The 57,671-nt window shown below is 40.4% G+C and carries 57 protein-coding genes (2 of these 57 running past the window's edge); 35 read left to right on the forward strand and 22 right to left on the reverse strand.

Going from position 1 to position 57,671, the window contains the following annotated elements; genetic code table 11:
• On the forward strand, positions 1-371 hold the 3' portion of the coding sequence (locus BMY50_RS10105) for a thermonuclease family protein (RefSeq protein ID WP_093323087.1). The gene continues 100 nt to the left of window position 1, outside the view; the window shows 371 of its 471 coding nt (coding positions 101-471); its start codon lies beyond the left edge, outside the window; the stop codon is at positions 369-371.
• Positions 372-375: 4 nt separating this feature from the next.
• Here BMY50_RS10105 and BMY50_RS10110 read toward each other — a convergent pair whose 3' ends face one another.
• Together BMY50_RS10110 and BMY50_RS10115 are read right to left on the reverse strand one after the other, a co-directional pair.
• Positions 376-660, reverse strand: coding sequence for a GNAT family N-acetyltransferase (locus BMY50_RS10110; RefSeq protein ID WP_093323090.1), 285 nt, complete (start codon positions 658-660; stop codon positions 376-378).
• Between the two features lie 94 nt (positions 661-754).
• Positions 755-1,114, reverse strand: coding sequence for an MmcQ/YjbR family DNA-binding protein (locus BMY50_RS10115; RefSeq protein WP_093323093.1), 360 nt, complete (start codon positions 1,112-1,114; stop codon positions 755-757).
• A 190-nt stretch (positions 1,115-1,304) separates the two neighbouring features.
• Between BMY50_RS10115 and BMY50_RS10120 the strand changes: the two genes are divergently transcribed.
• The 7 genes from BMY50_RS10120 to BMY50_RS10150 all read left to right on the forward strand — a co-directional run bounded on the left by BMY50_RS10120 (position 1,305) and on the right by BMY50_RS10150 (position 9,141).
• Positions 1,305-2,453 (forward strand): serine hydrolase domain-containing protein, encoded by a 1,149-nt coding sequence (locus BMY50_RS10120; RefSeq protein ID WP_093323095.1) that lies wholly within the window; start codon positions 1,305-1,307, stop codon positions 2,451-2,453.
• 197 nt (positions 2,454-2,650) lie between these two features.
• Positions 2,651-3,016: a DUF7674 family protein gene (locus BMY50_RS10125; RefSeq protein ID WP_139202244.1), complete on the forward strand. Its 366-nt coding sequence runs from the start codon at positions 2,651-2,653 to the stop codon at positions 3,014-3,016.
• A gap of 347 nt (positions 3,017-3,363) precedes the next feature.
• Positions 3,364-3,441 carry a potassium-transporting ATPase subunit F gene (locus BMY50_RS10130; protein ID WP_139202250.1) on the forward strand — a complete coding sequence of 26 codons (78 nt, stop codon included), beginning with the start codon at positions 3,364-3,366 and terminating at the stop codon, positions 3,439-3,441.
• 45 nt (positions 3,442-3,486) lie between these two features.
• Positions 3,487-5,175: a potassium-transporting ATPase subunit KdpA gene (kdpA, locus tag BMY50_RS10135; protein WP_093323103.1), complete on the forward strand. Its 1,689-nt coding sequence runs from the start codon at positions 3,487-3,489 to the stop codon at positions 5,173-5,175.
• A gap of 43 nt (positions 5,176-5,218) precedes the next feature.
• Positions 5,219-7,306: a potassium-transporting ATPase subunit KdpB gene (gene kdpB / locus BMY50_RS10140; RefSeq protein ID WP_093323105.1), complete on the forward strand. Its 2,088-nt coding sequence runs from the start codon at positions 5,219-5,221 to the stop codon at positions 7,304-7,306.
• A 97-nt stretch (positions 7,307-7,403) separates the two neighbouring features.
• Entirely contained in the window at positions 7,404-7,964 is a 561-nt protein-coding gene (locus tag BMY50_RS10145; protein ID WP_093323107.1) for a K(+)-transporting ATPase subunit C, read from the forward strand.
• A gap of 97 nt (positions 7,965-8,061) precedes the next feature.
• Complete coding sequence (locus BMY50_RS10150) at positions 8,062-9,141, forward strand: porin (protein ID WP_093323109.1); 1,080 nt, start codon at positions 8,062-8,064, stop codon at positions 9,139-9,141.
• 81 nt (positions 9,142-9,222) lie between these two features.
• On the opposite strand, the gene BMY50_RS10155 is transcribed toward BMY50_RS10150, so the two are convergent.
• Positions 9,223-10,341: a M20/M25/M40 family metallo-hydrolase gene (locus BMY50_RS10155; RefSeq protein WP_093323112.1), complete on the reverse strand. Its 1,119-nt coding sequence runs from the start codon at positions 10,339-10,341 to the stop codon at positions 9,223-9,225.
• 19 nt (positions 10,342-10,360) lie between these two features.
• Positions 10,361-10,957, reverse strand: a complete 597-nt coding sequence (locus tag BMY50_RS10160; RefSeq protein ID WP_093323115.1) for a GNAT family N-acetyltransferase — start codon at positions 10,955-10,957, stop codon at positions 10,361-10,363.
• Between the two features lie 287 nt (positions 10,958-11,244).
• Here BMY50_RS10160 and BMY50_RS10165 point away from each other — a divergent pair, with 287 nt between their 5' ends.
• Together BMY50_RS10165 and BMY50_RS10170 are read left to right on the forward strand one after the other, a co-directional pair.
• The gene (locus tag BMY50_RS10165; RefSeq protein ID WP_093323118.1) at positions 11,245-12,120 is read left to right on the forward strand and encodes a pirin family protein; all 876 of its coding nucleotides are present in this window, start codon (positions 11,245-11,247) and stop codon (positions 12,118-12,120) included.
• A gap of 207 nt (positions 12,121-12,327) precedes the next feature.
• Entirely contained in the window at positions 12,328-12,831 is a 504-nt protein-coding gene (locus BMY50_RS10170; RefSeq protein WP_238383713.1) for a Crp/Fnr family transcriptional regulator, read from the forward strand.
• A gap of 67 nt (positions 12,832-12,898) precedes the next feature.
• Here BMY50_RS10170 and BMY50_RS10175 read toward each other — a convergent pair whose 3' ends face one another.
• Positions 12,899-13,552, reverse strand: a complete 654-nt coding sequence (locus BMY50_RS10175) for a protein-L-isoaspartate(D-aspartate) O-methyltransferase (protein WP_202907781.1) — start codon at positions 13,550-13,552, stop codon at positions 12,899-12,901.
• A 447-nt stretch (positions 13,553-13,999) separates the two neighbouring features.
• Between BMY50_RS10175 and BMY50_RS28140 the strand changes: the two genes are divergently transcribed.
• The gene (locus BMY50_RS28140; protein WP_162276575.1) at positions 14,000-14,176 is read left to right on the forward strand and encodes a hypothetical protein; all 177 of its coding nucleotides are present in this window, start codon (positions 14,000-14,002) and stop codon (positions 14,174-14,176) included.
• A gap of 251 nt (positions 14,177-14,427) precedes the next feature.
• On the forward strand, positions 14,428-15,459 hold the full coding sequence (locus BMY50_RS10180) for an LLM class flavin-dependent oxidoreductase (RefSeq protein ID WP_093323127.1): 1,032 nt from the start codon (positions 14,428-14,430) through the stop codon (positions 15,457-15,459).
• Positions 15,460-15,503: 44 nt separating this feature from the next.
• Here the strand turns inward: BMY50_RS10180 and BMY50_RS10185 are convergent, their stop codons facing one another.
• The 7 genes from BMY50_RS10185 to BMY50_RS10215 form a co-directional block, all read right to left on the reverse strand.
• Positions 15,504-15,824: a phosphate signaling complex PhoU family protein gene (locus BMY50_RS10185; RefSeq protein ID WP_238383714.1), complete on the reverse strand. Its 321-nt coding sequence runs from the start codon at positions 15,822-15,824 to the stop codon at positions 15,504-15,506.
• 114 nt (positions 15,825-15,938) lie between these two features.
• Positions 15,939-16,541 (reverse strand): substrate-binding domain-containing protein, encoded by a 603-nt coding sequence (locus tag BMY50_RS10190; protein WP_238383715.1) that lies wholly within the window; start codon positions 16,539-16,541, stop codon positions 15,939-15,941.
• A gap of 40 nt (positions 16,542-16,581) precedes the next feature.
• Positions 16,582-17,658 (reverse strand): ACR3 family arsenite efflux transporter, encoded by a 1,077-nt coding sequence (gene arsB / locus BMY50_RS10195; protein ID WP_093323133.1) that lies wholly within the window; start codon positions 17,656-17,658, stop codon positions 16,582-16,584.
• Positions 17,645-18,082: an arsenate reductase ArsC gene (locus BMY50_RS10200; RefSeq protein WP_093323136.1), complete on the reverse strand. Its 438-nt coding sequence runs from the start codon at positions 18,080-18,082 to the stop codon at positions 17,645-17,647. Before BMY50_RS10200 ends, arsB begins: the two co-directional genes overlap by 14 nt.
• A 192-nt stretch (positions 18,083-18,274) precedes the next feature.
• Positions 18,275-18,766, reverse strand: a complete 492-nt coding sequence (locus tag BMY50_RS10205; RefSeq protein WP_093323138.1) for a GNAT family N-acetyltransferase — start codon at positions 18,764-18,766, stop codon at positions 18,275-18,277.
• A 12-nt stretch (positions 18,767-18,778) separates the two neighbouring features.
• Positions 18,779-19,342, reverse strand: a complete 564-nt coding sequence (locus BMY50_RS10210; protein WP_093323141.1) for a DUF6428 family protein — start codon at positions 19,340-19,342, stop codon at positions 18,779-18,781.
• Between the two features lie 37 nt (positions 19,343-19,379).
• Positions 19,380-19,709 (reverse strand): ArsR/SmtB family transcription factor, encoded by a 330-nt coding sequence (locus BMY50_RS10215; RefSeq protein WP_093323144.1) that lies wholly within the window; start codon positions 19,707-19,709, stop codon positions 19,380-19,382.
• Positions 19,710-19,899: 190 nt separating this feature from the next.
• On the opposite strand from BMY50_RS10215, the gene BMY50_RS10220 reads away from it, so the two are divergent.
• The 17 genes from BMY50_RS10220 to BMY50_RS10300 all read left to right on the forward strand — a co-directional run bounded on the left by BMY50_RS10220 (position 19,900) and on the right by BMY50_RS10300 (position 38,091).
• A complete protein-coding gene (locus BMY50_RS10220) occupies positions 19,900-20,499 on the forward strand; it encodes an FMN-dependent NADH-azoreductase (protein ID WP_093323147.1) in 600 nt (199 codons plus the stop codon).
• A 204-nt stretch (positions 20,500-20,703) separates the two neighbouring features.
• On the forward strand, positions 20,704-21,045 hold the full coding sequence (locus BMY50_RS10225) for a YciI family protein (RefSeq protein ID WP_093323150.1): 342 nt from the start codon (positions 20,704-20,706) through the stop codon (positions 21,043-21,045).
• 5 nt (positions 21,046-21,050) lie between these two features.
• A complete protein-coding gene (locus BMY50_RS10230) occupies positions 21,051-22,304 on the forward strand; it encodes an RNA polymerase sigma factor (protein ID WP_093323153.1) in 1,254 nt (417 codons plus the stop codon).
• 194 nt (positions 22,305-22,498) lie between these two features.
• Positions 22,499-22,954 (forward strand): CBS domain-containing protein, encoded by a 456-nt coding sequence (locus tag BMY50_RS10235; protein ID WP_093323156.1) that lies wholly within the window; start codon positions 22,499-22,501, stop codon positions 22,952-22,954.
• On the forward strand, positions 22,951-23,385 hold the full coding sequence (locus BMY50_RS10240; RefSeq protein ID WP_093323158.1) for an NADH-quinone oxidoreductase subunit A: 435 nt from the start codon (positions 22,951-22,953) through the stop codon (positions 23,383-23,385). Before BMY50_RS10235 ends, BMY50_RS10240 begins: the two co-directional genes overlap by 4 nt.
• The gene (gene nuoB / locus BMY50_RS10245) at positions 23,382-24,020 is read left to right on the forward strand and encodes an NADH-quinone oxidoreductase subunit NuoB (protein WP_093323162.1); all 639 of its coding nucleotides are present in this window, start codon (positions 23,382-23,384) and stop codon (positions 24,018-24,020) included. The genes BMY50_RS10240 and nuoB overlap by 4 nt, the downstream gene beginning before the upstream one ends.
• A gap of 73 nt (positions 24,021-24,093) precedes the next feature.
• Positions 24,094-25,842, forward strand: coding sequence for an NADH-quinone oxidoreductase subunit C/D (nuoC, locus tag BMY50_RS10250; RefSeq protein ID WP_093323164.1), 1,749 nt, complete (start codon positions 24,094-24,096; stop codon positions 25,840-25,842).
• 30 nt (positions 25,843-25,872) lie between these two features.
• Complete coding sequence (nuoE, locus tag BMY50_RS10255; RefSeq protein ID WP_093323167.1) at positions 25,873-26,337, forward strand: NADH-quinone oxidoreductase subunit NuoE; 465 nt, start codon at positions 25,873-25,875, stop codon at positions 26,335-26,337.
• An 8-nt stretch (positions 26,338-26,345) separates the two neighbouring features.
• Positions 26,346-27,644 (forward strand): NADH-quinone oxidoreductase subunit NuoF, encoded by a 1,299-nt coding sequence (nuoF, locus tag BMY50_RS10260; RefSeq protein ID WP_202907782.1) that lies wholly within the window; start codon positions 26,346-26,348, stop codon positions 27,642-27,644.
• Positions 27,625-30,333 (forward strand): NADH-quinone oxidoreductase subunit NuoG, encoded by a 2,709-nt coding sequence (gene nuoG / locus BMY50_RS10265; RefSeq protein ID WP_093323172.1) that lies wholly within the window; start codon positions 27,625-27,627, stop codon positions 30,331-30,333. Before nuoF ends, nuoG begins: the two co-directional genes overlap by 20 nt.
• Positions 30,330-31,289 (forward strand): NADH-quinone oxidoreductase subunit NuoH, encoded by a 960-nt coding sequence (gene nuoH / locus BMY50_RS10270; protein WP_093323176.1) that lies wholly within the window; start codon positions 30,330-30,332, stop codon positions 31,287-31,289. The genes nuoG and nuoH overlap by 4 nt, the downstream gene beginning before the upstream one ends.
• 526 nt (positions 31,290-31,815) lie before the next feature.
• The gene (nuoI, locus tag BMY50_RS10275) at positions 31,816-32,331 is read left to right on the forward strand and encodes an NADH-quinone oxidoreductase subunit NuoI (RefSeq protein ID WP_093323178.1); all 516 of its coding nucleotides are present in this window, start codon (positions 31,816-31,818) and stop codon (positions 32,329-32,331) included.
• 1 nt (position 32,332) lies between these two features.
• Positions 32,333-32,863 carry an NADH-quinone oxidoreductase subunit J gene (gene nuoJ, locus BMY50_RS10280; protein ID WP_093323181.1) on the forward strand — a complete coding sequence of 177 codons (531 nt, stop codon included), beginning with the start codon at positions 32,333-32,335 and terminating at the stop codon, positions 32,861-32,863.
• On the forward strand, positions 32,860-33,171 hold the full coding sequence (gene nuoK, locus BMY50_RS10285) for an NADH-quinone oxidoreductase subunit NuoK (protein WP_093323183.1): 312 nt from the start codon (positions 32,860-32,862) through the stop codon (positions 33,169-33,171). Before nuoJ ends, nuoK begins: the two co-directional genes overlap by 4 nt.
• A 3-nt stretch (positions 33,172-33,174) precedes the next feature.
• The gene (gene nuoL / locus BMY50_RS10290; protein ID WP_238383716.1) at positions 33,175-35,067 is read left to right on the forward strand and encodes an NADH-quinone oxidoreductase subunit L; all 1,893 of its coding nucleotides are present in this window, start codon (positions 33,175-33,177) and stop codon (positions 35,065-35,067) included.
• The gene (gene nuoM / locus BMY50_RS10295) at positions 35,064-36,662 is read left to right on the forward strand and encodes an NADH-quinone oxidoreductase subunit M (protein ID WP_093323185.1); all 1,599 of its coding nucleotides are present in this window, start codon (positions 35,064-35,066) and stop codon (positions 36,660-36,662) included. Before nuoL ends, nuoM begins: the two co-directional genes overlap by 4 nt.
• Positions 36,652-38,091, forward strand: a complete 1,440-nt coding sequence (locus tag BMY50_RS10300) for an NADH-quinone oxidoreductase subunit N (protein ID WP_093323187.1) — start codon at positions 36,652-36,654, stop codon at positions 38,089-38,091. The genes nuoM and BMY50_RS10300 overlap by 11 nt, the downstream gene beginning before the upstream one ends.
• A gap of 102 nt (positions 38,092-38,193) precedes the next feature.
• Here BMY50_RS10300 and bla read toward each other — a convergent pair whose 3' ends face one another.
• Entirely contained in the window at positions 38,194-38,943 is a 750-nt protein-coding gene (bla, locus tag BMY50_RS10305) for a subclass B1 metallo-beta-lactamase (RefSeq protein ID WP_093323189.1), read from the reverse strand.
• A gap of 216 nt (positions 38,944-39,159) precedes the next feature.
• On the opposite strand from bla, the gene BMY50_RS10310 reads away from it, so the two are divergent.
• The 6 genes from BMY50_RS10310 to BMY50_RS10335 all read left to right on the forward strand — a co-directional run bounded on the left by BMY50_RS10310 (position 39,160) and on the right by BMY50_RS10335 (position 45,872).
• Positions 39,160-39,996 (forward strand): sialate O-acetylesterase, encoded by an 837-nt coding sequence (locus BMY50_RS10310; RefSeq protein ID WP_093323191.1) that lies wholly within the window; start codon positions 39,160-39,162, stop codon positions 39,994-39,996.
• Between the two features lie 526 nt (positions 39,997-40,522).
• Complete coding sequence (locus BMY50_RS10315; protein WP_093323193.1) at positions 40,523-41,551, forward strand: SMP-30/gluconolactonase/LRE family protein; 1,029 nt, start codon at positions 40,523-40,525, stop codon at positions 41,549-41,551.
• A gap of 36 nt (positions 41,552-41,587) precedes the next feature.
• Positions 41,588-42,211, forward strand: a complete 624-nt coding sequence (locus BMY50_RS10320) for a bifunctional 4-hydroxy-2-oxoglutarate aldolase/2-dehydro-3-deoxy-phosphogluconate aldolase (protein ID WP_093323196.1) — start codon at positions 41,588-41,590, stop codon at positions 42,209-42,211.
• A gap of 219 nt (positions 42,212-42,430) precedes the next feature.
• Positions 42,431-43,579 (forward strand): galactonate dehydratase, encoded by a 1,149-nt coding sequence (gene dgoD, locus BMY50_RS10325; RefSeq protein WP_093323199.1) that lies wholly within the window; start codon positions 42,431-42,433, stop codon positions 43,577-43,579.
• Positions 43,580-43,586: 7 nt separating this feature from the next.
• Entirely contained in the window at positions 43,587-44,891 is a 1,305-nt protein-coding gene (locus BMY50_RS10330; protein ID WP_238383717.1) for an MFS transporter, read from the forward strand.
• A 27-nt stretch (positions 44,892-44,918) separates the two neighbouring features.
• A complete protein-coding gene (locus BMY50_RS10335) occupies positions 44,919-45,872 on the forward strand; it encodes a 2-dehydro-3-deoxygalactonokinase (RefSeq protein WP_093323204.1) in 954 nt (317 codons plus the stop codon).
• 68 nt (positions 45,873-45,940) lie between these two features.
• Here the strand turns inward: BMY50_RS10335 and BMY50_RS10340 are convergent, their stop codons facing one another.
• The 9 genes from BMY50_RS10340 to BMY50_RS10380 form a co-directional block, all read right to left on the reverse strand.
• Positions 45,941-46,393, reverse strand: a complete 453-nt coding sequence (locus tag BMY50_RS10340) for a hypothetical protein (protein WP_093323207.1) — start codon at positions 46,391-46,393, stop codon at positions 45,941-45,943.
• 188 nt (positions 46,394-46,581) lie between these two features.
• Positions 46,582-47,286 (reverse strand): LytR/AlgR family response regulator transcription factor, encoded by a 705-nt coding sequence (locus BMY50_RS10345; RefSeq protein WP_093323210.1) that lies wholly within the window; start codon positions 47,284-47,286, stop codon positions 46,582-46,584.
• A complete protein-coding gene (locus BMY50_RS10350) occupies positions 47,283-48,323 on the reverse strand; it encodes a sensor histidine kinase (protein ID WP_093323212.1) in 1,041 nt (346 codons plus the stop codon). Before BMY50_RS10350 ends, BMY50_RS10345 begins: the two co-directional genes overlap by 4 nt.
• Before the next feature lie 301 nt (positions 48,324-48,624).
• Positions 48,625-50,064, reverse strand: a complete 1,440-nt coding sequence (locus BMY50_RS10355; protein ID WP_093323810.1) for a SusD/RagB family nutrient-binding outer membrane lipoprotein — start codon at positions 50,062-50,064, stop codon at positions 48,625-48,627.
• Positions 50,065-50,069: 5 nt separating this feature from the next.
• Positions 50,070-53,189, reverse strand: a complete 3,120-nt coding sequence (locus tag BMY50_RS10360) for a SusC/RagA family TonB-linked outer membrane protein (RefSeq protein ID WP_093323215.1) — start codon at positions 53,187-53,189, stop codon at positions 50,070-50,072.
• A 304-nt stretch (positions 53,190-53,493) separates the two neighbouring features.
• Entirely contained in the window at positions 53,494-54,903 is a 1,410-nt protein-coding gene (locus BMY50_RS10365; RefSeq protein ID WP_202907783.1) for an AMP-binding protein, read from the reverse strand.
• Positions 54,904-55,143 carry an acyl carrier protein gene (locus BMY50_RS10370; protein WP_093323218.1) on the reverse strand — a complete coding sequence of 80 codons (240 nt, stop codon included), beginning with the start codon at positions 55,141-55,143 and terminating at the stop codon, positions 54,904-54,906.
• Between the two features lie 37 nt (positions 55,144-55,180).
• Complete coding sequence (locus tag BMY50_RS10375) at positions 55,181-56,578, reverse strand: MATE family efflux transporter (RefSeq protein WP_202907784.1); 1,398 nt, start codon at positions 56,576-56,578, stop codon at positions 55,181-55,183.
• A gap of 27 nt (positions 56,579-56,605) precedes the next feature.
• Positions 56,606-57,671: the 3' portion of a lysine N(6)-hydroxylase/L-ornithine N(5)-oxygenase family protein gene (locus BMY50_RS10380; RefSeq protein WP_093323223.1), read on the reverse strand. 278 nt of this gene lie beyond the right edge of the window; the window shows 1,066 of its 1,344 coding nt (coding positions 279-1,344); the start codon falls outside the window, past its right edge; its stop codon occupies positions 56,606-56,608.

Here is a 57,671-nt window from a genome sequence, read left to right on the forward strand (position 1 = left end):
ATACCATCACCTTATTGGATGAAAATAAGAAGCAGGTTAAGATTAGGTTATATGGAATTGATTGCCCTGAAAAACGTCAAGATTTTGGTTCCGTCGCAAAGCAATTCACTGCTAGCAAATGCTTCAATAAATTTATAAAAGCGGAAATTAAATATACAGATAGATATGGAAGGAAAGTAGGGTCGGTAATACTACCTAACGGCAAAAGTTTGAATAAAGAATTATTAAAGGCTGGGCTAGCATGGCATTATGTAAAGTTTGATACGTCAGCAGAATTTTCTATGATAGAAAAGAAAGCTAGATTAAAACGCAAGGGTTTATGGAGTATGGAAAACCCAATAGCACCTTGGGTTTTCCGCAAACGTGCATAACCATTCAAGCCATCACATCTTGCCATTCTTTTGTTTTCTGTAGCGTTGCATTTGCAAAAGGGCATAAGGGAATTACCTTTATTTTTTCCGCTCTAACGAAGTCAACCAGCTGAGCCAATAGTTTTTTTCCAATCCCTTGGCCTTTAAGGCTATCATCAACTTCAGTATGATCAATAATTAGTTTGTCTGCACCAGCCCAAACGTAAGCCATCTGAGCAAGCTCGTTTCCGTCCTTTTCGTAATAAAAATAGCCATTTTTATCACCTTTCTTATGCTTTATTTCCATCATTCAATAATAGCAAAAACCATCCTAAAAAGCCAGACTTAATTACGCATCTCATATCAATAATGTTGACAGAATAATATTCAGATAAAAGCTTGAATTATATTACGTCATCCATATCAGCGCGGCGAACTATTGCACTAAGTCGTTGAGGTGCTATTTTACAATACGCAGTTATTAGAGCGTTTATTAGTAATTCCTTTTTTACCTTTAGAAGCACAATGAAGGTCCATCCATGTTTTCCCCATTTGTTGGGAACGGGATAGATCACCGACCGGTCAAAAGCGGAAAACACATCTTGATCAATCTCTGTCAGCGTTACACAAGCGATATGATCCTTCTCCGAAAGTGTAGCAAAGATTTTCTTATTTACCCTAAAAGATGTCTTTTCAAAATGTGGCATTTCCACTACCTCCGGTAGCGCTAAGGCTATTTCTCTAAATTGATTTAATGAAACCATAATAGTTCTTATAACACTTGATCAAAAGAAAACAACATAAATATACTACATCTCTTGTTCAATTAAATACGATCAATTTACATTTTTTGTAAGGAACCATTATTAAAGTCAGCTAGCCATATTTATATGGAACAAAACATGAAACTCTAGGCCTATTTTGGTTATATTTACCATATAAAAATATCAAAAAATGTTCTCAATTAATTGGAAAGCTGCACTGCTGGTTTGTTTTGTATTAATTTCAATTTTTTCCAATACTATTGCACAGCAAGCACAAGCCGAGGCAGCAATAAAAGAACTGATGAAACAATACAGTGCAATTGGTTTATCTGTTGCCGTTGTAAAGGATAGTAAAATTGTGTATAACCACTCCTTTGGCTTAAAGGATATCGAACAGCAAACTCCTTTAGAGAATAAAGATCTATTCAGAATAGCTTCTATATCGAAATCATTCTCAGCAACAAGTATTATGCAATTAGTTGAGGCAAAAAAATTGCACCTTGATGATGATTTCAGTGACCTTGTTGGCTTTACCGTTCGCAACCCAAAATACCCTGATGATATCATCACGCTCAAAATGGTACTATCCCATACATCAAGTATCAACGATAGTGAGGGATACTTCAGTTTTGATGTAATCAATCCATCAAAAAATTCGGAGTGGGCCAAGTGTTATAATGATTATCGTCCCGGAGCCGGTTACCAATACTGCAACCTCAATTTTAACATGGTAGGTGCTGTTATTGAACGTGCCAGTGGAGAACGGTTTGATCAATATGTGGCTAATCATATTTTGAAACCATTAAACCTCTATGGTAGTTATTGTATTGACTCTTTAAATAAATCGCTGTTTGCAACGCTATATGAATACAATGATAGCAGTAAAGTGTTTACTTCCTCCCCTAGTGCTTACAACTCCAGGAGTGAAGAAATTAAAAATTATACCCTGGGTTATAGCACGCCAATTTTTTCCCCAACAGGCGGAATGAAAATTTCGGCTATAGATTTAGCTAAATATATGACCATGCATATGAACCAAGGGAAATACGATGGTAAACGTATTATCAAGAAAGCGAGTGCAAAGCAAATGCAGTCGGTCGTATGGGATGATGAAAAATACGGATTAGCGCTTTTCACTACAAATAAGTTTTTGTCCAATAAGGTATTGAAAGGCCATGATGGTATTGCTTACGGGCTATACAGTGTTATGTTTTTCAATCCTAAGGAGAAATTCGGTTTAGTTCTTATAACCAACGGATGTAACCCCATTTTTAACGATGGCTTTAATCAGTTTTTGAAAATGTCTGCGGAGATTTTATATAAAAATTTCATTGAATAAAATTGAGACTGGTACCTAAATCCGTCAAAAACTAAATACATTTTTTTCATTTTGATAATGTGAGCCTATCATTCTGATAGGCTTTTTTTCATTTTTTATTTCCAAAAAACACATAACAAATTGATTTACTGAATATTATACCTGAAAAATAAAAAATGGAGCGTCTTTGGCATAGGGAGGTACAAACAAAGAATAAAATGTACAAGATTAATCAAACGGAACTCCCTGAAATCATTGCTCAAGAGATTCCAGAAGTTAAAAATGAAATTGGCAAATTATCCTCAAAAGAGAATATTGCCGCAACCTTACAAATAGTCGTGACCTATACGCGTGAAATGTTGTCGCGACACCAGGTAGCTAAAGTTAATTATTGTATGGCACTTATGGGGTGGATTTATAATCTTGGAAACGAACCTATACGAGATCTCATAGAAAATCTTTTTGTACGTTCATTTAATGGCATGCGAAGCTTGTGTCGCCCAAAAGAATGGAATGAGATACAATGTAGGATACCTACTAGATTATACACCGTATATATGACGCAAAATGAAATTTATAACTAATACTCAGCCGGTAATGAGCTTTTCATATTAAAATCTCTTTTTCATCATACGACGTAACGCATGTTTTAACCATAGCAACATTCCATCTGAGGTTTAAGAAAACATATACAATGAAACATTCTACACAAGAATTACGAAAATTAGTAAATGCTAGACAGAGATACACTCCATTTACCTTACTGATTCTGTTATTTCTGTTTATCACGGTTATCGGTATTATATACCAGATCATTTGTCATCATTTAAATCAATAAACATTATGCTTACAATACTTCTAATACTAGCCGGTCTAGCCTGTTTTACTCTATTTTTTAAACTGGTAAATTATTTTGAAAAAATATAACAACATGACAGCTTTATTCATCATTGCCATTGCGGTGTTTCTGTACATTATTTATGTGCTACTTAAACCCGAAAAGTTCTAATAAGGGGCTAATGCCCAAAAAATTCTAATACTTAAAAATTTAAAAATGAATACAGAAATATTTGGCGTAATAGTGATGTTTCTTATAACATGCATCCTTGCAATTCCCTTTGGTAAATACATTGCCAAGGTATACACTGGTGAGAAGACATGGCTGGATTCGCTCTTCTCTCCATTTGAAAAAATTTTTTTCAAGATAAGCCGTATCAATCCAGCTAGTCAAATGAACTGGAAAGAACATATGGTTGCGTTATTAACAATTAACCTGATATGGTTTCTACTGGGTATGTTCGTGCTCATGAATCAAGGGTGGTTACCCTTAAATCCAGATCAAAACCCCGGAATGTCCGCGCATTTGGCTTTCAATACGGTAATATCATTTGTCGTAAACTGTAACCTACAACACTATTCTGGTGAAACGGGATTGAGCTATTTAGGGCAGCTATGGCTCATGTTCTTGCAATTCGTTAGTGCCGGAACAGGAATGGCTGCAGCCGCTGTATTATTTACAGCACTTAAAGAGCGAACTACCACTGAGTTGGGCAATTTTTATAACTATTTCATTAAGTCATGTACGCGAATATTGTTACCTATTTCATTGCTTACCGCCATCATTTTAGTCTTCAACGGTACGCCAATGACGTTCGATGGTAAAGATACCATGATTTCATTACAAGGTGATTCTATACAAGTATCAAGAGGTCCGGCAGCAGGGTTTATAGCGATCAAACATGTTGGTACAAACGGAGGAGGTTTCTTCGGTGTTAATTCAGCACATCCTTTTGAAAACCCTAACTATCTAACAAATATGACAGAGATGGTTGCGCAAATGATTATTCCGTTAGCTATGATTTTTGCATTGGGATATTTTTTAAATCGAAAAAGACTTTCCTATATGATTTTCGGAACCATGACCGTTGGTTTTTTGGCACTTGCTATTCCAAATATTGTGATGGAAATGCATGGTAATCCAGCCATTACGCAAATGGGCATTGATACAAGCGCCGGTGCAATGGAGGGTAAAGAAATACGTTTTGGTGCGGCTGCATCGGGTTTCTGGAGTATCGCTACCACCGTTATTTCTACAGGCTCTGTTAATGCCATGCACGACAGTACAATGCCCTTATCGGGCATGAATGAATTATTGGCTATGATTATCAATAGTTTCTATGGAGGGGTAGGTGTCGGCATTTTAAACTTTTTCATATTCATTATACTGGCAGTATTTATAAGCGGTTTGATGGTGGGCCGTACCCCTGAATTTCTAGGTAAAAAGGTGGAAGCGAGAGAAGTGAAAATTGCTATTATCATCGCATTGATCCACCCCTTTTTAATCCTGGTAGGCACAGCTTTATCAGTTGCCCTTCCACAATATACAATGGATACATTAAACAATCCCGGCTTTCATGGCTTCAGCGAAATGCTTTATGAGTTTACCTCAGCGTCTGCTAACAACGGTAGCGGTTTTGAGGGCTTAGGAGATAATACGCTCTGGTGGAACATCAGTACGGGTTTCGTCCTTATACTTTCCAGATTTATTCCAATAATAGGGCCAGTAGCCATTGCCGGTTTATTAGCTGGCAAAAAATATATACCAGAAAGTGCCGGCACATTGAAAACAGACACTTCAACATTTGGCTTAATGGTGTTTGCAGTAATTGTTATCATTGCTGCACTCACCTTCTTTCCTGCTTTAGCGATAGGACCAATTGCTGAATATTTTTCAATGAAATAAGTTAAGGCGTAGATACACGCCAGAATATTTAACAAATAAAAAAATGAAATCACATAATAAATCATTGTTTCAAAAGGATTTAGTACAAGAAGCACTCAAACAGTCCTGCGTGAAACTCAACCCTAAAATTATGTTCCGTAACCCTGTCATGTTTACGGTAGAAATAGGAACAGCAATTATGTTGGCTGTTTGTATTTGGACATTAATGGGAGAACGATCACAAGGGAGTTTAGGTTACAACATCACTGTTTTTCTAATTCTATTGCTTACCCTATTATTTGCCAATTTTGCCGAGGCCATTGCAGAAGCGAGAGGAAAAGCACAAGCCGATTCATTACGTAAGACAAGAGAAGAAACACCTGCAAAAAGACTCGGATCGAATGGTGAAATACAAGTTATAGCCTCCTCTAGTTTAAAAAAAGGCGACTTATTTTACTGTGAAGCGGGAGATATTATCCCCACCGATGGTGAAATTGTAGAAGGACTTGCTACGATCGATGAAAGTGCCATTACAGGTGAATCTGCACCAGTAATCAGGGAAGCCGGCGGCGACAAGAGCAGCGTAACTGGCGGTACAAAGGTACTTTCGGATCAAATTAAGGTAAGTGTAACGACACAACCTGGAGAAAGTTTTTTAGATAAAATGATTGCCCTGGTGGAAGGAGCAAGCCGTCAGAAAACACCTAATGAAATTGCATTAACGATCTTGCTTGCCGGTTTTACCTTGGTATTTATCATTGTATGTGTAACATTAAAGCCCTTTGCGGATTATGCCAACACGCCCATTACCATTGCAGCATTTATCTCCTTGTTTGTTTGCTTAATTCCTACCACTATTGGAGGGCTTTTAAGCGCCATTGGTATAGCGGGTATGGATCGAGCACTTCGCGCCAATGTGATCACAAAAAGCGGAAAGGCTGTAGAAACTGCTGGAGACATTGATGTGCTTTTGCTAGACAAAACAGGCACAATCACAATAGGGAATAGAAAAGCGACACATTTCCACGTGGCAAAACACGTCGAAAAAGCACATTTTCTTCGATCTGCAATGTTAAGCTCTGTTTCAGATGATACCCCCGAGGGAAAGTCGATAATAGAGCTTGCACGTAGCAACGAATATAAACATACAGCAGAAGAACTAGCGATGATTAATAGTGTCACGCATGAAACTTCAGACATAACATTCATCCGATTTACGGCAGAGACCCGAAGCTCCGGTGTAGATCTTGCTGATGGTACCCGCATACGTAAAGGCGCTAGTGATTCAATTCGTAGACTAGTTGAAAAGAGTGGCAATAACTTCCCACAAGAAATTATAAGTCGGGTAGAGACCATTGCGTCAGATGGGGGAACTCCGCTAGTAGTGTGTGAAGAAAGTCCTATTATGGGTAAAGGAGTGCAGGTACTCGGCGTTATTGAGCTTCAGGACATTATTAAGCCAGGCATCCAAGAACGCTTTGAAAGGTTGCGAAAAATGGGGATAAAAACCGTAATGGTTACAGGTGACAATCCGCTAACAGCTAAATTTATCGCCGAAAAGGCCGGTGTAGACGATTTTATAGCAGAAGCTAAGCCAGAAGATAAAATGAACTATATCAAAAAAGAGCAAGCAAGTGGTAGATTGGTCGCTATGATGGGTGACGGCACAAATGATGCTCCGGCCCTGGCACAAGCGGACGTAGGCGTAGCGATGAATAGTGGTACACAAGCGGCAAAGGAAGCTGGAAATATGGTCGATCTCGATAATGACCCCACGAAGCTAATTGAAATTGTTGAAATAGGTAAGCAATTGCTCATGACGCGAGGAACGCTTACTACTTTTTCAATTGCTAATGATGTTGCCAAATATTTTGCTATTATTCCTGCATTGTTCATAGCAGCTATTCCGGCACTACAGGGTCTCAATGTGATGTCATTACATAGTCCAGAAAGCGCCATTCTTTCGGCTGTTATCTTTAACGCTATCATTATCCCCATATTGATACCGTTGGCTTTAAAAGGAGTAGCCTACAAACCCATTGGAGCCAGTGCTCTATTACGTAGGAATCTGTTTATCTATGGTATAGGAGGTATTATTATCCCCTTCATGGGCATAAAAGCGATCGATATAGTGGTATCATTATTTATGTAGGAATATCATTGTTATTTAAAAATTTGATAAGATCACGCATTGATTCCGGTCGAGCATAAACCGACTTGATAAAAAATAATGCATTAAAATAAAAAAGATGAAAAGGAATTTATTTTCAGCAATTATGTTGACAATCGTAACTCTCCTGTTTTTTTCAGGTGTATATACATTCGTTGTTTGGGGAATAGCACAAGTGGCACCGAACAAGGGAAAAGGTGAAATAATAGAGGCCAACGGAAAAAAATATTATGCAAACATTGGACAATTGTTTAACGACGATAAATACTTTTACTCCCGTCCATCAGCCGTAGGTTATAATGCCGCAGGCTCTGGTGGCAGTAATAAAGGGCCTTCTAATAACGAGTACCTGGGGCAGGTAAAAGCCCGTATAGATACTTTCTTGGTGCATAATCCTGAAATAGACAAAAGCGAAATACCAATTGATTTGGTAACTGCCAGTGGTAGTGGCTTAGACCCGAATATTTCTCCAAAAGCGGCAACAGTGCAGATAAAAAGAATTGCGGCTATTAGAAAGATTCCTTCCGAAAAATTAACCAAACTAATTGCTGATCAAACTGAAAGGCCCCTATTTGGTCTTTTTGGCCCCGAAAAAATCAATGTGCTGAAACTCAATTTAGCACTAGACAATCTTAACTAGCATACCCAATATAATCTTGAAACCATTTTGTGCACGCATATAATTTCTACACATAATGTTGCACACAGTGGTTTCTTCACTATTAAAATTTTATTCAATGAAACGTATCCTTTCTGCAGCACTTGTGTTGCTCAGTACCTCTTTTGGTTTTGGTCAAGATAAAAACAATAACCCATTAACCATTAGTGGTTATGCGGAAGCATATTATCTACAAGATTTCAATCGGCCGCTCAATAATACGCGCCCCGCATTCATTTATAGCCATAATCGAACCAATGAGGTCAATATTAATTTAGCTTTTCTTAAAGCAAATTATTCTACAGATAATCTACGAGCCAATCTAGCAATCGGTGCTGGTACTTATATGAACGCCAATTATACGGCAGAACCTGGTGTATTAAAGAATATTTATGAAGCAAATATCGGCGTCAAGCTGTCAAAACAACACGATTTATGGATAGACGCGGGGATTCTCCCTTCGCACATCGGTTTCGAAAGCGCTATAGGAAAGGATAATTGGACCCTGACACGCAGTTTACTAGCTGATAATTCCCCATATTTTGAGGCTGGGGCGAAACTAGGTTATACCAGTAAAAGTGGCAAATGGTATATGGCTGTACTCTATTTGAATGGATGGCAGCGCATTCAGCGTGTAGATGGCAATACCACCCCTTCCTTTGGGCATCAAGTAACCTTCAAGCCTGCGGATGGAATCACCTTAAATAGTAGTTCTTTTATTGGAAGCGATAAAGCAGACAGTGCTCGACAGATGCGTTATTTCCATAATTTCTACGCACAAGTTCAATTAAATAAGCGACTTGGCCTCATTGCTGGATTTGATTTTGGTGCTGAGCAACAAGTAAAGGGTGGAGATAAGTATAATACATGGTATACGCCAGTGCTCATTACTCGCTATGCGCTTACAGAGAAAGTTTCCCTGACTGCCAGAGGCGAGTATTATCAAGACAAAGCAGGCGTAATTATTGCGACGGGCGCTCCATCCGGTTTCAAAACTTGGGGTTATTCCGTCAATGTAGATTATCAAGTATTACCTAACTTAGTTTGGCGTACTGAACTGAGAAACCTTAATAGTAAAAATGATATTTTCCTTAAACGTAATAACTCACCTACGGGTAATAGCACAACCGCCGTTACAGCATTTGCCCTTAGCTTTTAGTTTAACAAACATCCGTGTTTAATAAAAAAGATTCTCTTCAAAATTGAAGGGAATCTTTTTGTTATGAGGTTGGCCAACGGATTATTCAATCGGATTATTCAGTAGAAAAGGAAGCAATGTATCCAGTAGGGTAATATAACCCTTTATTCCTTCTCGGATTTCCCAAGTATAAACATATTCATTTGCCATATGCGATCTAGCCGAATCTCCCGGTCCCATTTTAAGAGAAGGAACATCCAACCATCCCTGATCTGAACAGGTAGGCGAAACATACGTTTTCAGTCCAATTGCCTGCCCCGCTTTTATGACAGGATGGGATGCAGGAATCGAGGAAGGTTTCATGACCCCTGGTCTTACAGATACATTGCTTGAAATATTCGATTTAATTGTTTTCAGAATTTCATCTACGGTGTAAGCAGATGTCAAGCGAATATCAACGGTAAAACGGCAAACTGCAGGTATCACATTATGCTGAATACCAGCATCCACTTGTGTAACTGTCATTTTTATAGAGCCAAGAAATTCACACTGTTTAGGAAAACGGTATTGCTCAAACCATTGGATATCTTTCAATGCTTTATATATGGCATTGTCTCCCTCCTCTCTCGCAGCATGGCCTGCTTTACCATGAACAACACAATCCAATACCATATTGCCTTTTTCTGCAATAGCCATTTGCATTTCAGTAGGTTCACCTATCAACGCAAAAGCAATTGGGGCAAGGTGATCAAGCATTAAGAGGATACCATTCTCTCCTGAATTTTCTTCTTCCGCAGTAGTCGCCAAACATAGGTTAAAAGGCAGATCAGTTTGGTCATAATAATATAAAAAAGTTGCAATTAATGACACCAAACATCCACCAGCATCATTTGCCCCTAAACCATATAACATTTCTTGTTTTATGATAGCGTCATAGGGATCTCTCGTATAGCCTGCATTTGGTTTAACGGTATCATGATGTGAATTTAACAATATGGTAGGCTTACCTCTGCTAAAAAAACTATTATAAGCCCAGACATTATTTTTTACTCGGTTAACAGTAATAGTTCTTTTGCTTAGAAATGAATGAATAAGGTCTGCAGTTTTGCCCTCTTGTCCGCTTTCCGATGGTGTACGAATAAGCGCTTGGAGTAGTAGTAAGCTGTCTTGGTATAAGATTCCAACATCTTTGAAACGACTATTATAAGGTGCTATCTTCATTATGAATCTGATTTTATTTCTATGCTATTCGTAGATGCTGGTTAACTAATGTCTCTTTTGCCTTATGATTCTCAATTTTATCAGGATCAAACAGCATAGCTGTACATAGACAATTGCATAAACCCTTTTGTAGAAGGATAGAATGGTTAGCACAACTTTTACAACCTTCCCAAAATTTGGGATCATGTGTAATTTCCTGGTAAGTTACAGGTTCAAATCCAAGTTTGGTATTCATTTTCATAACTGCCATTCCCGAGGTAATGCTAAAGATTTGTGCATGTGGGTATTGCTCCCTCGCAAGTTTAAACACCCGCTCTTTTATCGCTTGGGCTACTCCCGTATGCCTGAACCGAGGCGCTACTATTAGGCCTGAGTTAGATACAAATCTTCCATTTTCCCACACGGAAATGTAAGAGAAACCTACCCATTCACCTGATGCTGTTACAGCGATAATAGCCTTTCTTTCTTTCATATAAAGGTGTATACTTTCAGGGCTGCGTCTAGCTATGCCAATACCTCGTGCAATAGCTGATTTCTCGGTTTCTAATATAATTTCATTGATATATTCCATATCGCTCAATCTTGCTATACGGATGACAATACAATCCTCTTCCATTATTTTCTGATTTTTTCCAAAAGAAATACAAATGCAGTGCCGCTGAAATTCTTGTAGCAAGAATCACATCCCTTCTGCTTTAAGCCCGGTTTTCCAACCAGTATAAAAGTTACGAAAATTTTAAAGTACTTCATTTTGAGAATTAGGCTTATCAAAATGAAATAAAATCTCAGAAAAGAAAATCGAGGAATCGTCATCATGAGCTGTACTCATTTCTTACCATAGGTCAATTCAGTTGGGTCATTTCCTTCCTAAATTTGTATCGAACAAAAGAAAAGAAATAAACTATGAAATCAATAGAAAGCATCATTGCAAAACCAGCACAAGCAGGTATGGTTGGGGATGGTTTTAGAGTATTTAATTACATTCCAAAGGGCGGTATTACACAAAAACGGATAAGTCCATTTTTAATGCTTGATTTTAACGCAGCATATAATTTCCCACCTTCCACATCTGGCCATCTGAGAGGTGTAGATGTGCATCCGCATAAAGGTTTTGAAACAGTTACGATAGCATACAAAGGTAGCGTTGCTCATTACGATAGTAGTGGTAATAGCGGTGTCATTAACCCCGGTGATGTACAATGGATGACCGCAGGTCGTGGCATCTTGCATAAAGAGTTCCATGAGGAGAGCTATGCAAAAAAAGGAGGGCCTTTCGAAATGGTTCAACTTTGGGTCAACCTTCCAAAAAAAGACAAGTCAGTAGCTCCTCATTATCAAGCCATAACACATAGCAATATGGGAAAGCTATTGCTTGATGACAATGCTGGGGAAGTAAATGTTATTGCTGGCGACATCAATGGTATAAACGGTCCTGCGGATACCTATACACCCATCAATTTATTCGACATAAAACTTCATGCGGGGGCAAATTTCGAGGTAAGTATTCCTCAAAATCACAATACGGCACTGTTAATAATCAATGGAAGTGTTACTGTTAATAATGATCAGGTAGCGTCAGAACATAGCTTTGTGCTCTTCAAAAATGATGGAACAACTATCCAGCTACATGCTGATCAGGAGAGCGTCGTACTACTAATGAGCGGTGAACCGATAGATGAACCGATAGTAAGTTACGGACCATTTGTCATGAATACTGAAGGAGAGATACGAGAGGCTATAAGCGATTTCAATTTGGGGAAATTCGGATATCTAGATTAATGTACTGACTTGATGATCAGAACATATCAGAAGGTACATTTGACATGTTTAAACCTTGATGTTGGATGAATCAAGGTTAAATACGTAAATTCGCCAGAGGAAGTATTCATTATTGATATGTTCAATTTTCAGCAGTATTTACAAAAGCACACACCGATAAACGTCAATCAATTTGAGATATTAAGAAAAAATCTGATATCAAAATCATTGAAAAAAGGAAAAGTTTTATTGAATGAGGGCGAAAAAACGAATGTCAGCTATTTTGTATCAAAAGGTTTGCTCCGTGCCTATACACTTGATCTAAATGGAAAGGAGCATATTATTCAGTTCGCTCCCGAAGACTGGTGGATAGGTGATCGGAATAGTGTTTACTTCAATGAACCTGCTGTTTTTAATATAGACGTATTGGAAGATGCTGAGGTGGTGGTTATTACGAAAGCCTTTATGGAGCAAGCGCTTGATATTTGCCCTGATTTTGGAAAATATAACATCTATCTTCTTCACAATAGTATTCGTCACATGCAAAATAGAATCAATAAGTTGTTGGCAGCTACTGCCGAAGAACGCTATTTAGATTTTATAAAATTATACCCCGATCTTACATTACGTATCCCACAAATGATGATTGCCTCCTATCTAGGTGTAACACCGGAGTCGTTAAGTAGGGTAAGAAAAGCTTTAGCACAAAAACATTTTAGACCTAATTCGTAGAACTACCTATTTTGTCTATACGTTCAATCGATAGAGTTAAACAGCCAGTTAGTTAGAAAAATATACACTAAGAATTTTTGTTTTCTCTGCTACGTGTTAACGGTACAAAGCGGACTTGTATCAACTTGGTTTTGGTAATTTTCCCATTTCTTTTTTGTAGCAAGATAAGGGTTTGTACCTCAGATGGACTACCGACAGGTATAATCATTTTCCCCCCTTCCTTCAGCTGTTTAATGAGAGGTGGCGGGATCTCTTTGGAAGCTGCTGTTACAATAATGGCGTCGAAGGGCGCCTTTGCTTCAAAACCTTTATAACCATCACCTATAATGACCGTTACATTATTATAGCCTAACGTATGCATCAATTTCTTGGTACGTTCTCCTAGGTCTTTAACAATTTCAATGGTATAAACCTCCTTAACAATCTCCGCTAATACTGCGGCTTGATAGCCAGATCCAGTGCCTATTTCAAGTACACAATCATCCTTATTAGGCTCAAGCAGTTGAGTCATACTGGCTACTATATAGGGTTGTGAAATAGTTTGATTGTACCCTATTGGTAAAGGGTTATCTTCATAGGCTCGCCTTTGGTATTGACTAGGCACAAATAGATGCCGTTCAACCTTACGCATCGCTTCAAGCGTTGGTTGATGACTTATATCACGGGCTTCGAGCTGCATGTGCACCATGTTATTACGCAAATTATCGTAATCCTGAATCATATTTATCAACGAAACCCAAAGAGTTATTAATATAGAAAAAAGAGGCTTCATTCATTTGTACACTATGTTTTACCCCAAACTATATTATAACAAGTATAAAGTCGTTTTGTTGAGTTTGCTTTATCCAATTTCGAACAGGAAAGACTAAATTCATTAACGTAATAGAATTAACGTTTTAAAAAAGTTGAACCAGACAAAATGATACCTAAAACACAATTTAAATTAATTAAAAAATTAATAATCCTTTAAACTATCGTAATATATACTCGTAAAAATTCAAGAATTGCTAGACCTTTAGCCAATCCTCACTTCTTGATAGCATTTTATTAAAACAAAAGAATATCTCTAAATTGTCAGATTTTATAATATAACATGATTTAACAATTTCTTATTTTTAGGCTACCTAACTTTGGATCGTTCAAATTAGTTATTTTAATTATTTTCATTATGAATTCACTAACAGCAGTATCATTGAAAGGCAATAATGAAGTGTTTATAAAAAAATCTTATACAAAGGAGCTCCTCGCTGTAGCAAAAGGGATGAAGAAAGACGGATTTTCGTATGATGAAATCGCAAAAGCAACAAAACTTCCACTTTCCCTTGTAAATTCCCTGTTTCGATAGATGAAAAATTATCGCATCTAAATGCTGGGATAGTCTGGGCCGAATCTAAGGTAACACCTCTGGAGGCATCTTACTAACAAATATATCATCAAATTTTACTTCAGCAACAATCACTACGTCGTCCTTAATTGTTGCTTTATAATCTATTTTATTATTAAGGCAGATTTCTTATCATACATCAAGTAATAGCGCTCCAAACCAGCTTATCTTTGTTGTATAGAAAGTGCATTTGTTTTACGAAGGAATAAAATATGGAAATAGGAATAAGTATGTTTGGCGATTTAGCATATAATGATGCTATCAAAACTTTTTACCCTGCAGGTCAGCGAATACAGGAAATACTTGAAGAAATAAAACTGGCCGATGAGGTAGGTTTAGACGTTTTTGGTATTGGAGAGCATCATCGTCCCGACTTTGCCGTTTCAAGTCCGGAGATTATGCTAGCCGCAGCTGCAACCATCACTAAAAACATAAAACTGACTAGTTCCGTTACAGTGTTAAGTTCTACCGATCCAGTAAGGACCTATCAGAACTTTTCTACAGTCGATTTAATATCAAACGGACGAGCAGAGATTACGGTTGGTAGAGGTAGCTTCACCGAATCGTTCCCACTTTTCGGTTATGATCTTCACGATTACAATGGATTATTTGCCGAGAAACTAGATTTATTATTGGCGATTAATAAAAATGAGCGAATTACCTGGAAGGGACGCTTTCGTCCTCCCTTAACAGATCAACAGGTGCTTCCGAGAGCGAGTAATAATCGGTTGGATGTTTGGGTCGCTGTAGGCGGTACACCACAGTCGATATTAAGGGCAGCTCGACTAGGTCTTCCTTTAATTATTGCTATCATTGGCGGTATACCTATTCAGTTCAAGTCGCTATTCGAACTATATAAACAAGAATATATAAATGCAGGCCATGACCCGGCACAGATGAAGTTAGCCACTCACTCGCATGGTCTAATTGGCGAAAACGGACAAGAGCTGTCTGATCGATATTTCCCTTATTATGCAGCGCAGATGAACAGAATTGGTAAAGACAGAGGTTGGGCTCCTTATACAAAAGATCAGTTCGAAGGAGGACGGAGTAAAGATGGTGCTTTGTTTATAGGAGATGTAAATCAAGTGGTTGATAAAATTTTATACCATCAGGAACTCTTTGGACTCACTCGCTTTTTATTACATGTAGATGTCGGAGCTCCTTCTCATAAAGATCTGATGAAGACAATAGAATTACTTGGAACAAAAGTAGCACCGGCCGTAAAAAAAGCGCTGGCCTAAGTTTCCACAAACAGACTCATGCAATGATTTGACGTGTATGAGCCTTATTCACGATTTGTCTTCTTCTTATTAGGCTTTGTATGTTTCAGCACCTTTGCTTCAACATAAAAGATAATTTCTTCAGCAATATTTTTACTTTGATCGCCAACGCGTTCCAATTTTCTAATGATAGAAAGCGTGTTCAATGCCTGCTCGAGATTATTCAGATTAGATGGAATGTATTCCGATAATAATCCATTCGCCTTTCTATTGATATCATCTAAATGTTCGTCCTTTTGAAAAACACTTCTGGCCAATTTGGTATCTTCATTAAAAAAGGCTTCCATTACCTGTTGTACAATAAGAATAGAGCGGTTGATAAGCACCGTTCATAACCGTTGAATCGCTTGGATATATCGCTGGATGGTTCGCAGTAGTTTTAACGCCAATCAGTTTAAGTTTATCTTTGTTTTCAGCATAATAAGCCAGGCCGAAATAGCCTAAACTGCCCGCATCAGACGAGACGCCCTGCACCAGCACATTATCGTCTTCACTGGCCGATCTCCTCGCGAAGCCTTTGCCCGTCCATTAATAGCTTCCGTAAAATAATCATAAGTACCTGAAGAGGTACCTGCACCGTATAATTTCAATGGTACAGCCGGCCAATTTTCACGGACCTGGTTCCAGCGTTTAACCTTTCCTTGGCTTTCCGGAGACCACATCTTCTTAAGTTCGGTAACGGTAATCTCTTTGACAAATGTATTTTTTGGGCTTACTACGATGGCCATTCCATCATAGCAAACGGGTAATTCAATAAATTCAATACCATTTAGTCGGCTCACGGCCAATTCACTTTTGCTGATGGGTCTGGATGCATTAGTAATATCCGTTTCTCCTCTAAGGAACTTTTTAAAACCGCCCCCCGTGCCCGACACGCCAACTGTTACCCGTATATCGGCATCAACCTTTCGGAATTCTTCTGCTACTGCTTCTGTTAAAGGATAAACACTGCTAGAACCATCAATCGTGATTTTACCCTCATACTTTTTAAAGCAGGAGTTACATACAATCATTATGAAACCGATAAGTGCCAATCTTTTCATAATACCCATTTAACAACAACAATGAATATCACTAATAGATTTAGACAAAAGCACCTTTCGTATAATATTTTTTTCGGAACCAAAAAGCAAGGTTCACCAATGCTATTAATGCTGGCACTTCTACTAATGGGCCAATCACACCTGCAAATGCCTGTCCAGAATTTATACCAAAGACACCGATGGCCACCGCTATTGCCAGCTCGAAATTATTTCCAGTGGCTGTAAAAGCAATAGACGCATTTTTGGAATAATCCGTCCCAAATCGCTTAGCTATAAAGAAGCTAAATATAAACATGAAAGCGAAATAAATCACGAGGGGTACAGCTATCCGGAGCACATCCATAGGAATTTGTACGATAAGCTGTCCTTTTAAGCTGAACATCACAACAATCGTAAACAAAAGCGCGATTAAGGTAATGGATGAAATGAGGGGCACAAAGCGCTTATTAAACCACTCTTCGCCTTTCCATTTAATCAGCGCGTACCTACTGATGATTCCCATAGCAAAAGGAATCCCTAGGTAAATACCTACACTCTCAGCTATCTGACCTATCGTTATGTTAACGGCTGTTCCTTTTATACCAAAATAAGGTGGAAGTACCGTAATGAAGACATAAGCAAATACGCTGTAAAACAACACCTGAAATATACTGTTGAGTGCAATTAAGCCTGCAGCATATTCTCTATCGCCTTCCGCCAGCTCGTTCCATACCACCACCATGGCAATGCAGCGTGCAAGACCAATGAGTATCAACCCAATCATATATTCAGGGTAATCCTTCAAAAAAGTGATAGCCAAAAAGAACATCAGCAAAGGGCCTACTACCCAATTGAGCAAAAGAGACACCCCTAGCACTTTTATATCCTTGAATACCTTCCCCAAATTTTCGTACTTTACCTTTGCAAGCGGTGGATACATCATGAGAATCAGTCCGATAGCTAGGGGAATATTGGTCGTGCCGCTACTGTAAGTGTTGATAAATGCTGAAGTGGCAGGAATAAAGTAACCCATTCCAACGCCAACGACCATTGCAAGAAATATCCACAAAGTGAGGTAGCGATCAAGAAAACCCAGCTTTTTCCGTTCCGAGGCAGGCGCACATCTATCTGCCGGCATAATTGTCTACATTTATATGTTTGCTAACAAATTCTTCTGCATACGCTTTTACCTCGTCTCTCACAGCACGGAACTGGTTCATCACTTCTTCATTAGTGCCAGTAGCTTTGGCTGGGTCGGGGAAATTATGATGAAATTTCTGTGCTTTTGTTGGAAAAAAAGGACAACTTTCTTTAGCATTATCGCAAACCGTGATGACATAATCGAAATCAATATGGTCGTATTCATCTACATGATTGGAAGTATGATTTGAAATATCAATGCCATCTTCCTTCATTACTTGTATGGCCTTGGGGTTTACGCCATGCGTTTCAATGCCAGCACTGTAAATTTCGGCTTTGTCTTCAGCAAATGCTCTCAAGTATCCTTCGGCTAGCTGACTTCTACAGCTATTACCGGTACATAGTACTAATATTTTTTTCATTAGAATAACTATTAATATCTGTCTGCTTTCTTCGGTATTAATGAATGCTTCACAGTTTGTTTTTATATCGCCATGAAACTACCATGAGCAGTATTTTTCACTAATATCTATTTGATTTATGTGTGCAAGCGTTAACAACTCGATTGATTGCTATTAGCGAGCGTTTGCTCCTGATGGCTTACGTCTTATCGTTTAATCAATGCCCACTGTTTTACTGCGTCTTTCTAAAATCACTGTATCACGCCAAATGTCGCCCTGTTTTCCAATTTTCTCCCGTATCCCCATCTGTCGGAAACCAAATTTTTCGTGCAAGCAGATACTTGCTTTATTTTCCGGAAAAATACCTGCCTGCAATGTCCAAAGTCCCTGTTCTTCGCTGCTTGTCACTAGCGCTTCCATAAGGAACGCGCCCACTCTACGGCCACGATACGCCTCGTGGACATAAATACTTACCTCTGCCACCCCTGCATACACACAACGACTGGATACAGGTGATAGGGCCGCCCAACCAACTGCCTCATGATTGATTTGGACGATAAAACGTGAATGTTTAAGATGCGATTGGTCCCATTCTTCCCAAGAAGGTGCATTCGTCTGAAAAGTAGCCTGGCCGGTGGTTATTCCTTGCAAGTAAATTTCTTTTACTGCCGGCCAGTCGTACGATTCCATTTTTTTGAGTTCCATCTACAAATTTTATTAGCAACAACCAGAACCTGGTATACAACTCTGATCTGCAGCTAGATTCACCATTTCAAGTACCGGTTCTTCTTTCGGAACGACGCCGCAGCAAGCTTCCTTCGTATCGTCTGTACCACAGCTACCGCCACGTTCAATGGCTTTGCATTGTGTAGCATCCGGAATTAAGCTAACCACTAAATTTTCACCGTCCAGATTAAGCATACCTGGATACATCTGACGTGTATCAAAAGCTGAATTTCCAAATTCAATCTTAACGATAGCAGCTGGATTTAAAGGTAAAGACTTTTCTACCAACGTTACAATGGAAAGCGCCTTACCCACTTTCATCGCCCTGTCAACATCGGCCGTCGCCGGTTCCCATAACTGAACGATCACCTCCGTCCACGCGTTCATCACGCCACCGCAGTCGACCGATGTGATGGGAGCTTGTTTTATTTCAGTAATATGATAAGAGGCATCTACCCATTTATCTTCTGCATATTGAAACTGTAAAATAGCTTCCGGGGTTTCGGTCAGTTTTGCTTTAAAGCTACCCCAGTTCATTAGTGCCTTCGTATCCATAATATTGCAATTTAACGATTAATATATTTAAATTTTTTTAACAGCAACTTGCCGATGCTACATACCCTCCCAGAAATAGATTCAACTGATTTTTAAGTTTTTCCCAATTTTCAGGATTAATACAATAACAGACGCTGACACCTTCGATAGTTCCCTGTATGAGTCCTGCATTTTTCAATTCTTTCAGATGCTGAGAAATAGTCGCCTGCGCAAGTCCCAATTCGTCTACCAAATCACCACAAATACAGGTTTTAGAAGCAATAATATGCTGAAGTATTGCAACACGGGCCGGATGGGCCATCGCTTTAAGCAATATCGCCAACTCATTCTGCTCCTTGGTAAATATTTCCGTTCTCGTTAATCCCATAATCAAATTATTTATTGCAATATTACGATATATTTTTCAAAATCAAAATATTCTTGCTATTTATCCAGATTAGCTTCATATATAGGAATTTAATACGGTATAATGCTTTATCATTTCATCCAAAATCACGAAAATATTTGTCCCCCTTCTCAGCATTCAATCGTCAAGAGCATAAAACAATCCATTTTATATGAAAAAAATTCTGCATGTAATTTCCAGTCCAAAAGGAAATGATTCGTATAGTGTTAAATTGGGAAAAACCATTATTGACAAGTTAATTGCCAAATTTCCTGATAGTATCGTTATGGAAAGAGTCCTGGTAAATGATGATCTGCCCGCACTTAATGAATCGCATATTAATGCTTTTTTTAAACCGATTGAACAGAGAGAACCAGCCGATTATGAGGCTCTCCACTATTCGGATATGCTCTTGGAAGAAGTATGCGCGGCTGATTTCCTGGTAATCGGTGCGCCCATGTACAATTTTGGTATACATTCATCACTAAAAGCATGGATAGATCTTATTGTCCGTGTCGGAATCACTTTCAAGTATAATGAACACGGACGCATTGGATTACTGACCGACAAAACGGCCTACTTAGCAGCGGCTTCGGGGAGCGTTTATTCCGAAGGACCTATGCAGACACTCGATTTTGTAGTCCCTTACCTAAAAGCAATATTAGGATTTATGGGAATTACTGACATCCATGTCTTTCGCATGGAAGGAACTGTAAGGCCAAACTTTCAAAGTCAAGGCTATCCCAAAGTTATTGCTGCTATTGAGCTTTAATATTCAATCATTATACATGATATTTTTTATTTCGATATTCTTAAGTAATTTGCTTTCATAAATGTTCGATTAGCTACACATAATTAAAACTAACTGTAGATTCAATTCAAATCCGATCACTCAAGTGTATAAAAACAGCCGTCATTTGTCCCCTTTCAGTATACTCGATCGTTATAGGAGTACAACATTAAATTTATAGAAGCAATGAAAGAGTTCATATTAATTTTTAGACTTAGAGACGATGCTGATGCTAAGCCATCGCCTGAGCAAGTACGGGAAAGAATGAATTGGTTGGCGGGCGTTGCTGCTCAAAATAAATTGGCCGATAAAGGAAAAAGCCTGTCCATCAGTAATGCAAAAACCATAACATCTGAGATCGTGACCGACGGCCCATACACAGAGATTAAGGAGTTTATTAGCGGTTACATGGTTGTAAAAACAGAAACAATTGAAGAAGCAATTGAGCTTGCCAAAGGCAACCCTATACTCAAAATTGGAGGTACCGTGGAAGTAAGAGAGGTATTAGCAATTAGTTACAGCAGCTAGGATCAATGAGCGATAAGGTCACTCAACAACAACTTTTACCGCATTTATTTCGGGAGGAATACACCAAAATGACGGCAGTATTATACCGTCATTTTGGTTTAAAGCACATAGAAATAGCCGAAGATATTGTTAGTGAAACATTTTTAAAGGCAACGGAAACATGGAGCATACAGGGTATACCAAAAAATCCTGCTGCCTGGCTTTATATCGTTGCTAAAAACAAAGCCAAAGATTATCTCAAACGGCATACTCTTTTCGAAACACAAGTTAAAGATGCAATTAACACAGATGAGCTCCAATTTGAGAGCGACTTTGATTTCACGCAACAGGCTATTGATGACAGCCAACTGGCAATGATTTTTGCCGTTTGCAATCCAAGCAATTCCATAGCATCTCAAATCTGTCTAGCACTTCAAATTCTTTGCGGATTTAGCGTTGAAGCAATAGCAAGTGCTTTTCTCACTAAAGCGGAAACTATAAAGAAAAGACTGCTGAGAGCCAGGAAAAATCTACGTCAGGATAATTTTCAGATTAAGTTTTTATCTGAGGAAGCCATACAGTCGAGGCTGGATGTTGTATTAAAAACACTTTATCTTTTATTTAATGAAGGTTATTTTTCTACGTCTAATGACCACCTAATCCGTCAAGATCTTTGCTCGGAAGCTATTCGGCTCATGCTTGTTTTAATCGAAAGCCCTTCTACAAATACACCAACCGTTAATGCCCTTATGGCGTTAATGTGCTTCCAAAGCTCAAGGCTTGAAGCAAGGGCAAACAATAATGGAGAGATTATTTTGTATGAACAGCAAGATAAAAATCAATGGAGCCAGGAACTCATTGAAAAGGGCAATCATTATTTGATCCACGCCTTTTCAGGAGCTGTCTACTGGCAAACAAAATATCATTTAGAAGCAGCTATTGCCTATTGGCATACCACTCCTACAAACAATGATAAGTGGGAGCATATTTTACAACTGTACAATCAACTTATTCTGATAGAATATTCACCCATAACAGCTTTAAACAGAACATTCGCCTTTGCTAAAGTTTATGGAAATGAACAAGCACTAAAAGAAGCAGAAAAATTACAACTGAATCATATTAGCCACTATCATGCCCTGCTTGGTTATTTATATGCCGATACAGATCTTAAGAAATCTATCGCTCATTATAGCCGAGCAATCAGCTTAACGAAGTCCGCGTTGGAAAAGAAAACCTTGGGAAAAGAAATAGAAAGACTTAACAAAAAACAACACTAAGTCAAATTGCTACCATCTTATTAGCACGTACAATTTCACAACCAACAAAAGAACTTTATTTAATTTTTTCAAACCTTTATTATTTCCTGTTGTTCTACCACTAATAACCAATTTTTCAAAGCGTTACCTTCTAGATTAGCGAACAACCATCCATTAGCGAATTAACTACCAAACCAAATAGAAAGGGGTTGATTATGGGAAAAGTTAGAAACATCTTAGAAAAAAAAGGCAATACCGGAATTTTCGTCAGTCCGGATGCGACTGTTTTTACCGCCTTAGAGCTGATGTTCGAAAAAAACATTGGAGCACTTTTAGTTCTTGAACATGAAAAATTCATTGGCATCTTTACAGAAAGAGATTACGCCAGAAAGGTCATACTGAGAGGAAAATCTTCCAAAAAGGTTCCTGTTAGAGAGATTATGACAGTCGATCCTCCCACCGTATCTACAGATACGAGCATAGAGGACTGTATGTGGTTAATGACAAATCGATTTATAAGACATTTACCGATTATAGACAATGGCGAACTAATGGGTATTATTTCTATCGGTGACGTCGTAAAATATATCATCGAAGAACAGAAATTCATTATCAAAAATCTAGAGTGTTACATCACTGGCAGCGAACTCTTAGACACCGATAAACCATGAATAGCTCAAACCCATCCAGTACGCCCTTTTGGCCGCTCTTTATTTACGGCGCTTTTGTTCTCCTTTTATTAGTAGTTATTATCTCCTTGTCTTATTTTTTGGGCCAACGTCATAAAGCAAGAGCTATGGGGCAACCTTATGAATCCGGAATAGTAGAAACCGGATCCGCAAGATTGCATTTTTCGGCGCAATTTTACCTTGTAGCGATGATGTTCGTCATCTTCGATGTTGAAGTCGTATTCATCGTATTATGGGCTTTAGCATTCAAGGAATTGGGATGGGCAGGCTACCTTGGCATCTGTGTTTTTATTGGGTTATTGATTGCCGTATTAATATACGAATGGAGCCTTGGGGCCTTAGACTTTGGTCCTAATGGAAAGAAAATTCTAAAAGCTTATAAAAAACTAATATTAAAAAAACCTGGCATATGAAATGGTGGCTTACGAGTCCGAACGAACCAACAAGTAGACTGAAAGGAACAGGTTCTTTTGAGGAATCCGTTGGGCAAAGTGTGCTCTTAACCACCGTTCAGGACCTATTGGCATGGGGAAGAAAAAATTCTATGTGGCCATTTAATTTCGGTCTTTCCTGTTGTTTCGTAGAAATGGCTACCAGTATTACCAGCAAATATGATATCGCTCGTTTCGGAGCAGAAGTAATCAGGGGAACCCCTCGCGAGGCAGATGTCATGGTCATTGCCGGAACGGTCTTCGTAAAAATGGCCCCTATCATTAAGCGTCTGCATGAACAGATGATGGAACCAAAATGGGTCATCTCGATGGGATCTTGTGCCAATTCAGGTGGTATGTACGACATTTATAGCGTAGTGCAAGGTGTAGATAAATTCCTACCGGTAGACGTATACGTTCCGGGCTGCCCTCCCCGACCAGATGCTTTTATGCAGGGCTTAACGCTATTAGCGGCTTCAGTAGGAAGTGAGAAAAGGCCTTTAAGTTGGGCTATAGGCCCTCAAGGGGTGATAAGACCCGAGCAACGGTCAATGAAAGAAGAAAAAAGAGAAGAACGAAAAAGGATAATTGATTTGCATACCCCCGATGAAATTTAAGGGTATCGTTTAAAATAAAGGATGATTTAAGCAATGCATTATTACCTAATGTGAACCCCTAAAATTAAAAAGCATGAATAAAAATTCAGGCTTGGTAGAAGAATTGATTGCTCAATTTGGAGCGTCGGTTTTTACTCAGCAACATACTGTTGATGAGGTGACTACCCTATGGGTTCTCAAAGAACATATTAAAACGGTACTATACCATCTCAAACACAATATTCTCGAACCTTTTGAATTACTCTACGATCTTTGCGCGATCGACGAACGCAGCCACGCTAAAAAGAACGGATTCCCATCATCCGATTTTACGCTTGTATACCACTTGCTTTCATTTAAGCGAAACTGTTTTATTCGCCTTAAAGTAGCCTTACAAGGCAACTACCCGTCCATACCATCTATCAGTACTATATGGAAAAATGCCGATTGGTATGAATGTGAGGTGTACGATATGTTTGGTATACATTTCGAGGGCCATCCTCATCTACGCCGTATCCTGATGCCTTTAACTTGGGAAGGGCACCCTTTACGGAAGGAACATCCCGCAAGGGCAACCGAGATGGGGCCATTCAAACTCTGGGATGAAAAACAAGATCACGAGCAGGATGCCTTACAATTCCGGCCGGAAGATTGGGGTTTAAAACGGCAGAGTGAAGATGCTGATTTTATGTTCCTTAACCTGGGGCCACAACACCCGGGTACGCACGGTGTTTTACGTATCGTTCTACAATTAGACGGCGAAGACATTGTTGACGCCATTCCTGATATCGGATTTCATCATCGGGGAGCAGAAAAAATGGGTGAGCGCCAATCATGGCATACCTATATCCCCTATACCGACAGAGTGGATTACCTGGGTGGTGTAATGAACAATCTTGCCTATTTGCTGGCAGTCGAAAAACTGGCCGGTATAAAGGTACCCGATAGAGTTAAAACAGTGCGTATTATGCTTTGCGAGTTTTTCCGCATTGCAAGTCATTTAGTATGGTATGGTACGTTTGCACAAGATTTGGGTCAGCTTTCACCTGTATTTTACATGTTTACGGATCGGGAGAAAATCTTTGATATCGTTGAAGCCATCTGTGGTGCAAGAATGCATCCCAACTGGTTTAGAATTGGTGGCGTTGCGCAAGATTTGCCGAAAGGTTGGGACAAATTGGTGGGCGATTTTATTGCTTATTTCCCAAAAAGGCTAAGAGAATATCAGCAAATGGTCATGCGTAACAGCATTTTCAAGGCACGAACAGTAGGTATTGGCATTTATACCTTAGACGAAGCGCTCGAATGGGGCGTAACCGGACCAGGTTTACGGGCTTGCGGATTGGAATGGGACTTCCGAAAAAAGCAACCTTATTCGGGTTATGAAAATTTTGAATTTGAAGTTCCAACAGCCCAAAACGGCGATTGCTATGATCGAGCAGTAGTGCGTGTGGAAGAAATGTGGCAAAGTCTGCGCATCATCGATCAATGCCTAAAAAATATGCCGGAAGGAGATTACAAAGCAAACCATCCCCTAGCAACTCCGCCCATTAAAAAACACACGATGCAAGATATTGAAACCCTTATTACTCATTTTTTAAATGTAAGCTGGGGGCCGGTAATTCCTACGGGAGAGGCCATGAGCTGCATCGAAGCCACTAAGGGAGCTAATAGCTATTACCTAATCAGTGACGGCAATACATCTCCTTACAGGGTTCGGATACGTGCACCATCTTTTCCGCATATGCAAATGTTACCCTACATTAGTAAAGGCTATACAGTAGCCGATTTGCTATCCATCTTAGGAAGTATGGATTATGTGCTGGCCGATATAGATAGATAAACGAAAGATAAATTTTAGACAGAAAAAACAATGCTATCAGCGAAAGAAATAAAAAAGTTAGACCACGAAATTGCGCTCGTACCCATTAGGAAGTCAGCATGCATTGAGGCGTTGAAAATTGTTCAGCAGCAGCGTGGATGGGTTTCAGATGAAAGCCTTCGGGATATTGCCGAATACATGGAAATGTCTGCTGAGGAGTTAGATAGTGTGGCAACTTTTTATAATCTCATTTTTCGTAAGCCTGTGGGCAGGAACATTATTTTACTATGTGATAGCATCAGTTGCTATGTAATGGGCTATAAAAAAATCTATCAGCACTTGCAAAACCGATTGCATATCAAATTTGGCGAAACTACTGCTGATGCTCGGTTTACCCTTTTACCTAATGCATGTTTAGGCTGCTGCGATCATGCGCCGGCACTCATGATTAATAATGATCTATATCGAGATTTAACGAATGATAGTCTAGATGAAATACTAGAAGAATACAAATAAACCGTCTTATGGAAAGGCCCCTAACACAGCACATTAGCGCAAACCATCCTTGGTTGAACCTCAAGGATTATACAGCTGTGGGCGGCTATCAAGCTGTGCATAGGGCGCTTAAATCCTTCACACCTCAAGAGATCACAAAAACAGTCCAAGATTCGGAGCTACGAGGTCGTGGCGGCGCAGGCTTCAACACTGGCATGAAATGGAGCTTCGTTCCAATGGACGATGCTACTCAAACGAAATACCTAATTGCGAATGCTGATGAGATGGAACCAGGAACCTTCAAGGATCGTTTGCTGCTAGAGGGTAATCCCCATCAGCTAATCGAAGGGATGATTGTTTCCGCTTATGCGATACAGGCGAATACCTCCTACATTTTCTTACGCTGGGCATATAAAAAGGCTGCACGGATTATTAAAGAAGCAATCAATGAGGCTTATGCTGCAGGCTACCTCGGAAAAAATATCTTAGGCAGTGGTTTTAACCTCGAAATGCATTTGCATACCGGCGTTGGTCGATATATTTGTGGAGAAGAAACAGCCTTACTCAATGCGCTGGAAGGAAAAAGGGCTACCCCGCGCACCAAACCACCCTTCCCACAGGTGAGCGGCTTATTTGGCAAACCTACTATTGTAAATAATGTAGAAACACTCTGCAACATTCCACATATCATCAATAATGGAGCGGCATGGTTTAAAGCGCTCGGCCTAGGGGCCGATGCCGGCACCAAATTATATGGTGTTAGCGGACAGGTCAATGAGCCAGGCTTATGGGAATTGCCTATGGGCACCACCGTGCGTGAGCTCCTTGAAGAACATGCCGGTGGGATGAAACCTGGTTTCCAATTCCGTGGAGCCCTTCCGGGAGGTGCTTCTACTGATTTCCTAGTGACCGAGCATCTCGATGTTAAAATGGACTACCAATCTGTGGCAGCAGTTGGCAGTCGTTTAGGTACCGGCACCATGATCATCCTCGATGATCATACCTGTCCTGTTGGTTTTATACATAACCTAGAGCATTTCTTTGCGCAGGAATCCTGCGGTTGGTGTACCCCTTGCCGGGAAGGTTTACCTTGGACAGAAAAAATCTTGCTCTCGCTTGAAAACGGGCAAGGGAGGCTTGAAGATCTGGAGCTGCTAGAAACGCACACCAAACACTTGGGTCCGGGGAGTACCTTCTGTGCCTTAGCACCGGGGGCGATGGAGCCCTTACAAAGCGGACTAAAATATTTCAGAGAAGATTTCGAAAAGCATATACACGAAAAAAAATGTCCTTGGGACGAAGAACGAAATGGCAGTCATCTACATTGATCATCGGGCTTATGAAGTGAAGGCAGGCAAAAACCTGCTGGAATCCTGCCTTACGCTGGGTTTTAACCTCCCCTATTTTTGCTGGCACCCAGCGATGGGCTCCGTAGGTGCTTGTCGCCAATGCGCCGTCAAAATTTTTAAGGATAAGGACGACACCCAAGGCAGACTCATGATGTCGTGCATGGAAGCGGTGAAGGATAACATGTATCTATCCATTAGCGACCCCATGGCCAAAGCCTTCCGTTCGCAGATCATCGAGTGGCTCATGACGAATCACCCCCATGACTGCGCCGTTTGTGATGAAGGCGGTTCCTGCCATCTACAGGATATGACGGTAATGACCGGCCATGCCTATCGCCGTTTCCAATATCCCAAGCGTACCTATAAAAACCAATATCTCGGTCCTTTCATTAACCATGAAATGAACCGTTGCATACAATGTTACCGCTGCGTCCGCTTTTATAAAGACTATGCCGGTGGAAAAGATCTCGATGCCTTTGCTGCCCATGATCATATCTATTTTGGAAGGGCTAACGATGGCGTGCTCGAAAACGAATTTAGCGGCAACCTGGCAGAGGTTTGCCCAACGGGTGTATTTACCGATAAAAGTTTAAAAGAACATTATACCCGAAAATGGGATATGACTATGGCTCCCTCGATTTGTCAGCATTGTAGCTTAGGATGCAATATTATTGCCGGAGAGCGTTATGGAGAGCTCCGACAAATCACAAACCGCTATAATGGCGAAGTAAATGGCTATTTTATTTGCGATAAAGGCCGTTTTGGTTACGAATTTGTAAATAGTATGAACCGCATTCAACAGCCTATCATCCGTTCTAAAATCCCAGAGGCGGTCGACAAAAACACCCTGTATAATCACTTAAAAGCCGCTATATCCAATCGCAACATCATCGGCATCGGTTCTCCACGGGCATCCCTGGAATCAAACTTTGCTTTAATGCAACTCGTTGGCAAAGAAAATTTTTATCAGGGTATTTCCGAAAGGGATGCACAGCTCATGCAAACAATACTTCACACCATAAATTCCGGCCATGTCCATACACCATCTTTAAAAGAAACCGAATCGGCCGATGCTATCTTCATATTAGGAGAAGATCTTACCAATGCGGCCCCTTTGCTGGCATTGACAGTACGCCAAGCGGTACAACGGAGACCTTTTGAAAAGGCACAGGAAATTGGTATCCCCTCTTGGCATGACGCCGCTCGGCGCGAATTTGCTCAAGAAAAGAAAGGACCGCTCTTTATCGCCTATCCAACGAAAACCAAGTTAGATGCACTTGCAGACAATTGCCAGCACCTATCTCCAGACGATATCGCCCGATTGGGTTTTGCTATTGCCAATCTGTTGAACGATACCGCTCCTGCACCGCAGGAAATCGATGAAGACGTCTTAAAAATTGCCCAGCACATAGCAAACACACTGAAACGAGCAGAAAAGCCCTTAATTATTTGCGGAACAAGTCTGCATAATGAAGCAATTCTTAAAGCCGTAGCCAATATTGCAGTAAGCCTTGGCAGTGAAGATAAAAAGGCAAGCGTGTTTTATGTCGTGGAGGAATGCAATTCGATGGGATTGGCAATGATGCAGGCACCATCATTAGAGCAGGCAAGAGCAGCACTAAAAATGAAAGAGGCAAATACAGTGATTATTCTGGAAAATGATCTATACCGTCGTGATGCCAAAGCAACGATAGACCATTTGTTCGAACAGTGCGGAGAGCTCATCGTACTGGATCATTTACATAACGCGACCAGCAATCAGGCAACGGTATTGATACCGGCTGCCACTTTTGCAGAGGCAGCCGGTACCTTAGTAAATAATGAAGGAAGAGCACAATGTTTCTTTCAGGTATTTAGACCTAAAAATGAAAATTTTAGAGAGAGCTGGAGATGGTTGGATGAGTTTAGGCAATTTAAAAAGGGCGCAAGCCTCGAAGATTTAAACGAACCGGGTGATTTGATGGCGGAGCTAGTCACCCTTATGCCCCAATTTAAAGGAGCAGAAGAAGCAGCTCCATCGGCCGATTTCCGCATTGCTGGGCAAAAAATCCCTCGCGAACCGCATCGTTACAGCGGCCGTACAGCGATGCTGGCCAATATTCAGGTGAGTGAACCCAAGCCTCCGGAAGACAGCGATTCTCCATTATCATATACGATGGAGGGATACAGAGGAATACCTCCTGCACCACTCACCCCCTTTTTTTGGTCTCCCGGCTGGAACTCGGTACAGTCGGTCAATAAATACCAGGAGGAGATTGGTGGCGCTATACGGGGAGGTGATACAGGTAAAAGGTTATTTCAGAAAGTTTCGGCGGTCGAAAAGATCTTTTTTGACGACATCCCTACCGCTTACCAAGCACTGCCAGGCGAATGGCTGGTGATACCTCTGCAACATATATTTGGTTCTGAAGAACTCAGTATTTACACACATGGCATTGCAGAACGTACCCCTCATCCGTATGCTGTTATAAGCCGACAGGATGCGGAGGATTTAAATATTAATGAAAACCAGTCGATACGAGTAACCATCGCCGAACAGGATTATGAGTTGCCTGCAACTATTAGGAATGAGCTACCTAGTGGCTTGGTGGGTATACCCGATCACGTTTCAGGATTGAGCGGTATTTCCTGGCCGGCCAAAGGAATTTTAAAAACAATAGCATCATGAATGAGGTACTTCGATATATCTTACTGATTGTAATTGCGTTATTTGCGCTTACTACGGTTGCCGCCTGGTTGATTTGGCTGGAACGGCGAATGCTGGCCCTCTGGCAGGACAGGTATGGTCCGAATCGCGCGGGTCCCTTTGGTTTGTTCATTGTAGTAGCCGATACCCTTAAACTCTTCTTCAAGGAAGATTGGATTCCCCCCTTTGCAGATAAAAAGATCTTTGTATTTGCACCGGCTATTGTTGCAGCAGCAGTACTCATGAGCTTTGTGATCATTCCTTTTGCACCAGGCATACTCATTGCTGATTTAAATGTAGGTTTGCTGTTCTTCTTAGCCATGTCTTCCTTAGGTGTTTACAGTATTGTACTGGGAGGTTGGGCGTCCAATAATAAATACTCCCTATTAGGGGCATTACGTGGAGCCTCACAAATGATCAGTTATGAAGTTTTTATGGGACTTTCACTGATGGGGGTTGTGATGCTCTCCGGTTCCTTTAGGCTGACAGATATTGTGCTTGCCCAAAAAGAATATTGGTTTATCATTACACAGCCGGTGGCTTTTGTTGTGTTTTTGATAGCAGGCATTGCCGAAACACATCGGCTGCCTTTTGATATTCCAGAGGCGGAAAGCGAACTGGTAGCTGGCTTCCATTCGGAATATTCGGGCATGAAATTCGGGATGTTTTTTATTGGCGAATATTTAGGGATTACCCTCATTTCCGCCATGATAACTACGCTGTTTCTAGGTGGATGGTTAGGACCAGCATTCCTGCCTCCTCTTGTTTGGTTTATACTGAAAACTTTTGTTTTCATCTTGCTTTTCATCCTATTAAGGGCCTCCCTTCCGAGACCCCGGTATGATCAGCTGATGGAATATGGTTGGAAAATATTATTACCGGTTGCTTTATTGAATTTATTGGTGACTGGTGGAATTGTGTTAATGATGGATAAATGATTATTTGGTCCTTCTTTTTTCTTCAGCGAAAAAAGAAGCAAAAACGCCGTCGCTTGGATCTTTTGCTACAATGGTAGTGCGTCCCACTGCAGTCAGCAAAATCTCCTAGGCGAGCAAAGAGCAGAACGGAGGGTTGGTACAAACCACAAGGAGTATCGACACAACAAGACATTAGATTATTAATGGCCTTGGGTAGTTTGAGTTAAAAAAAGGAGTGAAATGGATGGAGTTTTAATGTATGCAAACAGTTATTACTTGCACCGGCCCGTTAACGGCCTCGGAAAATTTGGACGTGAAGGCAGCCATACAGTGCAGTAGAAGCATGCAGGTAAGCATTAGCCAACAACACCAGCCCTGCGAAAGATTTGCGTTTTGGCGGCCTCGGCGTTGTGACATACTGTATGGCGTAGCCGAAACGACAAATTTTACATAGCCTTGAACTTTTGGTTCCTTTTCTTTCAAGAGAAAAGAACAAGAATCTTTCAAGAGAAAAGAACAGCGTGAGGATAAATAAAAAAAAGAAACGATGATTAGTTTACTAAGAACAATGGCACTCACCTTTCTGCATATGTTCAGAAAAAGAGAAACCATACAATACCCAGAGGAAAAGGTCGTACTCCATCCACGTTGGCGGGGAAGAATTGTCTTGACGCGCGATCCGGATATGGGCGAGCGCTGTGTTGGATGCTATTTATGTGCTGCGGCATGCCCGGTCGACTGTATTTCATTACAAGCGACCGAGGATGAGCATGGCCGGCGATACCCAGCTTTTTTCCGTATCAATTTCTCGCGCTGCATCTTTTGTGGTTATTGCGAGGAGGCCTGCCCTACATACGCTATACAGTTAATTCCCGATTTTGAAATGGCTGAATATAACCGGCAGAACCTTGTTTATGAGAAAGAAGATTTGCTGATAGATGGACAAGGAAAATACCCTGGGTATAATTATTATAAAGTTGCCGGACTAGCAATAGGTGTAAAGGAAAAAGGCGAAGGCGACAATGAAGATCCACCAATTGACATACATAGCTTATTGCCTTAAAATGGATATTTTTTTCTACATAACCGCTTTTGTGACCTTGTTTTCTACGATCATGGTTATCACCCGACATAATCCGGTACATGCCCTGCTATACCTCGTTATTTCGTTGCTGTCTTTATCAGTAATCTTTTTCTTACTCGGCGCCCCCTTTGTGGCCTTGCTGGAAATCATCATCTATGCCGGAGCCATTATGGTGCTCTTCATTTTTGTGATTATGCTGTTAAATTTAGGAAAGGAAACCGCCGCACAAGAAAAAGCATGGCTTAAACCAACCGTTTGGATTGGCCCAGTAATTTTGTCGACCATCCTTTTGGCTGAATTATTTTATTTGATCATCACCGCCCAACCACCGTCTTACAACCTGCAAACAGTAGATTCCAAAGCTGTCGCCATTTCCTTATTTACGCCCTACCTTATTGGGGTGGAGCTGGCAGCCATGTTATTAATGGCAGGTGTAGTGGGCGCGGCTCATATTGGGCAACAGAAAAAAACAGTTTTACACCGCTTTCTAAAAGAGGAGGAACCACAATGAACACACCAATAGCGATCGAAATAGTAATGCTACTTGCAGGTCTCCTGTTTGTACTCGGCATTGTAGGCGTTATCATCCGAAAGAACATCATTTTTATGCTGCTCTCCGTTGAAATTATGCTCAATGCCGCCGGTTTAGCTTTCATTGCAGCAGGCTCACGCTGGGCACAGCCTGATGGACAAGTGATGTTCATCTTTATCCTGGCAATGGCAGCTGCAGAAGTTTCTGTTGGCCTAGCCCTCATTCTGCGGATTTATCACCAGCATAGATCACTGGATATTGACAAGTTAAAAGAAATGAAAGGATAGTATATGATGGATCACCTATTATGGCTCATACCTGCTTTTCCCCTTGTCGGTTTTATACTACTGGCATTGTGGGGTAAACATTTATCACGTTTTTGGACGGCCATAATTGGTGCAGGAAGCGTTAGTCTTTCGGCTATCCTAACGTTATTCATTGGCTTGAACTTTCTTAGCTCGACACCAGCAGACGGGCACTATTCTCAAACCTTATGGACCTGGTTCGAGGTGGCTACATTCATCCCAAAGATCACACTTTACCTAGACGCGTTATCGCTCGTTTTCGTTTTTGTCATCACTTTCATTGGCGCCCTCATTCATATCTATTCGGTGGCATTCATGGCGGCCGACAAAGATTATGCTCGCTTTTTTGCTTGTATGAACCTCTTTGTAGTTTCCATGCTCCTTCTCGTGTTGGCTGATAATTTATTGTTGCTGTATTTGGGATGGGAGGGTGTGGGCCTCTGCAGTTACCTGCTCATTGGCTTCTGGTATGAAAATCCAAGTAATGGCTACGCTGCCCGCAAAGCTTTTATCATTACCCGCATTGGAGACACAGCCATGGCCATTGGGCTTTTTGTGCTCTTCTACCAATTTGGCACCTTGTCAATCCCTGATATTTTAGCTTTAACCCCGACTACCTGGCATGAAGGAGCAACAATAACAACAGTCACCGCTCTCCTACTGCTTGCTGGGGGTGTCGGAAAATCAGCACAGTTGCCCTTACAAACCTGGTTACCTGATGCAATGGCCGGGCCATCACCTGTGAGTGCGCTCATTCATGCCGCTACCATGGTAACGGCAGGCGTATATCTTGTTGCCCGGATGCATGTTATTTTTCAGCTTTCGCCAATTGCACAAATGGTCGTCGCTGGCATCGGTGCAGCAACCTTACTCATCGCCGGTTTCAGCGCACTTACACAATATGATATTAAGCGGGTATTAGCCTATTCGACCATTAGTCAGATCGGTTATATGTTTCTGGCCTTAGGCTTGGGAGCCTGGACAGCCGCTATCTTCCATTTTATGATTCACGCCTTTTTTAAAGCACTTTTATTTTTGGCCGCAGGCGCTGTAATAGAAGCATTAAATCATGAACACAATATGTTCAGAATGGGTGGACTAAAAAGTAAGCTACCGGTTATCTTTTGGACTTTCCTTGTAGGATCGGCTTCCCTCGCCGCCCTGCCCATCATTAGCGCTGGGTTTTATAGTAAGGATCAGATTCTGTGGTATGCCTGGGCCAGTGAACATGGAAACACCACGCTCTGGTTAATTGCCTTGTTTGGTGCATTCCTAACAGCCGTTTATACCACCCGGATGCTCCTGCTTACGTTTTGGGGTGATGCAAAAACAGCGGTCAGTCATTATCCAAGCAAGCTCATGACCATCCCTTTAGCAATTTTGGCATTCTTTTCTCTTTTTGCGGGTTTTATTGAGCTTCCACATAATTTCGGGCACCTCACTCTTTTTTCCGATCTGCTACATCAAGTGCTGCCCGAAACTATTTTAAAAGCTGGCATCCATGGAGAATTACTTTTTCAGCTATTGGCAATGCTAGTCACTTTTGGCGGAATTTATATGGCGTATATTCTCTGGTATAGAAAACCGCAGCTTACTGAGAAATTAAAGCAATCCGCACCACTCATACATCTTTATAGATTTTGGTTTTCGGGTTGGGGTTTTGATCAAGTTTATCAGGTATTACTCGTAAAACCAGTCGTTTTTATTGCCAGCATCAACAAAAATGATGTGATCGATAAATTTTATCAAGGAATTGCGATCCTGATGGTTCGCCTTAACAGAGCGCTATCCTTTACACAGTCGGGATCACTTAGGTGGTATATTATTGGGTTGGTTGTAGGTGCCATCCTCATATTAAGCATACAAGTAATATTATGATACTCGTTTATCTCATCGGCTTATTAATGGGAGGAGGTGTACTTGCACTCCTAATGGGACAATGGAATAATAGCTTGCCCAAATGGATTGCGCTTTGCACCGTGTCCACTGGCTTTATCTTATTGCTTTCTTTCTGGATCGATCAATCCCGCATAATGAATACCCTTCTTCCCGAAACGTGGATGATGGAATATAGGCATGACTGGATCTCCACTTTTGGGATTAGTTTTCATTTAGCCATTGATGGCTTAAGTCTTTTATTATTGGTGTTGACTTTTTTCCTCGGAATCTTAGCGGTATTATGTTCATGGAAAGAGGTGAAGGAACGTATAGGTTTCTATCATTTCAATTTATTATGGATATTGGCTGGAATCTCGGGTGTATTCATGGCGATGGATCTGTTCCTGTTTTATTTCTTCTGGGAAGTCATGCTCATTCCCATGTATTTCTTAATTGGTATATGGGGAAGTGAAAATCGCGAATATGCAGCCTACAAATTTTTTATCTTCACACAGGCCAGCGGCCTGCTGATGCTCTTGGCTATATTAGGTATTTATTTTATTCACGGCAGTAATACCGGCAATTATACCTTCAACTATTTCGAATTACTGGGGTCGGATATTGCACCAAACGTAGCTTTTTGGTTAATGCTCGGCTTTATGGTTGCTTTTGTCGTGAAATTACCGATCGTGCCTTTCCATTCTTGGCTACCGGATGCACATAGTGAGGCACCTACCGCTGGCAGTTTAATACTAGCTGGATTACTCTTAAAAACAGGTGCTTACGGCATATTAAGATTTGTGTTACCCTTGTTTCCGGGCGCGGCACAATTGGTAGCGCCATGGGCGATGCTGCTCGGAGTGATTGGCATTATTTACGGAGCCATCCTTGCCTATTCACAGACCGATCTTAAACGCCTGATAGCTTATACTAGTGTGAGCCATATGGGCTTTATAATGCTAGGTATTTTTGCATTTAATGAATTGGCCTTACAGGGTGTGGTGATGCAGCTGGTTACTCATGCAATAAGTACCGGTGCATTGTTTATCATGGCAGGAATGCTGAAAGAGCGTTTGCATACCCGCGACCTCAGGCTGATGGGCGGATTGTGGACTCAAATGCCACAAATGGGAGCCTCAGCTATATTGTTAGCCATGGCATCCTTAGGCTTACCTGGCTTGGGCAATTTCATTGCCGAGTTCCTTATTTTATTAGGAGCTTTTAAAGCCAACGTGTGGCTTACTATTCTAGCTACATGCGGCCTGATTTTTTCTGCCATTTATTCCTTACGATTAATCCAGCAAGTTTTTTTGGGAGCATCAAAAAACCTCGATCCAATTCAAGATTTTTCATGGCGGGAAATAACCCTGATGGCCTCGCTTCTATTGTCTATCATATGGCTGGGTTTATATCCGCAACCTGTGATCAATACAGTCCGACCAACGATCAAGAAATTAGAGGAGCTGTTCTTAATCGAAAAAGAATATGGACATATTTTGATCAATAACAAGCGAATTGATTCGCTTCCTGAAAAAAATGTCCGACAAGTAAAGACCGAACTAGTACCTTCAAACACACATAGCTATGTTAGGTAACAATTTTATAGCGCTCTCTCCATTACTATTACTTGCCGGCTCTTCCGTGCTGATTATGCTTCTTATTGCGCTTAAACTTAGTCATCGTACCATCCAGTTCGCTAGTTTATTCTTATTTGTCCTTGCATTTTCTTCGCTTTTTTATGCGCATGACCTATTTTCCCATCCTATTGAACCATTATTGATTGTTGATCGGTTCTCCTTATTCATCATGGGACTCATCATTTTTTCAGGCTTGATAGTCAACATTCTTTCCTATATCTACTTTGAAGAAAAAGAAGAAAGTCCAAAGGAATACTACGTACTGCTTTTTCTATGTACACTCGGCGCCTGCGTTTTAGCAGTCAGCAAGCATTTTATCTCTCTATTTTTGGGTCTTGAAATCCTGACGGTAGGCTTATATGGGTTGATTGCCTATTTGAGAGCTAGGCATTACAACATTGAGGCTGGCATTAAGTACCTTATATTAGCAGCATTCTCTTCTGCTTTTCTTCTCTTTGGTATGGCCTTGATTTACCTTCAAACAGGCAGCATGGAATTTCTGACTATTGGGCAAAGTTTGCATTCCCTAACTTCGCTGCCGCCGCTGTTTCTCACCGGTTTAGGATTGATGCTCGTAGGAATAGGATTTAAGCTGGCAGTTGTTCCTTTCCATATGTGGACCGCCGACATCTACCAAGGAGCGCCTACACCCGTTACCGGCTTCATTGCCACTGTTTCAAAGGGCGGGGTCTTGGCGGTGCTTCTTCGTTTTTTTATTGAAATCGATGGATTTCGATTCAAAACCCTCATGCTTATACTTATCAGTATTGCCGTGGTATCTATGATCATTGGCAATCTCCTTGCGCTACAGCAAAAGAATGTGAAGCGTATCCTCGCCTATTCATCCATTGCGCATCTCGGCTATTTGCTCGTGGCTCTTATCCCCGGTAGCACCATGAGTCTTCAATCTGTTTGTTTTTATCTAGTGGTCTACGTTATAACGATCCTTACCGCTTTCGGCATCCTGATCATTTTGTCAACTAAGGAGAACGATGCCGACGATATTGAAAGCTATAAAGGGTTGTTCTGGAAACATCCGCTACTCGCCTGCATTTTTAGCGTAGCACTACTTTCACTTGCAGGGATACCACTTACGGCGGGTTTCGTTGGTAAATTCCTCATACTTGCCGCAAACTTACAGGCAGGTTTTTGGTTAACTGCCTTCGTACTAGTCATCAGCAGTGTGATAGGTCTGTACTATTATTTGCGAATTATCAGCAAGATGTTCTCCGGACGAGGGGGTGTGCTGCTCAAAGAGAAAAGAGCTTATCCAATTTTTTATTTGATTAGTGTGATCGTTTTACTGACGCTGACTTTATTTATTATTCTATTCGGAACCTATCCTTCCGGATTGATGTATTTTGTAGCTTATTTTCAGTTCAAATGATTTTTGTTGATTACCAACGCATTTATTTCTATCGTTGTCTATATTTTATTAAAGTTCTTCGCAAAAAAATCTTTCTCCTGTACTTTACAACCAATAAATTCTTTACTTGCTAACATCGCTTTCTCGGAACAATTTCACTGTGTAGTCCAATAACGCCTTATCTCCCAATTCTCCATGCCCCGGAATTACAACTTCTGTGTCAGGATATTTCTCTTTAATCTTTATTACTGTTTCCGACCAATCATTCACATTTGCATCTTCCAAATTACCCTTTCCAGCATCTATTTCTTTGATAAGGCAACCACCAAACATTATTTTCTCGCTCGGAAAGTACCCAATGATATTATCTTTCGTATGCCCCTCGCCATTAAACTCCGCCATTACTTCTTTGCTGTCAACGTTAAGTTTAAGTAAACGATCAAAGCCATTCTTTGGGGTTGGATAGTTCTTCGATTTGGCTGTCGCTATGGTTCGATTTAAGGCATAAGAGGGAATCCCTTGTTCGTGGAACGCTCCTAGTCCTCCTAGGCAATCGAAATGAAAATGAGTTGGAATAATCGCTTTTACTTTACAATCCAAGCTGTCCTTAACCCAGCTTATCAGCTCCATGGAAGTAGCATCATCAACAGGTGTATCAAAAATAATGGCTTCTTTCCCATCAAAAACAATCATCCCATTGCATGGCACTTTGCCAAAATCCTCCGTTTCTAAAAACGTTGTATGCTGGTAAACATGATCTTTTACTTTTTTTATGATAATATGATCAGTGGTGTAGCTTTTGTCAGATAGTTGAGCTGACTTACAGCCAAAAAAGAGCAACGTAAGACTTAAAAAAAGAACTTGTTTTATCATAAAGGATTTCTTATTAAGAGATTATATAAAAATAAACGAACAGTGCCCCCATTAAACATATGCTGCAAGTTATAAAATGTAGGTTGAAATTCAGTAACAAAAAAAAATAAAGCCTCATCTCTTCACAACGTTTTTCATAAAAGGCAATATTTCCGTAAAATTGGTATATTTACGTAAAAGCTCCACCAATCAGGAATAATCTTAGCCCCCGAAATTATGTACATTTTTATACAACATTGGTCATTCAAGCGAAAACTTCCGAAGCAAACTTTTGCAGCTGCGCTAGTTACTCTTCTATTCACCAACCTCACATGTATTGCTCAAGTAGATAGTAATTTCCATATCTATTTGTTAATGGGACAATCTAATATGTCAGGACGAGGCGTGATAACAGCTAAATTTAAAGAAGCACCAAGCAATAGAATTTTGAGCTTAGATAAAGAAGGGCAATGGATAATTGCCAAACATCCTTTACACTTTGATAAGGCAATTGCTGGTGTAGGACCTGGGTTGATGTTCGCACAGGAGATGCTAAAGAGCACCGGCAAGGAGGTGAAGATTGGCTTAGTTCCTTGCGCTGTTGGTGGAACCTCGATCAACAAATGGCGAACAGGGGCATACGATACCAGAACAAATACCCACCCTTATGATGATGCCCTTGTACGGATCAAGCGAGCGATGCAAAGTGGTATTATTAAAGGAGTTATTTGGCATCAGGGGGAAAGTGATCAGCATGACGTGCGTGATTATCTACCAAAGCTGAAGGAACTTGTTAGCAATATTCGCACATTAGTACAAAATCCGAGTCTACCTTTCGTTGTAGGAGAATTAGGACGATATAATGATGCTTATGAGGCTATTAATATGGAAATCCGCCAAGTAAAAACCCAACTACCTGTAATAGATGTCGTTTCTACAAGAGGCCTAAAAGACATTGGCGATCATACTCATTTCGATAGTATATCTGCTACGAAATTAGGAAAAAGATATGCGGCGGCGATGAATAAACAAAACAGACTGCTTGCCAAGAAAGGCAAGCAGTCACTACCGTGATCGTGTATCCAACCGTAATCCTTAGGTAGGTTCTTCAATTTAAGGCTCAAACAATAAACCGTAAAACGCTATGCATCTCACGATTTACCATCTTCTTAAATCCAGCAACTCAACACAATATACATTGTGTTAACATTTGCAGCTAAAGTCCATAAACTCACCTAACGTCTACAGAAATTTTCAGCTATCAATTGAGATTCAAAACTACCCTAAAATATTTTTTTCAACAATCCCTGAAAACAGCGATTATTCCTAGTGTTCATTATCTTATACTTTAACAGAGAAAAAATGTTCTGTGCGCGCCTATGTTCATCCTAATCGGGACCATCCATAGGAAGAAGCCATGCTTACACTTGCCAAAAAAATAACTGAGATGCTCGATCGGCAACTCGAAATTGACACAACAGCCATATTACTTCTGTATAGTATCATTTCATCGACTTTTTGTATCTAAAACTCAAATCATTACCTATTTTTAAGCTTTTCTCTTTATCTTTCACGATCGTTTGTTTCAATTTATACATTCATGATAAACCGATTTGAGCTAAAAAGCATAATATCACTTTCCCTTTTTGTTATGATTGTTCTGCATGCGCATTTAACATTGGCACAGGCTACAGATAAAACTCCCAAAGCAGTGATTGAAAAAATGAGCTCCGAATTGGATGCAATAATAAGTACAGATGCCGAAGTAGAAACCATTGCCAGTGGTTTTGAATGGGTTGAAGGACCGGTATGGGTAGAAAGTCAAAAAATGCTACTATTTTCTGATATTTTTAAAAACCGTATTTACAAATGGACGGCAGCAAAAGGCAAAGAACTTTATCTTGAGCCTTCGGGCTACTCCCAAAAGGCTCCCAGAGGAGGGGAAATAGGGTCAAACGGACTTGCGGTTAATAGCAAAGGCCAATTAGTCCTTTGCCAGCACGGAGATAGGCAAATTGCTATTATGAATGCCGCATTGGACCACCCGAAACCGGTATTTATCACGCTTGCGAATCAGTACGACGGAAAGAAGTTTAACAGCCCGAATGATCTTGCTATCAAAAGTAACGGGGATATTTATTTTACAGATCCTCCGTACGGACTAGAAAAAGGAGTTGAAGATCCTGCAAAAGAATTGCCTTATCAAGGCGTTTATAAAATATCGAAAGAGGGAACGGTTACCCTGCTGATAGATAGCCTCACAAGGCCAAATGGCATTGCATTTTTTCCCGGAGAAAAAAGCCTACTGATTGCTAATTCTGATGCGAAAAAACCTTATTGGTATATCTATGATCTCGACAAAAAAAGAGGTCTTATCAACGGAAGGATATTTTTCGATGGCAGCAGGGCCTTTCAAAAGGAGAACAGAAGTCCGGATGGCATTAAAATCGACAGAAAGGGCCGTGTTTTTGCTCCAGGACCTGGAGGCATTTGGATCTACAATGAAAAAGGAATGGTTCTGGGTAGAATAAAAATAAATGTTATAACCTCTAACTGTGCGTTTTCGGCAGATTATAAAACATTATTCATTACTGCAGATAGTTACGTGTTAAAAGTTGATCTGAAATAAAAGGAACACTTTAATTAAAATTTAAATGACGATCCCATGCCTGTATTAGCTCAAATAGTAGAAAACAAAATAATTGCCATTATTAGGGGTGCCAATCCAACCGATGTTATACATATCGTAGAAGCATTGTATGAGGGAGGTATACGCCTATTGGAAATCACCATGAACTCAGCCGAACCACTGGTCGTAATAGAGCAGGTGGCCGATAAGCTGGGAGATAAAATGGTTATCGGAGCCGGAACTGTATTGGATGCCAATATGGCCCGGGATGCCGTTCGAGCAGGCGCCAGATTTATCCTTTCTCCGATATTGGATGAAGAAGTTATTAACGCGACAAAAAGTCTTGGTATAGTGAGTATACCAGGAGCCTATACCGCAACTGAGATTTATAAAGCCCATAAGGCAGGAGCTGATATCATCAAAGTTTTTCCGGCAACCTCTCCAAGCTATTTAAAAGATATTGCGGGTCCCTTACCGCAAATTCCTTTGCTGCCAACCGGCGGCATTACGCTAGATAATGTACGAGACTATAAAAGAGCTGGAGCCATTGGGTTTGGTATTGGAAGTTCCCTCGTAGATACCAAACAGGAAATAACCGCACAATACCTTTCAAAGCTCAGAGATACCGCTCAAAAATTTGTGCACGCCATTAACCTATAAAGCCGTCGAACTAATCTACCAGCTAATGGGTTATGGTCGCATTAAAAAGGCTAAACAACATAAAACGAATAAACTAAAGAAATGAAACCATCATGATTTGCCAATCACACAGTGAAATGAATAAATCATGATAGCTTCATCACCTTAAAAAATCAAACTTAGCGAAGCGATCTCATTGATACCGCTATAAATAAACAATATATCAATAATTATATACGGATGAAAATTATAAGCTACGAACTATTTCAGGTACCGCCGCGATGGTTGTTTTTAAAAGTAGAGACAGACGAAGGGATTGTTGGCTGGGGAGAACCCGTTATTGAAGGAAAAGCCGCTACTGTAAAAGCTGCGGTAGATGAAATGATGGAATATCTAATCGGTAAAGATCCGATGAATATTGAAGACCATTGGAATGTGCTCTATCGGGCAGGATTCTATCGTGGTGGCCCTATCTTAATGAGTGCAATAGCAGGGATCGATCAAGCCCTATGGGACATAAAAGGTAAGTTTTATAACGCTCCCATTCATCAGTTATTAGGTGGGAAGGCGCGAGATAATATGAAAGTTTATTCCTGGATTGGTGGCGACCGCCCTGCTGAAGTAGGTGTAGCTGCTCGAAAAATGATTGAACAGGGATTTCTGGCAGTAAAAATGAACGCTACCGAAGAGTTGCAATATGTCGATAGCTATAATAAGATAGATGAAGCCATTGCGCGCATTGCTGCCGTAAGGGAAGCTGTTGGTCCAGACGTTGGAATAGGAATAGATTTTCATGGCCGCGTACATAAACCCATGGCAAAAATTTTGGCTAAAGAACTAGAGCAATACCGACCCATGTTTATTGAAGAACCTGTGCTCCCTGAAAACAATGAAGATCTAAGGGAGATCGCTAATCATGTTTCTATTCCAATAGCAACCGGCGAAAGGATGTTTTCGAGATGGCAGTTCAAAACCCTTTTGAAAGAGGGTTACGTTGACATTATTCAACCCGATGTATCGCATGCGGGTGGTATTACCGAATGCAAAAAAATAATCTCAATGGCCGAAGCCTTTGATGTTGCCGCCGCCCCTCACTGTCCGCTTGGCCCTATATCCCTTGCTGCCTGCCTACAAGTAGATGCCACATGCCACAATGCCTTCATACAAGAGCAAAGTTTAGGCATACACTACAATGAGGGAAGTGATTTATTAGATTACCTGACAGACAAAACGGTCTTTGAATACGAAAAAGGTTATGTGAATATCCCTGATAAACCCGGACTAGGCATTGAAATTAACGAAGATCATGTTAGGAAAATGGCTGCAATTGGACATAATTGGAGAAACCCAGTTTGGAGACATACAGACGGAAGTATAGCCGAATGGTAAAATATAAATGATGAATAAAGCGAATCCATCCCTAAAGCCAACAAAAATCCGACATCGGGTTCTCTTCTTAATCTTTATAAACGTCGTTATCAATTATATGGACCGTAGTAATCTAGCAGTAGCGGCTTCCGACATTGGTAAAGAATTTAAATTTTCATCTGTGCAGATGGGCTTAATTTTTTCTGCCTTTAGCTGGACCTATCTCCTATTTCAAATTCCCGGTGGAATACTGGTTAAGCGCTTTAACCCTCGCATATTATATGCAGCGAGCCTTATCACTTGGTCGCTTGCCACAATTGTACAGGGCTTTGCCAGAGGATTTGTAACCTTATTTGGATTACGTATGGCCACCGGAGCCTTTGAAGCACCCGCTTTCCCTATTAATAACCGGGTGGTGAGCAACTGGTTTCCAGCGCAGGAAAGAGCATCGGCAATAGCCGTTTACACTTCCGGACAGTTTTTAGGGCTTGCCTTTTTAATGCCAGTACTATCCAAAATTCAATTTTACGTAGGATGGAAAGGTTTATTTGTGGTAACCGGATTAATAGGCATCATTTGGGGCCTTATTTGGTATATCTTCTACCGGGATCCCTTAAAACATCCAAAAGTAAATGAGGGGGAACTTAAGCATATAGAAAGTGGAGGTGGACTATTAGACGTAACGTCGGAAGAGGGTAAAGAATCTAAGAAAAGCTTTAAGTGGTCTGACCTGAAAGAAGTATTATCGCATAGAAAGCTGTGGGGAATTTACATCGGCCAGTTTGCTGTGAATTCCACGCTATGGTTTTTTCTTACCTGGTTCCCTAAATATCTGGTCGACTACCGTGGGTTGGATTTTATTCAATCAGGCTATTGGGCTTCGATACCTTATCTTGCGGCTTTTATAGGGGTCTTGTCGTCCGGTTTTCTTTCAGATTATCTGATTAAAAAAGGTGTTTCTGCAGCTAAAGCGCGAAAACGCCCCATTATCATCGGGCTTTTAGTTTCTGTATTTATCTTAGGCGCAAATTATGTTGATACACCGGGATGGGTCATTTTTTTTATGTCTCTATCTTTCTTTGGGGTAGGCTTTGCATCAATCACCTGGATCTTTGTATCTACCCTGGCACCAAAACACCTTATCGATGTTACCGGAGGAGTTTTTAATTTCATTGGCCAATCCTCCGGGATCGTTGTACCCATCGTTATTGGATTGCTGGCCAGTGGGGGCAGCTTCGCTCCTGCCTTGATTTTTATCGCCATCTTAGGACTTCTAGGTGCTTGTTCTTACCTTTTCTTGGTCGGCAATGTTGAACGTATAAAAGTAAAATGATCAATGTGTTAAAATTGATAAAATCTGATGGATAAATTTTTAAGCTGCGACTGGGGAACAAGTTCATTTAGATTACGTCTAATTCGGGCTAAAGACCTGAAAATAATGGCTGAAATAAAAAATGATCAAGGTATTTTTGAGACCTTCAAATCTTGGCAGCAAAGTGAAAACCCTGCTGATCGCACGTTATTTTACACCGCTATCATAAAAGATCAACTGAAATTATTGGGTCAAAAGCTCGATATTTCTCTCACAGAGATTCCCATAATACTTTCTGGCATGGCCTCTTCTTCTATCGGGCTTGTAGAATTACCTTATAAAGAACTTCCCTTTACTATAGATGGTTCAGATCTGGAAGTAAACTTTTCAAATCATGAGGAAAACGCTAACCCTCTTATTATTATTTCGGGGGTAAGGACTGAAAATGATATCATCCGGGGTGAAGAAACAAAAATAGTGGGTTGTGCACCATTCTTGCCAAGAGGTGAAGAGGAACAGTTGTTGATTCTTCCCGGTACACACCCAAAACATATCGTCATAAAGAATCGTCGGGTTACCGACTTTAAAACGTTCATGACCGGTGAGTTCTTTGATTTACTTTCCACAAAAAGTATATTGTCTGGATCGATAGTAGATGGCGGAGATTTCAACGATCCTGAAAATCGGAAAATCTTTATAAAAGCCATAAAGGTTAGTCAAACAACAAACTTACTACATACCAGTTTTATGGTTCGGACAAATCAGGTACTTCTCAATATGTCTAAACAGCAGAATTTCTACTACCTGAGTGGACTATTAATTGGCGCAGAGTTAAAAGAATTAAAAACACAAACACCGGTTTATCTATTAGGCGGGTCATCACACACTTCTTTATATACCTTGGCTTGCGAAGTGCTAGGCATTAATATTGCCAAATCGTTGGATGCTGATCAGTCTTTAATTAGAGGGCAACAAATCATTCTTTCTACCTTCAAACTATAAATAAAGAAGCTCTCACATTCGCAAGAGCTTCTTTACCTAAAAGGTAGGTTGTCTGTAAACTTCATTTACTAATGCAATGCAGCCAGCATTTCACCTTTAGGGAGTTCCTGTGCTGTGTAGTAGATACTGAGATCCTGATTTGCATTATTCCTTTCTACCTGTAATAGCTCCTTTACTGGTATTACCATAGCAGTATTGGAACCGGTGGCATTGGCAAAGGCCCATTTTTTCAACGTGTTTCCTTTTTTATCTTTTATAACAATACTTCTACCCGTACCAACACCGTTGCCTTCGCAATGCTGGTAGTTGATGCGTAACTGATCGCTATCATTTGCCTTACCCAGTTGTAATTTTCTTAAACTCAACGGCTGGTTTACCGACTGCTTTAATATAAGCTTGTCGTTAAGATATATCTCATAACTGTCTAACCCTCGCTTTGTGGTGAAACTAAATGTAATGAAACATAATGTAACAAGCGTAAATATCTTTATAAACGCCTGTTTGAATGTTGTGTGTAGCATAAGATGAATTTTTAAGTGAAAAAATAATTCATAAAATCTGACAGCAATAATAAGGGAAAAGGGAATAAGGCAGAAAAATAGTAGACCAGCAACCAAAATAATAGACTAACAACCAATTCTTTATATATCACAAGGGGTATTATCGTTAAAAAGAAGATTTGAAAAAACCTGCACTCTGGAAGATTGGGTTATTCACCAGAAATTTTCCGTTCAAATTCCTCTTTATAATTTCTGCCGATTGGAATTTGGTGATCACCAATAATGATACGGTTTTTCTCAATCCGCCTAATCTTCTCCTTTGCAACAATAAAAGATTTATGAACACGGATAAACTGAGCATCAGGAAAAAGTTGTTGCATGGATTTAACAGAACCTTTTATGACGATTTTACGCGTTGTAGCATGAACAATGGCATAGTCCTTCAATCCTTGTATATGGGTTACGTCTGCAAAAAAAAGTTTTATTCTCTGTACACCGCTTTTAACAAAAATAAATGCTGGTTCATCTTTATCAATTTCAAAATCGGCATTGTCCGCTTTTAATGAGAGAAAATCTTTGATTTTATCGAGCGATACATTGAAACGCGAAAAGGATATCGGTTTCAATAAAAAATCAATCACTCCCAATTCAAATCCTTCAAATGCATAGTTGCGGAAAGCCGTAGTAAATACTGTGATTGGAGGATACGGCAATGATCTTAATAAGTCAATCCCGCTCATTTCTGGCATTTCAACATCCAGAAACAGGGCATCAATCGTATTATTTTTTAAAAATTCTTGTGCATCAAAGGCATTATTAAAACTACCTACGAGGTTAATATATCCTAAGGACTTCATATAACCCGCCAATATATCTCTCGCAAGCGGTTCGTCGTCAACAATAGCGCAGTTCATAGGAGATCTATTTTTAGCAGAACTTTATATTCTGTAGGTTGATTATGAATCTCAAGCACATACTTCCCGGGATACAACAGTTCCAATCTTTTCTTTAGATTAAAAAGTCCGATACCACCATTTTGCTCAGTTTGGTAAGAATTGCGCTTATTGTTTTTGATATTTATTTCAAGTGCCTGATCTATGCAAATATTGATATGCAGGTATGCATGATGGGCTATCTGGCTAACCCCATGTTTAAAAGCGTTTTCTATCAGTGGGAGTAATAAAAATGGTGGTATCCGGCAATTACCTGTATCACCCGTAACTGTTAGACATATATCTGCCTGATTTCCTTGCCTTATCTTCTCTAATGCTAAATAGTTACTTAAATATTTAATCTCCCTCTCCAGCGGCACATAGGCCTCATCACTTTCATATAACATATATTCCATCAGCTCAGAGAGTTTTAATACAACATCGGGAGCATTATCAGCCTTTTTTAATGTCAACGCATATAGGTTGTTCAGCGCGTTGAATAAAAAATGTGGATTTACTTGCGACCGGAGGTAATTAACTTCCGCTTGCAGCTTTCCCACCTGTGCTTCCTGCAATATTTTTTTCTGCTCGTACCAGTCTATACTGAATTTCAGTGCAACAATTAATAATAAATAAAGTGAAGTATGGGTAAAATTATAGATAAGTGAGGTAGAAAGATGGACATTCCGATTTGGTCCCAATACATATCCAAATAGGTAGTGGTCATAAAGGCTTTGTATCAACAAATAACCAATAATCAGCAGGAACACGAGCCCGAAATAGCTACCATACTTTCTTTGCAAAAGATAATGCGGTATCAACCAATGGATATTAAGCCATGCAAGAACTATTAATAACGTGACCCTAACCGCTGAACAGACAAAAAAATTCGGCAAACCCGCTTTTTCAATTAGATAGGTACGGTCGTAAAGAAAAATAAGGGTAACAAGCACCCAGTAAGCAAGATAGATCCACGGGCGCTTTGCTACTAATCCATTCTTTGTATTTGTACTGACCATAAGTTCTATATTGCAAATAAAGGGCTTATAGGAGTGAGCGCAAATTTAGTAGAGGAACTGCAAAAATAGTAGACGAAATTTACAAATATAATTTTAAAAGTCCCCCTCCTTTTTCTCCATTGACCTTTTCTCGAAGGCGAAGATTCTAAATGTACGACGCTGCCATATTTCTAGGTTACCGTTCAACCTTTAAAAAGTAAAAGAACGAGAGGCATCAAGTGTACCAATACTGCGGACAAAACTATGCACATGAGTCAGATTAGAACATATCCGCTAAAATAACGGATATGTTCCTTGCAAGCTATTCCACGTCAAACCAAAGCTTCGTGAGCAATGTATTACTTCCCTGCCGGGCAATTGCTTCTCCATAACTTTTTCCATTCAGTGACTGTTCTGTGCCTGGATATAAAAAACGGAGTGGTATTTTTCCTCCCAAAACACCGGCAACAGCTGGGGTGAGTTGCGGATAATCCAGCCTACGCCATTCGGCAAAGGCTTCTAGTCCCTGACCGTAGAGCGCTATCCATTTTTGTTCACCTATCGATTTTTTATATTGTTGCGGATCAAATTGTACCTCTTCTTGCTGAAGGTAAGAAACAATCAATTCATTACTGATATTATACTGTGCCAGTGAAGCACGAATAGCCTGCTGGTAGAAGTCTGTAGCATCTCCCGTTATAAATCCCCGACTAACTGCTTCAGATAGTCCGAAAAGCACCTCAGCATAACTTAAAATTACGGCAGGCGCATGTGGATCTCTAAAATAGGTTCCGGGGCGGGAAGTTCGGGCGAAACCTAAATTACTGGCGTCACTGGAAGTTAAACCATTTGGCACACCTATGTATTGCTCTGGTGTGGCAGTTTGCGTAGTATCGGCATAAACAGCTAAACGCGGATCGTTCAGGGCTCGTAATTTGTCAATGATGGTTTTGCTGACCCGGTAATCTTCTCGAGCTTCAAAAGAGGAACTCACAGGATTTCTATAAGGCGCGTCTTCATAGATTAAACGCGCATTTTCTGCATTTGATGTAATGTAACCAGCTCCTTCAGTCGTAATTTCTGCTAAGGTGCTCTTGGCCAGGTCTGGCAGACGATCAGCGATACGCAAAGCAAAACGCAAGCGTAGCGCGTTGGCAAAATGCTTCCATGATGTGATGTCGCCCCCATAAAGGATATCGCCTGCAATACCTTCACTGTCTGTATTCAATAAACCTTGAGCCATTTTGAGGTCATTCAACAAACCTTTATAAACTGTTTCCTGTGTATCATAAGCTGGTGTCAGAAATTCATCTATATTTCCCGCCTGCGTATATGGAATTTCACCATAAGCATCTGTAAGGAGTGAAAAGATCCAAGATTGAAGTACCAAGGCTACCCCTTTATAATTGTCATTTCCCGAATTTTCGGCGAGCGACTGAATAATCTTTAATTGGCTAATGCTTTTTGAATACCAGGTGGACCAGCCGTCGGTAAAATCATTATTGGTAAAGATATACCGATCAGGATCCGTATATTGAATTCTGGCCCAATGCTGAACAAACAATAAACTGGAAGCTAAATTATTACTCACTCCCCAATAGCTGTCGGCCGTAGTCTTAATCGTACTCGTGAGTAAGTAGGCTGGCTGGGGTGTTTCCGCCTCATTCGGGTTCTTATTAATCTCGGCGAGATCATCCTTACAGCTGGACAATAGTCCAATTAGAAAAAGGATAAAAATGCTATATGTTATTTTCTCTTTCATTTCCATTAAAATTTAACATTCAAATTAAAGCCGATGCTTCGTGTAGTAGGCAGCTGCAGGCTTTCCAGTCCCTGTGCATTCCCCGTATTGAAAGCCGTCTCCGGATCAATATTAGGTGCATTTTTATGTATAATCCATAGATTCCTTGCCACCAGAGCAAAAGAGGCGCTCTGCAGTCCTATTTTTGAGATCCAGCGGTTCGGTAGGTGATATCCAAGTTTCACTTCTCTTAGTTTTACATAAGATGCATCAAAAACGTTAGGTTCATTCGTGCGGTAACGGGCCTTGTAGTATTGCTGGGCAGAGACAATTTTAGCGTTCTCGCTGCCATCGGCATTTACACCATCCACGATAATTCCATCATCATAGGTCACATCACCAACCGTATAGCTCAGTCCCCCATGTTCAGCATCCCTTCCAGGAAGTGTAGACGCCAATACTCCGGTACCGGTACCTGTTGCATTAGTGCCCGAATAGATTTTACCGCCATGTTTAATATCGATCAAGAAGCTTAAATCAAAGTCTTTGTAGCGGAAAGAGTTGGTTATTCCGCCAAGCCAATCCGGTGTAAACTTGCCGAAATAATGATTAACAGGGTCTGTTGTTGGAATTCCATTGGCATCTACCACAATTCTTCCATCCCCATCCCGAAGAAAAGCCGTACCATAAAGCATACCATAAGGTTGTCCAACGCTTGCCAATACTTGTGCAGAACCGCTTGATCCGATGGTGTAACTTTGTAGATCTCCTGCTTCATCGAGCTCTACTACTCGACTCTTATTGCTAGAAAAATTCACATTCACGTCCCACTGAAAATCATTTTTTCTTAAAGGTGTCAAACCCAATTGTACTTCGATTCCTTTATTATTGATTTTCCCGGCATTTACCAGCTGCTTCTTATAACCTGTAGAAGGACTGACGTCGACACTAAGAATTTGATTAATACTATTGATATCATATATGCTGACGTCCAGGCGTAACCGATTATCAAACAAAGCTAATTCGGTACCTATTTCTGCGGAAGTGGTGGTTTCCGGTTTCAAGTCTGGATTTTTCTTGATATCATTTACTGTTAACTGTGGGCTATCTGAATATGGAGCACTGAAAATATAAGAATCAATTAAGTTATAAGGGTCAGTATCTTTCCCTACCTTCGACCAGCCACCACGCAATTTCCAATAGGAGAGCACATCACTTTGCAGCGCAAAGGCTTCCGACAATACAATACTGGCATTTACTGAAGGATAGAAATAAGAAAGATTATCCACAGGCAGAGTAGACGACCAATCGTTACGTGCGGTCAGGTTCAAAAACGCATAGTTCTTAAAACCGATCTGTGCAGACGAGAAAAGACTATATGTTTTCAGAGAGCTGTATTCTCCCAGCGAAACCAGGGCATCCCGTGAATTTGCCAAAGTATAAACATCAGGTACTGCTAAACGCGGAGCCTTCTGATCATTGCGTTGCCGCGACTGGCTCCGGATATTACCACCCGCCAAAATGTCCAGCCTAAAATCTGCAGAAAGCGGTTGATTATAGTTTAAGGTAAATTCTGTATTGTTCTCATTGACGGTATAAGCATCCTCTTCATAAGAGCCGAAAGGTGTGCCATTCGTGCCATAGGCGATCCGTATTTTACGCCTATCGGTATAATAATCATTCCCCGAGCGGAAATTTGCCGTCAAGAAATCATTGATCTTATAGTTTAACCCTACATTTCCGAAAATGCGATCTCTTTGCTGCTGTACAATATTTTCTTCTGCAATGAAATATGGATTGCTGTAATAGCTATTATTCCAATTGACTAGGTTACCATCTGCATCGCGATAATTCTTTAGTCGATTGACATCCACCTGCCTCCCGAACCACGTAAACTGTAGCATATAGCCATTAGAACGAAATCCCCCTACGCCTGGCAGGTTACCCGAATTGGTGCGTACATAATTAGCATTTGCAGTAAGAGTAAGATCAGGTGTAATCTTATAGGAAGTATTCAGGTTAAAATTATTCTTTTCGATTGACGAGTTTGGTACAATCCCGGTTTGGTTACTGTTATTATAGGAAAAGCGGTAATCTATTTTATCGGTAGCATCTGTAATGGCAATACCATTGTTCAAGGTTCTACCAGTTCCAAAGAAGCTCCGTACATTGTCCGGATGCGGTAAGAAAGGTACAGCTTCGCCATTGGAATAAAACTGCGGTATCAACCTGCCGTCCATTTTTGGGCCCCAACTTTCGTCTACCCCATCGTTTATACCACCACCTTTACCATCTACGTAGCTGAATTTCCCATCAGCCCCCTGTCCAAAAACATTTTGATAATCGGGCAATACCGCAACACGTTCAAAAGTATTATTCGAATTGATACTTATACCAAGTCCCTTTCTTTTTGAACCAGATTTGGTTGTAATCAAAATAACGCCAGCGGCAGCTCTCGAACCATAAAGTGCTGCCGCATTGGGTCCTTTCAATACGCTCATCGATTCAATATCTTCGCTATTTATGTCAGAAATGGCATTTGCATAGTCCCGATTTCCGCTCGTGCCCAATTGCGAGTTATCCACTGGCGTGCCATCAATAACAAACAGGGGCTGATTATTACCGGCAATGGAAGTTTCCCCTCGGATGATAATACGGGAAGACCCCATATTCCCTTGGCTATTCGTAACCTGCACCCCGGCCACCTTGCCTGCCAATGAATTGACCAGATTGCTTTCCTTTGCTTCCGACAGATCTGTTCCTTTCACCTCCTGGATGGAATAGCCCAACGATTTTTTCTCTTTCGAAATGTTCAGTGCGGTAACGACCACTTCATCGAGTGCATTTTCCTGTTCGTCAAGCCTTACTTCTAAGTATGACTGATTACTTTGCAACACAATAACCTGCTCCGTATAACCAATATAACTAAAACGAAGCTGGCTGCCGGATGGCACATTTAAACTGAATTTCCCGGCAGCATCTGTTTGTGCTGCTGTATTGCTACCAATAACCTGAACACTTACTCCAGGCAAGCCTTCCCCTGTACTAGCAGCTACCACAGCTCCACGAAGGGCCGTGGTTTGCGCGTGAGCATAAAGACATAATAATGGCCATAACCATATGGTCCATATGATTTTTTTTGACATGAATTAAAAAATTAAAAGTAAACCGAAATTAAGTTGATAGAGCTTGCATTATCACATGCAAGAAATGAATGAACCACACATATAGGATTGTGGTATCCGCTTTGACGACAAAAATTTGGACAATTCAGTGCGTAAAAGGAAAAATTTAACCATAGCTATGAGTTGATAACGTTCATGGCCAGCAAAGGTAATATATTATATATATAAAATCTACTGTTTTTGTAGTTTTTTTTACTCGCAGCAAAAAATGAGCGCTGCGAGTACCGCAAATGCTGCTTAGGAGTCTATAATTTAGGACTATAACTTATAATGGTAAGCCAAGCAATTCACCGGTAGCGTTATAGTCTATTTTACCATTCGCTGTTAATGTCACATCATTTATGGAATATATTTTTAGAACGTTAGGGTGTATGTGCACTTTTTTATGAAGCACCTCTTTTATCGCCTCATCGGCCATCTCATGCTTTACACAAACTACCACTATATATTTATCTTCAACGCCTAGGCAGATAAAGTTTGCCTGACTAAAATTATTTTTCAGTAATTGTTCTATTTCATCTAAATTAATACGTATTCCGAATAGTTTAACGATTCTTTTCATTCTTCCAGTAATATAATAAAACCCTTCATCATCGCGCATAGCAAGGTCACCGGTACGTAAGTACTCAGGCTGTTCAAAATGGGCCAGATCTTTCGGGCCATTTGCATATCCTCCATGCACGTTTGGGCCAGCATATAATAGCTCACCGGTCGCTTCATCTAAATGAAACGTTCCATTTTTAATGGGTTTGCCAATAGCACCCAGCTTATCTAATAATTTTTCCGGCGGTAAAAAGGCCATACGCGCTGTCGCCTCTGTTTGCCCATACATTACATAATAATCTATTCCGTTCTCCGCAGCATACAATGCGTACTGCTCCAGTAAGTTTTTGTTGAGCTTTCCGCCCGCTTGGGTTAGGTAACGCAATGATGGGTATTGCTTTTTCAAAAAACCTAAACGCATCAGCATCTCGTATATATATGGAACCCCTGCCAAAGAAGTGTATTGAAACCGATCCCATTCATTCCAAAATTCTTTTTGCATCACATCGCTATTTGTGCAAACCAATTTGGCTCCCGCAATAGCATTCGTAGTAAAAATGGAAAGACCGTATGAATAATATAAAGGAAGATTTAGCGGGGTTACATCCGTAGCTTTTATGGGCAAATAATCGAGAATAGCATAGGCATTCTGAATTAGGTTTTTTTCGGAAAGTTTCACAAATTTAGGCGATCCAGTGCTTCCAGAAGTACTTAACAGAATTTTGAGGTCTTGGTGCAAGAGATATGGCTTGGGCTTTCTACTTACAAATAAAGTTGCTTTTTGCCATTTATATTTTTCATACCCACTTTTATCGCTGCGGGTATGGTCGTAAATAATAGCTGGGCAGTATAATGCTTCTAGTTGCTCTTTAAATGCTCCATCTAATTTTGGACTCAAAAGTGCCAGAACCCACTTTTCCTTTAAAAAATTCACCAAAGCGCTCACTGCGGTGACAGAATTATCTAAATAAAGAAAAGCAAGTCCTCGCTCATTCGGTAAAGGTAATTCCTCACCCAATAAGTCAAGAGCCGTATATTCCATCCCATTCACATCGAGGTAACGAAGGTGCTTATTTTTTGTAATGAGGTCATATAACCCATCCATACTTGCTGCTGCTATCATCTCTTCCATTTATATATGGACATTATATTTCACCAATACCTCACACACTTTTCCGTAAGTTGTCATCTCCAGTATATCTTCTGTTTCAACAGCTATTTCAAATTTGTTTTCAAGCGCTGTAATCAGGTACATATGCGCCATAGAATCCCATTCGGCAATTCCTTGATACGCTAAACTTTCATTCACTGCTGCTACTGGTATAGATAGTCCTTCTGCAAAGGCATCTTTTAATTTTTCTATATTATTCATTTATTTCCTATTTTAATTTAACATACGTCTATTTAATCTACACAACAATCTGTTTCCATTTTCCTTGTCTGAACACATATACACAAGCCGTTGCAAGTACTATTTCGGAAAACATGATAGCTATAAAAATGCCATTGGCACCCCAGTTGGCGGTGATTGCCAGTAAATATGCCAAAGGCAATTGCGTAACATAAAACATCAATATGTTAAGCAGCGTTACTGTGCCCACAGCTCCCGAAGCGTTGAGCGCTCTTGATATCACCATCGTGTAGCCGAAGAAGAAGTATGCAATTGCCATATATTGCAAATAGGTAGTCGCGCTGTTTAGCACGGCTACATCATTCGTAAAGATCCCTACAATTGAACGCGCGTAAAAGAGTAGCATAATGGCTGCTAATCCAAGATAACACATATTAAAAACACCCGTTTTCCAAACAGACTCTTCTGCTCGTTCGGGCTGCTTGGCGCCAAGGTTCTGCCCGGTCAATACACCGGCAGCATTGGCAATACCCCAGGCGGGTAGTACCGTAAACATAACTATTCTATTCGCTAAGATATATCCAGCAAGTGTGCTCTCACCTAATTTTGCAACAATAACAATCATAAGAAACCGACTAGACGAAGGAACTAAGAATTGCAAAGTGCCTGCAGTAGCGAGTTTAATCAACCGGTTCATAAGAACAGGAGCAAAACGCAGCTGCCTTTTTCCAATAATAAGCCGCCTATTAGTTTTAACAAGATGCCATAATTGATAGGCAACCACCACACCGTTGGCTGCAACCATTGCTATCCCTGCTCCAACTATACCTAACGCAGGGAAAGGGCCTATACCATAAATAAGCAAGGCACATAATACGGCGTTGATGAAGTTCGCCATAATCAATGCACGCATCGCTCTAAAGGCATCGCCTGCTCCACGGAAGATACCATTTAATATGATGCGCATAATCATTAAACATGCACCGCCAAACATGAACTTCGTATAGACATTTCCGTACCCAATCAGCTGACTATTTGCTCCGGAAAATTGTACAATTTCCTTACTGTACGTAAATGCAAGACCGCTGCACAGGATGCCTATGAAGACGCCGATATAAACTACTTGCATAGCGGTGTGTCCAGCCAGTTTAGGTTTTTGCTCACCTACTCGCCTAGCAATCATGGTAGTGGCAGCAATCCCCAAGCCTGTTGCAACAGATTGCAATAGAATCAGTACCGAATTGCTGATACCTACAATGGTGATTGCGCGTTCACCTAAGCTGCTTACGAACAGTAGGTCAACCACCACAAAAAGCGACTCCATGCTCAGTTCAAGCATCGTTGGAACAGCGAGTAAGAAGGTAGCTCTATTCACGCTGCCCACGGTAAAATTTCGCTCACTTCCCTGTAAGGCGATCCGGAACAGATTAAATAAGGATCGTATTTTTAATAGCACGTAAATTTATTTTAATGACATCAAAAATTATTGATATATTTTTGCTTCATTAGACTGCTTTTCTACCTCTCCTTTTTTCATTTCATCCGCACCGAAGGTTTGAAAAGCAATTTTTTCTTCCACTTTATAGACTACTCGGCCAAGCAGTTCATTCAATATGTACGAATTTCTATAAGCGCCCATACCCAGATCAGGTGTTACAAAACCGTGGCTATGCAGTTCGACATTCTGTACATAGACCTCTTGTTGGTTTTTATCAATTGTATAATTTCTTTTTACATCCAAAGCACTTGTAGCTGTTCGTTCCAAACGATCCTCAATTCCTGCCAGAAAAGCAGGCTCCTTATATTTATACCCGGTAGCCATGATGACAAAATTTGTAGACACGTTATACAGTTTGTCTTGCTCATGTTGCAAAAAGTGTAATCCATATATATGTTCGTCATTTAAGGAAATATCCTTCAATTCGCTATTCGCCATCATGGTTACGTTTACCTTGCCATCAGCAGTTTCTATCGCATATAGTTCGTTAAAAATTTGATTGATCAGATCATAATTTACGCCCTTATAAAGTATGTTTTGCTTAGACAATAGTTGGCTGCGTTTAACCGCTGGCAATGCATAGAAATAGTCAACATAGTCGGGAGAAGTAAGCTCAAGCGTTAAACGTGCATGATTTTCCAGCGGAAAAAATCGATCGGAACGTGTAATCCAATTCACGTGAAGCCCCGTTCTTGTGTGAGGTAAAAGATCATGAAATATTTCGGCAGCACTTTGACCTGAACCAACAATGGTAATGGATTTTTCTTTTAGAAGTGCCTCCTTACAATATAAGTAATCTGCCGTGTGTATTACCTTATCTAATTTCTTAGCAAGGATATTGCGGGGAATATAGGGTTGGGTACCGGTACCTAAAACTATTTTTTTTGTTGTATACGTAACAATTTCTTTTGTATTAACATGTTGCACGGCGAGCATATACAAATCATTGATATAGCTCACTTCTAACACTTCTTGCGAGAACAAACAATTGGCTAATTGACTTACTACCCATCTACAATAAGCATTGTACTCCCTTCGAAGAATAAAAAAG

The sequence above is a fragment of the Olivibacter domesticus genome (assembly GCF_900109575.1).
GTDB classification, from domain to species: domain Bacteria; phylum Bacteroidota; class Bacteroidia; order Sphingobacteriales; family Sphingobacteriaceae; genus Olivibacter; species Olivibacter domesticus.

Bases quoted from the DNA above. Each gene is read 5' to 3' on its own strand.
- BMY50_RS10350 (WP_093323212.1), bottom strand. From the start codon at position 48,323: ATGGTCAGTACAAATACAAAGAATGGATTAGTAGCAAAGCGCCCGTGG.
- BMY50_RS10360 (WP_093323215.1), bottom strand. From the start codon at position 53,189: ATGTCAAAAAAAATCATATGGACCATATGGTTATGGCCATTATTATGT.
- nuoK (WP_093323183.1), top strand. From the start codon at position 32,860: ATGAACACACCAATAGCGATCGAAATAGTAATGCTACTTGCAGGTCTC.
- BMY50_RS10335 (WP_093323204.1), top strand. From the start codon at position 44,919: ATGGATAAATTTTTAAGCTGCGACTGGGGAACAAGTTCATTTAGATTA.
- BMY50_RS10205 (WP_093323138.1), bottom strand. From the start codon at position 18,766: ATGGAACTCAAAAAAATGGAATCGTACGACTGGCCGGCAGTAAAAGAA.
- bla (WP_093323189.1), bottom strand. From the start codon at position 38,943: ATGATAAAACAAGTTCTTTTTTTAAGTCTTACGTTGCTCTTTTTTGGC.
- BMY50_RS10240 (WP_093323158.1), top strand. From the start codon at position 22,951: ATGAATAGCTCAAACCCATCCAGTACGCCCTTTTGGCCGCTCTTTATT.
- BMY50_RS10365 (WP_202907783.1), bottom strand. From the start codon at position 54,903: ATGGAAGAGATGATAGCAGCAGCAAGTATGGATGGGTTATATGACCTC.
- BMY50_RS10150 (WP_093323109.1), top strand. From the start codon at position 8,062: ATGAAACGTATCCTTTCTGCAGCACTTGTGTTGCTCAGTACCTCTTTT.
- BMY50_RS10320 (WP_093323196.1), top strand. From the start codon at position 41,588: ATGCCTGTATTAGCTCAAATAGTAGAAAACAAAATAATTGCCATTATT.
- BMY50_RS10110 (WP_093323090.1), bottom strand. From the start codon at position 660: ATGATGGAAATAAAGCATAAGAAAGGTGATAAAAATGGCTATTTTTAT.
- BMY50_RS10145 (WP_093323107.1), top strand. From the start codon at position 7,404: ATGAAAAGGAATTTATTTTCAGCAATTATGTTGACAATCGTAACTCTC.
- BMY50_RS10355 (WP_093323810.1), bottom strand. From the start codon at position 50,064: ATGAAAGAGAAAATAACATATAGCATTTTTATCCTTTTTCTAATTGGA.
- BMY50_RS10370 (WP_093323218.1), bottom strand. From the start codon at position 55,143: ATGAATAATATAGAAAAATTAAAAGATGCCTTTGCAGAAGGACTATCT.
- BMY50_RS10315 (WP_093323193.1), top strand. From the start codon at position 40,523: ATGATAAACCGATTTGAGCTAAAAAGCATAATATCACTTTCCCTTTTT.
- arsB (WP_093323133.1), bottom strand. From the start codon at position 17,658: ATGCCGGCAGATAGATGTGCGCCTGCCTCGGAACGGAAAAAGCTGGGT.
- BMY50_RS10200 (WP_093323136.1), bottom strand. From the start codon at position 18,082: ATGAAAAAAATATTAGTACTATGTACCGGTAATAGCTGTAGAAGTCAG.
- nuoC (WP_093323164.1), top strand. From the start codon at position 24,094: ATGAATAAAAATTCAGGCTTGGTAGAAGAATTGATTGCTCAATTTGGA.
- BMY50_RS10215 (WP_093323144.1), bottom strand. From the start codon at position 19,709: ATGGGATTAACGAGAACGGAAATATTTACCAAGGAGCAGAATGAGTTG.
- nuoL (WP_238383716.1), top strand. From the start codon at position 33,175: ATGATGGATCACCTATTATGGCTCATACCTGCTTTTCCCCTTGTCGGT.
- BMY50_RS10300 (WP_093323187.1), top strand. From the start codon at position 36,652: ATGTTAGGTAACAATTTTATAGCGCTCTCTCCATTACTATTACTTGCC.
- BMY50_RS10340 (WP_093323207.1), bottom strand. From the start codon at position 46,393: ATGCTACACACAACATTCAAACAGGCGTTTATAAAGATATTTACGCTT.
- BMY50_RS10165 (WP_093323118.1), top strand. From the start codon at position 11,245: ATGAAATCAATAGAAAGCATCATTGCAAAACCAGCACAAGCAGGTATG.
- nuoM (WP_093323185.1), top strand. From the start codon at position 35,064: ATGATACTCGTTTATCTCATCGGCTTATTAATGGGAGGAGGTGTACTT.
- BMY50_RS10155 (WP_093323112.1), bottom strand. From the start codon at position 10,341: ATGAAGATAGCACCTTATAATAGTCGTTTCAAAGATGTTGGAATCTTA.
- nuoG (WP_093323172.1), top strand. From the start codon at position 27,625: ATGGCAGTCATCTACATTGATCATCGGGCTTATGAAGTGAAGGCAGGC.
- nuoJ (WP_093323181.1), top strand. From the start codon at position 32,333: ATGGATATTTTTTTCTACATAACCGCTTTTGTGACCTTGTTTTCTACG.
- BMY50_RS10115 (WP_093323093.1), bottom strand. From the start codon at position 1,114: ATGGTTTCATTAAATCAATTTAGAGAAATAGCCTTAGCGCTACCGGAG.
- nuoB (WP_093323162.1), top strand. From the start codon at position 23,382: ATGAAATGGTGGCTTACGAGTCCGAACGAACCAACAAGTAGACTGAAA.
- BMY50_RS10220 (WP_093323147.1), top strand. From the start codon at position 19,900: ATGAAAAAAATTCTGCATGTAATTTCCAGTCCAAAAGGAAATGATTCG.
- BMY50_RS10210 (WP_093323141.1), bottom strand. From the start codon at position 19,342: ATGGATACGAAGGCACTAATGAACTGGGGTAGCTTTAAAGCAAAACTG.
- nuoF (WP_202907782.1), top strand. From the start codon at position 26,346: ATGGAAAGGCCCCTAACACAGCACATTAGCGCAAACCATCCTTGGTTG.
- BMY50_RS10160 (WP_093323115.1), bottom strand. From the start codon at position 10,957: ATGGAAGAGGATTGTATTGTCATCCGTATAGCAAGATTGAGCGATATG.
- BMY50_RS10130 (WP_139202250.1), top strand. From the start codon at position 3,364: ATGACAGCTTTATTCATCATTGCCATTGCGGTGTTTCTGTACATTATT.
- nuoI (WP_093323178.1), top strand. From the start codon at position 31,816: ATGATTAGTTTACTAAGAACAATGGCACTCACCTTTCTGCATATGTTC.
- BMY50_RS10225 (WP_093323150.1), top strand. From the start codon at position 20,704: ATGAAAGAGTTCATATTAATTTTTAGACTTAGAGACGATGCTGATGCT.
- nuoE (WP_093323167.1), top strand. From the start codon at position 25,873: ATGCTATCAGCGAAAGAAATAAAAAAGTTAGACCACGAAATTGCGCTC.
- BMY50_RS10310 (WP_093323191.1), top strand. From the start codon at position 39,160: ATGTACATTTTTATACAACATTGGTCATTCAAGCGAAAACTTCCGAAG.
- kdpB (WP_093323105.1), top strand. From the start codon at position 5,219: ATGAAATCACATAATAAATCATTGTTTCAAAAGGATTTAGTACAAGAA.
- BMY50_RS10125 (WP_139202244.1), top strand. From the start codon at position 2,651: ATGTACAAGATTAATCAAACGGAACTCCCTGAAATCATTGCTCAAGAG.
- nuoH (WP_093323176.1), top strand. From the start codon at position 30,330: ATGAATGAGGTACTTCGATATATCTTACTGATTGTAATTGCGTTATTT.
- BMY50_RS10330 (WP_238383717.1), top strand. From the start codon at position 43,587: ATGATGAATAAAGCGAATCCATCCCTAAAGCCAACAAAAATCCGACAT.
- BMY50_RS10175 (WP_202907781.1), bottom strand. From the start codon at position 13,552: ATGATTCAGGATTACGATAATTTGCGTAATAACATGGTGCACATGCAG.
- BMY50_RS10230 (WP_093323153.1), top strand. From the start codon at position 21,051: ATGAGCGATAAGGTCACTCAACAACAACTTTTACCGCATTTATTTCGG.
- BMY50_RS10235 (WP_093323156.1), top strand. From the start codon at position 22,499: ATGGGAAAAGTTAGAAACATCTTAGAAAAAAAAGGCAATACCGGAATT.
- BMY50_RS10190 (WP_238383715.1), bottom strand. From the start codon at position 16,541: ATGAAAAGATTGGCACTTATCGGTTTCATAATGATTGTATGTAACTCC.
- kdpA (WP_093323103.1), top strand. From the start codon at position 3,487: ATGAATACAGAAATATTTGGCGTAATAGTGATGTTTCTTATAACATGC.
- dgoD (WP_093323199.1), top strand. From the start codon at position 42,431: ATGAAAATTATAAGCTACGAACTATTTCAGGTACCGCCGCGATGGTTG.
- BMY50_RS10345 (WP_093323210.1), bottom strand. From the start codon at position 47,286: ATGAACTGCGCTATTGTTGACGACGAACCGCTTGCGAGAGATATATTG.
- BMY50_RS10120 (WP_093323095.1), top strand. From the start codon at position 1,305: ATGTTCTCAATTAATTGGAAAGCTGCACTGCTGGTTTGTTTTGTATTA.
- BMY50_RS10180 (WP_093323127.1), top strand. From the start codon at position 14,428: ATGGAAATAGGAATAAGTATGTTTGGCGATTTAGCATATAATGATGCT.
- BMY50_RS28140 (WP_162276575.1), top strand. From the start codon at position 14,000: ATGAATTCACTAACAGCAGTATCATTGAAAGGCAATAATGAAGTGTTT.